Annotated in this window: 44 protein-coding genes (1 of these 44 running past the window's edge); 35 read left to right on the top strand and 9 right to left on the bottom strand. The window is 41.0% G+C overall.

The window, feature by feature from the left end; genetic code table 11:
• Positions 1-111 precede the first annotated feature (111 nt).
• Positions 112-1,179 carry a hypothetical protein gene (locus Q0688_RS01980; protein ID WP_299072447.1) on the top strand — a complete coding sequence of 356 codons (1,068 nt, stop codon included), beginning with the start codon at positions 112-114 and terminating at the stop codon, positions 1,177-1,179.
• A 461-nt stretch (positions 1,180-1,640) separates the two neighbouring features.
• Here Q0688_RS01980 and Q0688_RS01975 read toward each other — a convergent pair whose 3' ends face one another.
• Positions 1,641-1,910 carry a Txe/YoeB family addiction module toxin gene (locus tag Q0688_RS01975; RefSeq protein WP_299072445.1) on the bottom strand — a complete coding sequence of 90 codons (270 nt, stop codon included), beginning with the start codon at positions 1,908-1,910 and terminating at the stop codon, positions 1,641-1,643.
• Entirely contained in the window at positions 1,891-2,163 is a 273-nt protein-coding gene (locus tag Q0688_RS01970; RefSeq protein WP_299072443.1) for a type II toxin-antitoxin system Phd/YefM family antitoxin, read from the bottom strand. Before Q0688_RS01970 ends, Q0688_RS01975 begins: the two co-directional genes overlap by 20 nt.
• A 188-nt stretch (positions 2,164-2,351) precedes the next feature.
• Between Q0688_RS01970 and Q0688_RS01965 the strand changes: the two genes are divergently transcribed.
• The 6 genes from Q0688_RS01965 (at position 2,352) to Q0688_RS01940 (ending at position 4,765) form a co-directional block, all read left to right on the top strand.
• Positions 2,352-2,996, top strand: a complete 645-nt coding sequence (locus tag Q0688_RS01965; RefSeq protein ID WP_299072440.1) for a LysE family translocator — start codon at positions 2,352-2,354, stop codon at positions 2,994-2,996.
• Positions 2,997-3,142: 146 nt separating this feature from the next.
• Positions 3,143-3,427 carry a BrnT family toxin gene (locus tag Q0688_RS01960; protein ID WP_299072438.1) on the top strand — a complete coding sequence of 95 codons (285 nt, stop codon included), beginning with the start codon at positions 3,143-3,145 and terminating at the stop codon, positions 3,425-3,427.
• Between the two features lie 2 nt (positions 3,428-3,429).
• Complete coding sequence (locus Q0688_RS01955) at positions 3,430-3,648, top strand: CopG family antitoxin (protein WP_299072436.1); 219 nt, start codon at positions 3,430-3,432, stop codon at positions 3,646-3,648.
• Positions 3,649-3,771: 123 nt separating this feature from the next.
• Positions 3,772-4,014, top strand: a complete 243-nt coding sequence (locus Q0688_RS01950) for a type II toxin-antitoxin system Phd/YefM family antitoxin (protein WP_299072433.1) — start codon at positions 3,772-3,774, stop codon at positions 4,012-4,014.
• A gap of 11 nt (positions 4,015-4,025) precedes the next feature.
• Positions 4,026-4,274 (top strand): Txe/YoeB family addiction module toxin, encoded by a 249-nt coding sequence (locus Q0688_RS01945; RefSeq protein WP_299072432.1) that lies wholly within the window; start codon positions 4,026-4,028, stop codon positions 4,272-4,274.
• Positions 4,275-4,420: 146 nt separating this feature from the next.
• Positions 4,421-4,765 (top strand): hydroxylase, encoded by a 345-nt coding sequence (locus Q0688_RS01940; protein WP_299072430.1) that lies wholly within the window; start codon positions 4,421-4,423, stop codon positions 4,763-4,765.
• Between the two features lie 72 nt (positions 4,766-4,837).
• Here Q0688_RS01940 and Q0688_RS01935 read toward each other — a convergent pair whose 3' ends face one another.
• Both Q0688_RS01935 and Q0688_RS01930 read right to left on the bottom strand, forming a co-directional pair.
• Positions 4,838-5,098, bottom strand: coding sequence for a Txe/YoeB family addiction module toxin (locus Q0688_RS01935; RefSeq protein WP_257172494.1), 261 nt, complete (start codon positions 5,096-5,098; stop codon positions 4,838-4,840).
• The gene (locus tag Q0688_RS01930) at positions 5,095-5,346 is read right to left on the bottom strand and encodes a type II toxin-antitoxin system Phd/YefM family antitoxin (protein WP_299072424.1); all 252 of its coding nucleotides are present in this window, start codon (positions 5,344-5,346) and stop codon (positions 5,095-5,097) included. The genes Q0688_RS01935 and Q0688_RS01930 overlap by 4 nt, the downstream gene beginning before the upstream one ends.
• 124 nt (positions 5,347-5,470) lie before the next feature.
• Between Q0688_RS01930 and Q0688_RS01925 the strand changes: the two genes are divergently transcribed.
• From Q0688_RS01925 to rnk, 5 genes are all read left to right on the top strand, one after another.
• A complete protein-coding gene (locus Q0688_RS01925) occupies positions 5,471-5,773 on the top strand; it encodes a type II toxin-antitoxin system RelE/ParE family toxin (RefSeq protein WP_299072467.1) in 303 nt (100 codons plus the stop codon).
• Positions 5,773-6,066, top strand: coding sequence for a HigA family addiction module antitoxin (locus tag Q0688_RS01920; RefSeq protein WP_299072421.1), 294 nt, complete (start codon positions 5,773-5,775; stop codon positions 6,064-6,066). Before Q0688_RS01925 ends, Q0688_RS01920 begins: the two co-directional genes overlap by 1 nt.
• 195 nt (positions 6,067-6,261) lie before the next feature.
• A complete protein-coding gene (locus Q0688_RS01915) occupies positions 6,262-6,525 on the top strand; it encodes a hypothetical protein (protein ID WP_299072418.1) in 264 nt (87 codons plus the stop codon).
• Between the two features lie 143 nt (positions 6,526-6,668).
• A complete protein-coding gene (locus Q0688_RS01910) occupies positions 6,669-7,187 on the top strand; it encodes a GrpB family protein (protein WP_299072415.1) in 519 nt (172 codons plus the stop codon).
• 1,081 nt (positions 7,188-8,268) lie between these two features.
• On the top strand, positions 8,269-8,682 hold the full coding sequence (rnk, locus tag Q0688_RS01905) for a nucleoside diphosphate kinase regulator (RefSeq protein ID WP_299072412.1): 414 nt from the start codon (positions 8,269-8,271) through the stop codon (positions 8,680-8,682).
• A gap of 222 nt (positions 8,683-8,904) precedes the next feature.
• Here the strand turns inward: rnk and Q0688_RS01900 are convergent, their stop codons facing one another.
• A complete protein-coding gene (locus tag Q0688_RS01900) occupies positions 8,905-9,690 on the bottom strand; it encodes a PEP-CTERM sorting domain-containing protein (protein ID WP_299072409.1) in 786 nt (261 codons plus the stop codon).
• A 510-nt stretch (positions 9,691-10,200) separates the two neighbouring features.
• Between Q0688_RS01900 and nhaA the strand changes: the two genes are divergently transcribed.
• The 8 genes from nhaA (at position 10,201) to Q0688_RS01860 (ending at position 17,192) form a co-directional block, all read left to right on the top strand.
• Positions 10,201-11,415, top strand: coding sequence for a Na+/H+ antiporter NhaA (nhaA, locus tag Q0688_RS01895; RefSeq protein WP_299072406.1), 1,215 nt, complete (start codon positions 10,201-10,203; stop codon positions 11,413-11,415).
• Between the two features lie 255 nt (positions 11,416-11,670).
• The gene (locus Q0688_RS01890; protein ID WP_299072404.1) at positions 11,671-12,657 is read left to right on the top strand and encodes an HPP family protein; all 987 of its coding nucleotides are present in this window, start codon (positions 11,671-11,673) and stop codon (positions 12,655-12,657) included.
• Positions 12,657-13,190, top strand: coding sequence for a DUF3750 domain-containing protein (locus Q0688_RS01885; protein ID WP_299072401.1), 534 nt, complete (start codon positions 12,657-12,659; stop codon positions 13,188-13,190). Before Q0688_RS01890 ends, Q0688_RS01885 begins: the two co-directional genes overlap by 1 nt.
• Positions 13,191-13,216: 26 nt before the next feature.
• On the top strand, positions 13,217-13,411 hold the full coding sequence (locus tag Q0688_RS01880; protein WP_299072399.1) for a DUF2065 domain-containing protein: 195 nt from the start codon (positions 13,217-13,219) through the stop codon (positions 13,409-13,411).
• 141 nt (positions 13,412-13,552) lie between these two features.
• Positions 13,553-14,851, top strand: a complete 1,299-nt coding sequence (locus Q0688_RS01875) for an adenylosuccinate synthase (protein ID WP_299072396.1) — start codon at positions 13,553-13,555, stop codon at positions 14,849-14,851.
• Positions 14,852-14,991: 140 nt separating this feature from the next.
• Positions 14,992-16,404, top strand: coding sequence for an aldehyde dehydrogenase family protein (locus Q0688_RS01870; protein ID WP_299072393.1), 1,413 nt, complete (start codon positions 14,992-14,994; stop codon positions 16,402-16,404).
• A gap of 7 nt (positions 16,405-16,411) precedes the next feature.
• Positions 16,412-16,831, top strand: coding sequence for a VOC family protein (locus Q0688_RS01865; RefSeq protein ID WP_299072390.1), 420 nt, complete (start codon positions 16,412-16,414; stop codon positions 16,829-16,831).
• Between the two features lie 139 nt (positions 16,832-16,970).
• Positions 16,971-17,192, top strand: coding sequence for a hypothetical protein (locus Q0688_RS01860; RefSeq protein ID WP_299072388.1), 222 nt, complete (start codon positions 16,971-16,973; stop codon positions 17,190-17,192).
• A gap of 122 nt (positions 17,193-17,314) precedes the next feature.
• Here the strand turns inward: Q0688_RS01860 and Q0688_RS01855 are convergent, their stop codons facing one another.
• On the bottom strand, positions 17,315-18,886 hold the full coding sequence (locus Q0688_RS01855) for a serine hydrolase (RefSeq protein WP_299072465.1): 1,572 nt from the start codon (positions 18,884-18,886) through the stop codon (positions 17,315-17,317).
• Between the two features lie 261 nt (positions 18,887-19,147).
• Here Q0688_RS01855 and Q0688_RS01850 point away from each other — a divergent pair, with 261 nt between their 5' ends.
• Together Q0688_RS01850 and Q0688_RS01845 are read left to right on the top strand one after the other, a co-directional pair.
• The gene (locus Q0688_RS01850) at positions 19,148-19,402 is read left to right on the top strand and encodes a hypothetical protein (protein WP_299072385.1); all 255 of its coding nucleotides are present in this window, start codon (positions 19,148-19,150) and stop codon (positions 19,400-19,402) included.
• Between the two features lie 269 nt (positions 19,403-19,671).
• On the top strand, positions 19,672-19,833 hold the full coding sequence (locus tag Q0688_RS01845) for a hypothetical protein (protein ID WP_299072383.1): 162 nt from the start codon (positions 19,672-19,674) through the stop codon (positions 19,831-19,833).
• A gap of 117 nt (positions 19,834-19,950) precedes the next feature.
• Here the strand turns inward: Q0688_RS01845 and Q0688_RS01840 are convergent, their stop codons facing one another.
• From Q0688_RS01840 to fadB, 3 genes are all read right to left on the bottom strand, one after another.
• Positions 19,951-20,622, bottom strand: a complete 672-nt coding sequence (locus Q0688_RS01840; protein ID WP_299072382.1) for a YitT family protein — start codon at positions 20,620-20,622, stop codon at positions 19,951-19,953.
• A gap of 468 nt (positions 20,623-21,090) precedes the next feature.
• Positions 21,091-22,254, bottom strand: a complete 1,164-nt coding sequence (gene fadA, locus Q0688_RS01835; RefSeq protein ID WP_299072380.1) for an acetyl-CoA C-acyltransferase FadA — start codon at positions 22,252-22,254, stop codon at positions 21,091-21,093.
• A 15-nt stretch (positions 22,255-22,269) separates the two neighbouring features.
• Positions 22,270-24,423 (bottom strand): fatty acid oxidation complex subunit alpha FadB, encoded by a 2,154-nt coding sequence (gene fadB / locus Q0688_RS01830; RefSeq protein ID WP_299072377.1) that lies wholly within the window; start codon positions 24,421-24,423, stop codon positions 22,270-22,272.
• 258 nt (positions 24,424-24,681) lie between these two features.
• Between fadB and Q0688_RS01825 the strand changes: the two genes are divergently transcribed.
• The 13 genes from Q0688_RS01825 to Q0688_RS01765 form a co-directional block, all read left to right on the top strand.
• Positions 24,682-26,610, top strand: a complete 1,929-nt coding sequence (locus tag Q0688_RS01825) for a lytic transglycosylase domain-containing protein (RefSeq protein WP_299072372.1) — start codon at positions 24,682-24,684, stop codon at positions 26,608-26,610.
• Positions 26,611-26,681: 71 nt separating this feature from the next.
• The gene (gene pepQ / locus Q0688_RS01820) at positions 26,682-28,010 is read left to right on the top strand and encodes a Xaa-Pro dipeptidase (RefSeq protein WP_299072369.1); all 1,329 of its coding nucleotides are present in this window, start codon (positions 26,682-26,684) and stop codon (positions 28,008-28,010) included.
• 257 nt (positions 28,011-28,267) lie between these two features.
• On the top strand, positions 28,268-30,634 hold the full coding sequence (locus tag Q0688_RS01815) for a DUF5916 domain-containing protein (protein WP_299072366.1): 2,367 nt from the start codon (positions 28,268-28,270) through the stop codon (positions 30,632-30,634).
• 130 nt (positions 30,635-30,764) lie between these two features.
• Positions 30,765-31,700 (top strand): SPFH domain-containing protein, encoded by a 936-nt coding sequence (locus Q0688_RS01810; RefSeq protein WP_299072361.1) that lies wholly within the window; start codon positions 30,765-30,767, stop codon positions 31,698-31,700.
• Positions 31,701-31,703: 3 nt separating this feature from the next.
• Entirely contained in the window at positions 31,704-32,156 is a 453-nt protein-coding gene (locus tag Q0688_RS01805; protein WP_299072358.1) for an NfeD family protein, read from the top strand.
• A gap of 275 nt (positions 32,157-32,431) precedes the next feature.
• Positions 32,432-32,995: a PEP-CTERM sorting domain-containing protein gene (locus Q0688_RS01800; RefSeq protein WP_299072355.1), complete on the top strand. Its 564-nt coding sequence runs from the start codon at positions 32,432-32,434 to the stop codon at positions 32,993-32,995.
• Positions 32,996-33,163: 168 nt separating this feature from the next.
• On the top strand, positions 33,164-35,692 hold the full coding sequence (locus tag Q0688_RS01795) for a retention module-containing protein (protein WP_299072352.1): 2,529 nt from the start codon (positions 33,164-33,166) through the stop codon (positions 35,690-35,692).
• A gap of 98 nt (positions 35,693-35,790) precedes the next feature.
• A complete protein-coding gene (locus tag Q0688_RS01790) occupies positions 35,791-37,965 on the top strand; it encodes a type I secretion system permease/ATPase (protein ID WP_299072349.1) in 2,175 nt (724 codons plus the stop codon).
• On the top strand, positions 37,962-39,335 hold the full coding sequence (locus tag Q0688_RS01785) for an HlyD family type I secretion periplasmic adaptor subunit (protein ID WP_299072346.1): 1,374 nt from the start codon (positions 37,962-37,964) through the stop codon (positions 39,333-39,335). The genes Q0688_RS01790 and Q0688_RS01785 overlap by 4 nt, the downstream gene beginning before the upstream one ends.
• 38 nt (positions 39,336-39,373) lie before the next feature.
• Positions 39,374-40,780 carry a TolC family outer membrane protein gene (locus tag Q0688_RS01780; protein WP_299072343.1) on the top strand — a complete coding sequence of 469 codons (1,407 nt, stop codon included), beginning with the start codon at positions 39,374-39,376 and terminating at the stop codon, positions 40,778-40,780.
• A complete protein-coding gene (locus Q0688_RS01775) occupies positions 40,773-41,411 on the top strand; it encodes an OmpA family protein (protein WP_299072340.1) in 639 nt (212 codons plus the stop codon). Before Q0688_RS01780 ends, Q0688_RS01775 begins: the two co-directional genes overlap by 8 nt.
• An 81-nt stretch (positions 41,412-41,492) precedes the next feature.
• A complete protein-coding gene (locus Q0688_RS01770; RefSeq protein ID WP_299072462.1) occupies positions 41,493-42,137 on the top strand; it encodes a transglutaminase-like cysteine peptidase in 645 nt (214 codons plus the stop codon).
• 4 nt (positions 42,138-42,141) lie between these two features.
• Positions 42,142-43,900 carry the 5' portion of an EAL domain-containing protein gene (locus Q0688_RS01765; RefSeq protein WP_299072337.1) on the top strand. It continues 164 nt past the right edge of the window, so the window shows 1,759 of its 1,923 coding nt (coding positions 1-1,759); the start codon lies at positions 42,142-42,144; its stop codon lies beyond the right edge, outside the window.

Raw genomic sequence — 43,900 nt, 5'->3', positions numbered from 1 at the left:
GGGTTCGTAACAGTTTGCTCGGCACCACTTCGTTTCACATATCAGCAAACTATTACTCACCGCTTATTGCGACGTTAAGTGCCAAGAGTATATTTCTAGTTTGGGAGTAAAATGAAACAAGTAATAAATGGATTTTATGGGGCTTTTGCCGGAACTACTGAATATGATCAATTTCAAATAGATAAAAAGTCAGTTACTGAGCTTATAGTTTGTGGGAAATTCCCCGTTGTTATTTTAGTGCCAGAGTCCCTAGGTCAAGATGGAGAGCCAACAGAGATAGCCCCGATAGCAATAACCTTAGGGGATTTTGGTGCGGAGCTACGAACTTGTAAAGTAGTCAATTCAGATCAAAAACGCTGGGGTATGACCTTAGCTATTGAAGACATTTATGGAGAATATTCATATTCTGTTTTTCAACTAAAAATAGTCACAATAGACCCTGTGAACAAACCTCTTAATTCTGAAATTTGTAATGATGATGGAAAAATACATCATGAAAACGTGGCGGTATTAGCCACGAAATTTGTACATAAATTTATAGAAGCTTATAAGGGTGTAAACAACTCTACCAAAGATTGGATTCCTGAAATTACTCCATCAAAACTAAGCCCTTGGCACAAAATGGCTGCTAATAATTTTAAAGGTGAACAGCTTTGGGCTATGGGAGTGTACGACCAACGCGGGACTGGAGTTGGGCTAGGTTGTAATTTACCTGAAGATAAAATGCAGTTGTTGCAAACTTCATTAAAACGAAATTACGTAGAAGATAGCGCTACTAAATATCGCCAAATGGCAAATAAATATAAAACTCAAAAAGATTACCACTCATTCTGTGTATTTGTAGTTATATCATTTGAACATTGGGTGTTCAGGGAAATTAGATCTGTCTTGCTTTCCAAAGGTAAATCAAATGACGATATCGATAGCGATTTTTATGAGGTAGATCGCAGAGGGAAAATACGTAATATTTCAAGAGAAGATGCTTTGGCTTTAGTTATTGGAAATAAAAGGTTTAAAAATAATTCGTTTTATATTCAGTTTATTGAAAAGGTTGTAGCAAGACGTGATTCGATCGTTCATGGTAGAAAAGAGGAACTCACCGAAGATTGCGCTGAAGAAATGGTACATATTATGAAATCCCTAATGTCGTACTTAAGTATGGAAATACATCAGAAATAGGCACTTAACAAGTTACTTAAACGGACGCTAAACAGTTGGCTAGCTTCGTTCCTCGCAATTTTAGCCAACTATTTCGCGCCGCTTAGTAAGGCGTTAGCTGCTAGAAGGTATTTGAAATGTTTTTATCAATAATTTACCTTGGAATAAGTTTCTTTTTTACATACGGCACCTACGTAAGCTTACCGCGAAATGGCTGTTACCCAATCCCTGCTAGCAAGGGAGGGGGAGAAATATGCACAGATTCTCAAGGTTTTGAGTTTATCACTATATTATATTTTGCGATTGCATTACTGTTTGCAATCTTAGCGCTCCTAAGAGTACTCAAAAAAGTAAATTTGGTTAATCCCAACACATACAATGCCAAAGACTTGTCAAATCATGACTCTTAAAATCGCAGCTAACAAACAAATCATGGCCGACGCGCAAACAGCGCGCGCCGCATATTCGAAGCGTTATATTTTCTAGTGTTGGTCGTAATGCCCACCTATTGCGAAAATGTATACACAGTCTTCATCAAACTTATAAATTAGCCTGTCTTTTTGGGAAATTCGTTTTGACCATAATCCAGATAAGTTATGCTTTAAAGGCTCTGGCTTTCCGAGGCCGCTAGCGGGATCCGAGCGCAACATTTCCTTTATAATTTTACATAATGCTTTGTGAAGCTTGTTGTCTTTCTCTCTTAATTGTTCGTATGCCAGCCAAGTTTTCCCTTCAAAGACTAGTGATCTCATCTAATTGCTCTTTTGTTGGCTTATAACCTTGATTGCTTTTGTGTGTGCCCAATGACTCTGAAATTTGGTTCATTAAGCTGCTGCTTTGTAATACGTGTAATGTTTCCTGCTCTCTTTCCCAGTCATCAGCACTCATAACAATAAAAGCCTCACCCGCGCGCCTAGTTACTTTTAAAGGCTCGTGATCACTTGCAGTCTGCTCGACATAGCTTTTTAAATTGTCCCTAAATTGATTTACGCTTATGCTATTCATAATTCACTCAATATTATGTACGGTAATGTCGTACATAATATTATTAAAAATATAACAAAGCAATAAAGTCGGGTTCGTAACAGTTTGCTCGGCACCACTTCGTTTCACATATCAGCAAACTATTACTCACCGCTTATTGCGACGTTAGTTTTTAGTAAAGTTTGGCATCTACTAAAGAGGAAATAAAAGTGATAGATCTGTTTTCACTATTAAGTATTGGTATCGCATTTTTTGTTATAGCTGTTTCTCCTGGACCAGCAAATATTTCCAATGCAACCATCGCTATGAGTAAAGGTAGAAGGACCAGTCTAATTTATGGTGCGGGACTTTCTACGGGCCTAGTTTTCTGGGGAGTTGTTGCAGCAAGTGGTATGGGAGCTATTCTTCAAAGTTCTGTTTATTTATTAATGTCACTGAAAGTTTTTGGTGGTCTATACCTATTAAGACTTGCTTTTCTGTCTGCTAAAGAAAGTATGAAACCTAATTCAGCTAACCTTGGAATGATTGATGAAACTTTTTCAGATAAAAAGTGGTTTTTGCGTGGAGTTATTATGAATATCTCTAACCCTAAAACAGTAATCGCTTGGATGGCTGCACTTTCTGTTGGCTTGGGTTCAAATGACGGGATCTTATCTATTATTTCAGGATTGGTAGTTTGTATCATTGTAGGATTTGCTACAAATGCTATATATTCAATATGTTTCTCATATCATGGAGTTATGAACTGGTATCAACGTGCAAGTCGATGGATAAATGGTGCTACTTCATTTTTATTTACTATTGCAGGCATTGGATTGCTTCGTTCAGCCTTTAACCGTAGTACAGTGTCGTAATAAAAACTAACAAGCTGTTCAAGGCGGGACTGCTAAAGTTTGGCTCGGTTTCGCTTCGCTACACAGTTTTTCCAAACATTATCAGCCCCTTAACAGGGCGTTAGGGCTACTTTGACAATCCCACCTTACGTACATACAATGTACATATGATTAAATTCGAGTGGAATGCGGCTAAAGCGGCAACAAACATTAAAAAACACGGTGTTTCGTTTGAAGAAGCTAAATCCGTATTTTTTGATGAATTTGCTGTGCAGTTCTTTGATCAAGATAACTCCAAAACCGAAGACCGCTTTTTGATGCTTGGAATGAGCAATGAAACCAACTTGTTGCTCGTTTGTCACTGTGAGCGAGATGATGGCAACACAATCAGAGTTATTTCCGCTAGAAAAGCGACAAAAAATGAAAGTAAAAATTATCTGCGAGGACATTAATTATGAAAGATGAGTATGATTTATCAGCAATGAAATCGCGTAAAAATCCTTACGCAAGTAAATTAAAAAAGTCTGTAACCATGCGTCTTGGAGAAGATGTTATTTCTTACTTTAAAAATATGGCTGAAGAGTCTGGTGTGCCTTATCAAAGCCTCATCAATTTATATTTGCGTGATTGCGTTGCAACACACAAAAAAATCGATATTAACTGGCATGCATAATTGCAGCCCTAACAAACAAAGTCATCGGACACGCAAAATGCGCGCGCCGTTGCTTTGAAACGTTAGCAGTTCATAATTTGACATTGCGTGCGCCTAAGCGTACGCTTTTGTTTGGAGGTATTTATGACTACATTAACTGCAACAGAAGCGCGAGCAAATCTTTATCGCGTTATTGATGAAACTGCTGAATCGCATGTCCCTGTTAAAATAACTAGTAAGCGAAACAATGCCGTTCTTTTATCAGAAAAAGATTGGGATGCGATTCAAGAAACTTTATATTTATTGTCTGTACCCGGGATGCGTGAATCCATCCAAGAAGGTTTAGAAACTGATATAAAGGATTGTTCTGAGAGCTTAGACTGGTGACATGGAAAGTTATGTACACGAAGCAAGCCCAGAAGGATGCAAAAAAACTTGCTAGTAGCGGTCTCAAAAGTAAAGCTAAGGTTTTAATCGAAATACTCAAAGAAGATCCGTTCCAATCTCCCCCCTCATTTGAAAAATTAATTGGTGATCTTTCTGGCGCTTATTCAAGACGAGTAAACATACAACATCGATTAGTATACCAAGTGTGTGAATTGGAAAAAGTAGTCAAAGTACTGCGATTATGGAGTCACTATGAGTAATAGAACTGCTAACAAAACAATAAACCACATTCGTTTCACTCATTGGGAAAAAGCCTCGCTTTCGCTCTGTTTTTCACGTTATTGTAGGGGTTATGTGCAAATCATTGATAACTCGTTCATCTAAATAGGGTAAAACAGGAAGCTATATGCAAATTCACTATCTTGAAATTGTTACATCTGATGTCGATGAAGTTTGCGAAACTTACTCCAAGTTACATGCTGTGACGTTTGGAGAAAGTGATATGAATTTAGGCGGGGCTCGGGTAGCAGAATTCTCTAACGGTGGAAAAGTGGGAGTTCGATCACCACTACGCGAAACAGAGAAGCCCATAGTCCGCCATTACATTCTTGTAAATGATATCCAAGCTACAGTAGATGCAGCATCAAAGTCTGGTGCAGAAATAGCCGTGCCACCAATGGAGCTTCTAGGCTATGGGCAATGTGCGATTGTTATTCATAATGGAATTGAAACAGGGTTTTGGCAGCTTTGATTTTTGTAGATAGATATTCACATTACAAGTTGCTGCAACGGACTCGTCAAACTGTCACCGCTTATTGCGGCGTTATGTGCCGTAGTGGTAGCGCAGTTGAGCAATTAGAATTGTATCATCTTGCTGTTTGTATACGATGCGATGCTCATCATTAATTCTACGAGACCAATAGCCTGATAACCCGTGCTTTAATGGCTCAGGTTTTCCAATGCCCTCATTTGGAGTTCTTTGGATATCTTTAATGAGCAAATTTACACGTTTAAGTATTTTTTTGTCTGTAGTTTGCCAGTATAGATATTGTTCCCAAGCTTTAGTTGAAAAAGTGAGTTTCACTCGACAAGCTCTCTTTGGGTTCCATTGCCAGCTTCAAGTTCGGCAATAGAATCAAGCAAGCTTCTAGCGTTAGCTGGAGATCTGAGTAAATATGTAGTTTCTTGCATTGCGTTATAGTCTTCTAGGGACATCATCACTACAGGAGCTTCACTTTTACGAGTTATAATAACTGGCGCATGATCATTACAAACATGCGCCATTGTGTTTGCTAAATTTGCTCTAGCTGCTGTGTAGCTTATTGCATCCATATTGGGTCCCAAAATGTTCATGTACGTTTATTTGTACAGTGTAACGTGCTAGCACATAACAATCCAATTAATCCGACCTCAAGTCGCTGTGCTCTTTTCGCCGGCTTATTGGGGCATTATATTCCTGCTAGACACCTGTTGCGCAACACGCTACGCTTTCTTCAAACATAAAGGGCTAAAAAAGTTCTTTGAGTCAGGCAGCAAATCCGGCATTCAAGCCAAGCATGAACGTCGACTTCGAATGCAACTAGCGGCTATTGATACTGCGACTGTTTTAGACGACATTGATTTACCAGGATTTAAGTTGCATGCCTTGAAAGGTAAACGGGATGGAATGTGGTCTATTACTGTAAATGGTAGTTGTCGTGTCACATTCGAATTTACAGATGGCAATGCTTTTATTTTAAATTATGAGGATTATCACTAATGAATATGCATAATCCACCGCATCCGGGTGAATTTATTTCCGATGTTTATATGGAACCTTTTGGCTATAGTTGCCGATTTGTTGCCAAACAATTAGATGTTTCTCCTTCAACTTTAAGTCGTATCTTAAAAGCTAAAAGTGCTATTACGCCGGAAATGGCTTTGCGACTATCAAAAGCCCTAGGCCGTAGCCCTGAAAGTTGGCTATCGATGCAAGACAATTATGACCTCTGGCAAGCAAAACACAATGTTAACTTAGCTAAAGTGCATCAAATTGATTTTGAAATTGCGTAAAGGTATATAACGAGTTGCCAAAGTTCGCCGCAAAAAGCGCGGCTGGGAGAAATAAGCATCGAGTATGGTAATCTAATACAATGGAGTGCAATTACTATTGAGCTTATTGGCTTAGTTTTAATTTCTGTTGAACTCTATTTTCCTAAGACGTCAGAGTTTCTTAAAGCTACTTTTGAAGAAACTAAACCCAAGCTCATGAAAAATCAAAAAGCATGGATAGGAAGCTTCATATTAATCTGGATTGTAGCTGTAGTTAGTCTATCTGCTTGGGATAATTCAATGTTCCTTGTTTCCAATGTATTTTTTAGTGCTATTACGGCGTTACTGCTTCTCATATTAGGCATTAGCAAAGCGCTTGTTCGGGTAGGAGTTGTGCTTGGTCGGGGAAACTCTGTAGGAGGAGTTGGATTAGTATTAGCACTAATTGGCTTTTCGATTGAACTTTTGCAATTAATGTGACGTGGTCATTGTTGAGAAAGCACATAACATGGCACTCAAGATCTTTCCCTGCGGTCACTGGGACAAATACTCGTTGGCGCGTTCCGCATTTCGCCAACAAGTAATTGCCCTTAGTTTAGCGTTAGTTGCCAAGGGAGATCAATTTGAGCATTAGAGTTGTTGAGGTTGTTGATTACGATCCAAATTGGAAGAATACTTTTGAAACTGAAAGAATATTGCTAGCTAAGGCAATTGGTATTAATGCTGTCAAAATAGAACATATCGGCAGTACGTCTGTAGTTGGTTTAACAGCCAAGCCTGTTATTGATATTCTAATAGAGGTTGTCGACCTTAAAGAGTTAGATAATGCAGCTGAAAACATAGAAGCACTCGGTTATACAATCAAAGGTGAAAATGGTATTTCAGGCAGGCGGTATTTTCAAAAAGGTGGCAACCAACGAAGTCATCATGTTCATGCGTTTCAAGCAAATGACTTTCATTTACATCGACATAGAGCATTTAAAGAGTACCTAATTGCTCACTCTGCAATAGCTTTAGAGTATGGTTCTCTTAAAAAAGAGGCTGTTCCTAAAAGCGAGAATGACATTAATATCTATATGTCACTTAAAAATAGTTTTATTCAAAAGCATGAAAAAATAGCGCTTGAGTGGTTTGGCAGCTAACAATCCAATCAACAAGGACAAAAAGCAATTGGCTCGCCTCACTTTGTTCGTTAGTATGGCCAAATATCTTTAGCCTACTATCTGGGCGTATAAGGACCAATTACTTAATGAAAACACAAGTAATTATCTGGGTCATATTAGGGTTGTGTTCAACCCCGACGTCTGCTAAGAATGGCCAATGACGCTGGAATTTGATTCATTAAGCTACTGTTTTGTAACACGTGCAATGTTTCCTGTTCCTTTTCCTAGTCATCAGCACTCAATAAAAGCCTCACCCCTGCGCCTAGTCACTTTTATAGGCTCATGATCACTAACAGTCTGCTCCACCTAGGTTTTAAATTGTCCCTAAATTGGTTTACGCTTATGCTGTTCATATAAGACTACAAATTTATGTAGGGTAATGTCGCACATTTTAGTGTAAAAAAATCAGATTCATATTTAACCGCAATACCCTATAGATATCACCGCGAGCTTACGCGGTAGCTCACATGTAAATTCAACCGGACAGTTAACATAAACCCTCAATTGAGGAACATCTAGTAAATGGAGTGAGTTATGAGTATGGTAATTTCAATCCTAGGTACAATATACTCTTTGCACTTGGTTACCTGATTGGGGTAAAGCGCTATATGCGGCTTATCGCTGGGTATCGGCCTGGCAAGATCAAAAACAAAGAAGCTGTTGCTCGAAGTTTTCGTGTGTGGTGCTTTGGTGGTGGAGTCGCGCTCTTGTTAGTCGGCGCTTTGTTGCAGTGGGGCTAAGTATAAGAAACACCTTAATTAAAATTTCTCCACCACGCATTATGCATACACCGGAATCATTACAATGCGAATAACAATGGCTACTTTTACGTTGCGGCGTCTATTTGCGACAAAACGGCTCGTGTTAATGGCGTTACACTTCAATTAGAGGAATGCTATAAGGAGATGTGGCACAATAGGCAATCGTATTTTATTTAATTGATTAGCAGTATTAGTTGAAGCTAAAAAGCACTCAAAAGAAAGATTGACTTAAAAAACCATGAAGTCAGAGAGGTAAGTAACTTAAATGCTTCATCCAACAAATACGCTCAGAGGTATAAATGAAAACTAGACCAGAAATAATCATGTCTTCAATAGATTCAGACAGACTCTATTCTTTAATTGAGTCTTTGCCGAAGAATAGTGTGCCCGGTATTAATGAATTGGAAAATGAAATTAGTCGAGCGACGATTTTGGAGTCAAAAGAGGTACCTTCAAATATCGTAACAATGAATTCGACAGTACGATTTTTTGTTGAATCTACTCAAAAAAACTTCGAATTAACGTTAGTTTATCCAAAAAATATGCAGTCAAATGGAAAAACGATTTCTATATTAGCGCCAGTTGGTAGCGCTTTATTAGGGCTTTCAATTGGCGATGAAATTGAGTGGCCCAAACCCGGAGGCGGTAACCTTAGTGTGAGAATCACACAAATAATTTATCAGCCAGAGAGATCCGGTGATTTCCATTTATAGAAAAATGAACATTTGTATTAACGGTCCCCTTGGCCTTGACTGAAGGGGACAACCAATACGGTATTTTGTTTATCTGTTATGCGAGCGTTAGTTGCAGAGAAAACTCTAATGAGTTGTTGGACGTTGTGGGCACGGTTGAGCATAACGCTTTGAAAAATCATATAAAATATATTATTTAGTCTGAATAATAAAAAAGCGCCTTTAGGCGCTTTAGACTAAATTTTATTTCACCAGCCTTTTACGTGTCGCTAAGCCAAATAAACCAGTAAATAACAACGCTATCGTCCCTGGTTCGGGAACAGCTGTAGCTCCAGCACCTACAATAATCTGGATTGATGTACTTGCAGCTTGGGCGCCACTTGCATCAAAAGCAGTTAAAGAAATGTCATAAATACCATCTAAAGTGGGATCAAAACCAGGAATAAACCAATGTGGCTTCCATGAGTTTTGTGCCAAGTTATTTGATGAAATTAGTCCATCATAGGTTACCGTGTCGGTATCGGATGATCGACTTCCAGCTCCATTTCCGGTGTTATTGTCGCCTATCGCATGATCCCAGGCCACAACACCACTATTGGTGTTAACATCATTGATAGGATCAAAATCGAACAAACTGACAGAGGCGCTTGGATCGGTATCCAATGACAGCATGTAAGTGAAGTCACCTAAAAAGCCACCTGAACTATCAAAATTTGAATTAATTGACCATTCAAAACTCCACACAGCTGTTGAGCCAGATTGAGTTGGTGCGACTCCGGCATCAAAACTATAGGTACCGTCTCCGTTACTGTTAAAAGTATTCTCAGGCGCCCCAGCGGCATTATGGCGTAATTTACCTCGCAAACCTAACTCAAAACCGTTTGCCTGATCAACGGTAAAACTGCCATTCAGGTTTCCAGATCCGAAGATAACGTCTCCCGTTACGTCTGCGTCGAACATAATTGTTGCGGATACTGAAGTCGAAAACATAAATCCAATAACTAATGCTGCACTTGTTAATTTTTTCATATTTGTTCCTTAAATTATTTTAGTAAAAATCAATAACTCAGTTCACTTAACTGTGACCTGTACAACCGCTCAAAAAACAAGCATTAAATGAGCCATGAAAATTAAACCTTTACCTTTTAGTTAGTTATGAATTTGTAGTTTTATTTTGTCTAATAGTTGTAAATTTTTTTGACATTTTTCTGTGACTGAAGATAACTTCATTGCTGTCATTCCGTAGCTTTGAATGCTTTATGCGAAATGTAACTACTAGAATTCATGCAAGATAAAGGCAGAACTCTAGAAAACCTTCATCTCATTGTTAAACGCGTCTTTTTGATTTACGGTATGATGCTTTTTCTTTTTGGTTTAGCTACTCCAGAGTTTAACTAGACTTGTAAAGTTTAGGATCTGACCCAAAACATATAGCAAGTCATGCAAATTAACACGTAGCAGTTGGTCTTAACCCTTTGTTACTCATTCTAAATATCTAGTACTTACCTCATTGCGAGGTAAATAAAATTCAAGGTACCTATGCAAAATAATCAAGACTCATTTATCAACTCCTTTTTAAGGCTCGAATCTGCTGGCGGTGTTTTGCTATTTGTGTCTGCGGTACTTGCAATTTTGGTAGCCAATTCTTTTCTTGATCCGTATTACCAACTTTTACTCACTACACCTGTTGAAGTGCGTATTGGAGCGCTAGAAATTGCCAAACCTCTTCTACTTTGGGTAAATGATGGGTTAATGGCTGTTTTCTTTTTTTTAGTTGGACTTGAATTGAAGCGAGAGTTACTTGAAGGTGAATTGAAAAATAAGAAAAATATAATATTGCCAGGGGTTGGTGCTGTTGGTGGAATGCTGGTACCAGCTTTAATTTATCTTTATTTTAATGCAGACAACCCGGTAGCTGCTAAAGGTTGGGCGATTCCAGCAGCAACAGATATTGCGTTTGCCTTAGGTGTTTTGACACTACTAGGCTCTCGAGTCCCAATTTCTATTAAAATATTCCTTACATCTCTAGCTATATTCGATGATATCGGGGCAATACTCATTATTGCTTTCTTTTATACCTCAAATATTTCGTTCGAAGCATTGTGTGTTGTTGCCCTTTGTATTCCTATTCTCTTTGCTATGAATAGATATAACGTCATATCAAAGAGTCCTTACGTTCTTATTGGCATTATTATGTGGATTGCAACACTCAAATCTGGGGTACATGCGACACTTGCTGGTGTTGTGCTAGCAATGTTCATTCCTATGCGTTCTAAACAAAAGCCTGAGTATTCGCCACTTAAGACGATGGAACATGATTTACACAATGTTGTAGCATTTTTCGTACTGCCCGTTTTTGCGTTTACTAATGCGGGAATTAATATACAAAATGTAAGCCTAGATCAAATTATGCACGGGGTACCGATAGGGATCGCGCTGGGTTTGTTTTTTGGTAAACAAGTTGGAATTTTTGGTTTGTGCTGGCTCGCAATTAAATTGAAAATAACAAGCCTACCAAAGAATATGAATTGGTTGAGCTTATATGGCACTTCAGCGCTTTGCGGCATAGGTTTTACCATGAGTCTGTTCATCGGCTCCCTCGCCTTCGAAGAAACGGGCGTTAACGTCCTATTCGATGAACGCCTTGGTATCATTCTCGGGTCGTTGTTATCAGGTATTTTGGGTTATTTAGTGCTCCGGGTGTGTTTTAACTCTAACAAGCCCGTGATGGATACCACCCCATCAACTGATTAATGAGTTGGTATCCATCAGGACGCGAGATGCTCGCTGGTCTAAGTTGCTGGCTGTTTAGCGGCCTTAATTGAATAAAGTGAGAAAATTTTTTGGTACGGCAAACCTTATCAAAGTTGATCATAAATACTTTTTTCAACTTTAGTTAGAAAGTAAGTGCTTACTTTTCGTTTGCATATTTAGTCGGCTGAATGCCTTGCAAAGAACCGCGTTTCTCTCTTAAGATCTAGCGCCGTTCAGCTATAAAAATTGAGATAAATGACAGTAAGACATTTAGTTAACGAGATTAAATTATTAAGTGGCTTTACGGCCAACTCAACGAGTCACGTAGAAAAACTAATTTCAGCTTTTGGTGGTTTCATCAGCATTGGTGGAATTTTGTGGTTAACTAGCCTGTTGATTGAGGCTGGCACTTTAGACCCAAGTAGTGGCATTTTAGTGATAGCCTCAATGGGCGCCAGCGCTGTATTGCTATTCGCAGTGCCTCATGGAGCGTTGTCGCAACCATGGGCGGTAGTTGGGGGTCATATTATCTCTGGTGCAATCGGCATCAGTTGTTTTAAGTTATTTGGTAATAGCTTTGTTGTTGCTGGATTAGCTGTTGGTATCGCTATTGGCGCAATGTATTACTTGCGCTGCATTCATCCTCCTGGAGGTGCTACCGCACTCACTGTGGTTATGGGTGGTTCGGTTATCACCGATCTTGGTTATCAATATTTATGGGTGCCTATTGCAGTCAACCTTGTGGCGATCCTTGTTATCAGCGTTTTATTTAATGGATTATTTGCTTGGCGTCGCTACCCAGCGCATTTAGGGCATATCTTCAAAAAGCCCCTTAGAGTAAAACCCAAAGACCGTCAGTTTGAGTTAACCCACGAAGATTTTGCGGCCGCTATGCAAGACTTGGATTCATACGTAGATATTACCCCAGAGGGTTTAGCCGATTTGCTGGAATTAGCCAAGCAACATGCCGAGAGAGACATCATTCACCCCTCCGAAATTATTGCAGGCCGCCTATACAGTAACGGTAAGATAGGCAGTGTATGGAGTATTCGACAAGTTACAGATATATCAAGCTCTAGGAGCCAAATTGAACTCAACCAAGTTTCCTATAAAGTATTGGCCGGTGATGAAAGTGGTCAAACTAATGTATGCTCCCATTATGATTTTCATCAGTGGGCTAGATTTGAAGTAATAAAGCAACAACAGCAGTGGATTAAAGTCGACAGCGGGTCTGAGGGATAATGTTGAATAAAGGTGTAATGTTCTTTTTTTTGGTTAGTTTGATAGCTGCTTGCAGTAGTTCGGATTGGCGCACAGCTAGTCGAGAGCCTGCCGGTATTGCAATCGATCCGGCAATTTTTAAAAATGCCGTAATTGAGGTTTATGCTGCCGATGCGTTTAGTTGGCGCGGCTGGTTTGCAGTACACACTTGGATAGCCCTTAAGCCAGAAAATGCTATTGAGTATACGGTTTACGAAGTAGTAGGCTGGCGCATCCAAAGTGGTTTGCCAGCCTTGCGTGAGTATCAAACTACTACACCTGACCGCTATTGGTACGGTGCAAAGCCAGAAAGATTGCTATTAATTAAAGGCGATAAGGCAAATGCACTCATTCCTAAAATCTCGGATGCGGTGGCTCGCTATCCTTGGGCTAATGAATACACGCTATTTCCAGGCCCAAATAGTAATACTTTTCCCCAATGGATTGGCCTGCAAGTACCTGAACTAGGTTTAGAATTACCATTTCGTGCTTTAGGCAGCGGTTATGCTAACTAATTCAACATTTGATGAAGGCTTAGAACATGTATTCTTTGAGTGACGTAATTTTGATGGCGATAGCCTTGGTTTTAGTTGTAGAAGGCATTGGTCCTATGTTATTTGCCAACAAATGGCAGCGTTTTTTAGTACAGGTCTCCCAACAGCCCGTTAACCAATTGCGTTCTGCCGGCGGTGTATTGGTAACTATTGGCGTAGTCAGTTTAGTTTATTTAATATAGCCCGAACACTGAATGGTATAACTTCTCATCCATCCTTTATTAGGTGTTGTGGTATTGATTATAAACAGCGCGATTTTGTTATTTAGCTAGCGATAATTTTTTGATAGAATCCCCGCCTAATTTTATGACTCCGTCTTATTCATGGCTAAAAATGTTGTAGTACTTGGCACCCAATGGGGTGACGAAGGTAAAGGTAAGGTTGTTGATTTACTGACAGATCAAGCAACTTATGTAGTGCGTTATCAAGGTGGTCACAATGCTGGTCACACCCTTGTTATCGACGGTGAAACCACTGTTTTGCACCTTATTCCATCTGGTATTCTGCGTGACAACGTTACTTGCGTAATTGGTAACGGCGTAGTGCTTAGCCCTGAAGCACTACTCAAAGAAACCGCTATGTTAGAAGCCCGTGGCGTGCCCGTTAAAGAACGCTTACGTATCAGCGAAGCTTGCCCACTCATCTTGCCTTATCACGTAGAGCTAGACCTTGCCCGTGAAAAAGCCCGAGGCAACAAAGCTATAGGTACTACAGGCCGAGGCATTGGCCCTGCCTACGAAGACAAAGTATCGCGCCGTGGCTTACGTGTTGGCGATTTGTTTAATCCAGAAGACTTTGCGGTTAAGTTAAAAGAAATCCTCGAATACCATAATTTTATGCTCACCAACTACTATAAAGTTAAGCCGGTGAGTTATGAAAAAGTATTGGCCGATGCACTAGCAGTTGCCGACATTTTAAAAGCTATGGTAGTGGATGTAACAGACGTACTCGATAAAGCCCGTTTACGAGGCGATTGTATTATGTTTGAAGGTGCACAAGGTACCTTGCTTGATATCGATCACGGTACTTATCCTTATGTGACTTCGTCGAATACCACAGTAGGTGGCGTGGCTACAGGTGCTGGTTTTGGCCCGTTAAACTTAGATTATGTACTTGGCATTGTTAAAGCTTATACCACACGTGTTGGCTCTGGCCCTTTCCCTACTGAGCTTGATTGTGAAGTGGGTCAACATCTTGGTGTGAAAGGCCATGAATTTGGTGCCACCACTGGCCGTAAACGTCGTACCGGTTGGTTTGACGCAGTTGCTATGAAACGCGCCGTACAAATCAACTCTATTACCGGTTTCTGTCTAACCAAATTAGACGTACTTGATGGTTTAGAAAGCTTAAGTATTTGTACCGGTTACAAAGACGCCCAAGGTAACATCAGCGATGTGCCACCTATGGCCGCCGATGGTTATGAGTTAATCGAGCCAGTATATGAGTCTATGCCGGGTTGGAGCGAAAACTCATTTGGCGTCACTGAATATGCCGATTTACCACAAGCGGCTAAAAACTATATTAAACGTTTAGAGGAACTAACAGGTGTGCCCATTGATATTATTTCAACTGGCCCAGAAAGAAACGAAACCATAGTGTTAAGACATCCGTTCGAGGTGTAATATCTAAACGCTCACACATCTATTTGACTAGGCTGCATTTTGCGGCCTTTTTTATGCCTGAATTTTGTTAACGGCAGTAGTTTTTTCAGTAATTTTTGCGGTAACATGAGGGACTAAGCATTACATTTTATAGGTTTTCCATGCAAGCAAACACCCAATCAGAACCCGTTAATTTTCCAGCTATTGCCGACATTGCACCCAAAATAGCATTATTAAAAAATACCTTTGCTTCAGGGAAAACCAAGCCTTTGGCATGGCGGGTGGAACAGCTTAAACAGATTAAAAAAATGGTGCTTGAGCAACAAGACAACATTTTTGCCGCTATGCAACAGGACTTAGGCCGCTGCAATATGGAATCATGGACTGCAGAGCTAGGCGGCGTGATAACCGAAGCCGATCATGCAATAAAACACCTAAAAAAATGGGCCAAACCCCGCAAAGTCTCTACGCCCATAGTCGCTCAGCCCGGTAAAAGTTATATGTTGCCAGAGCCGCTTGGCACTATCTTGATTATTGGCGCGTGGAACTACCCGCTATTATTGGTTTTATCGCCACTCATTGCAGCGATATCGGCTGGTAATAATGCCTTAATAAAACCTTCTGAGTTATCGCCCAATGTGTCCAAGCTAGTCGCAGAGATGGTGGCACAATATTTAGACAATGAAGCTTTTGCCGTGGTCGAAGGTGCGGTGGAGGAAACCACCGAGCTACTGAAACATCAATTTGACCATATCATCTACACTGGTGGCGATGTAGTAGGCAAAATTGTGATGCGCGCTGCTGCTGAATTTCTCACTCCTGTGACCTTAGAATTAGGTGGCAAAAGCCCCTGTATTGTCGATAGCTCCACTGACTTAGATGTAACGGCCTCAAGAATTGCTTGGAGCAAATGGATGAATGCAGGGCAAACTTGTGTTGCGCCTGATTATATTTTGGTAGAAGAAGCTTTTGCACCCAAATTAATCGAAGCGATTAAAAATAAAATTACTGAGTTTTATAGTGACGACGCCGCTAAAAGTCAGGATTATGGGCGCATTGTGAATGAACGTCACCTTGCCCGCATAGTCAGTTATTTAGAAGACCAAAACGTGGTACACGGTGGTAAACATGACGCAGCCAACAAGTTTATCGAGCCAACATTAGTGCTCAATCCCGCCATCGACAGCCCGTTGATGCAACAAGAAATTTTTGGTCCAATTCTACCCATAGTGACGGTCAAAAACATTGAGCAGTCGATCCCCTTTGTGAACGAGCGCGCCAAACCTTTGGCCTTGTATGTGTTCACTAAAAACAGCGATTTTGAACAACAAGTGCTCAACTCAACAAGTGCCGGCATGGTGTGCGTAAACGACGGATTTATGTTTGCCGCCAACCCCAATTTACCTTTTGGTGGCGTAGGCAACAGCGGTACGGGTGCTTATCATGGCAAAATTGGTTTTGATAACTTCAGTCATTTAAAAACCGTGATGAAACGCAGCTTTATGTTTGATGTGCCGCTGCGTTACCCGCCTTTTACCGACAAAAAATTTAAGCTCCTTAAAAAAATGATATAGGTGATTTATGACCCTTGCTCCATTTCATTTAGCGATACCTGTGATTGATTTACCTCAGGCACAAACCTTTTATGGTGACTTGTTAGGCTGTGAACAAGGCCGCAGTAGTGAACAATGGATCGACTGGAATTTTTATGGGCATCAGTTGGTCACCCACCTTGTAAATGACATGCCCAGCCTACCTAAACATAATCAAGTGGATGATCATGCCGTGCCAGTGCCTCACTTTGGAGTGGTATTGCCATGGCAAGATTGGCAGCAATTGGCCAGAAAACTTGAACAGCATCAAATGAATTTTATTATCGAACCTTATGTTAGATTTGCCGGACAAGTCGGCGAACAAGCCACAATGTTTTTTCTCGACCCTAGTGGTAATGCGCTTGAGTTTAAGGCGTTTAAAGACATCAACCAGCTTTTTGCGTCTTAATATTCGATGCGCACTATACAGAGTTGACTTACTGTTTTAGCAATAGCTCTGCTTTTTCTGATAAATGTGGTTACATTTTGGATATGACAACAGAGCTAAAGTCGGCCATTATTGAACACTTACAAATGAGGAATAAAAAGTGAATAAAGATATAAAAGGCATGTGTTTGTTCTTGGGCATGATTGGTTTGGCTTATACTGCGCTACTAATATTGACCATGTTGTTCACAGGCGTAAAAATTCTAAAAAGCATTGTATTTATATCCGCATTTTCTTCGTTTTTGATAAGCCTTGGTCTTACACCTCAAGTAAAGCAGCGCTTGGTGCAAGTCATTAAACTAAAAGTGGCTGCTTATAAATAACGCCCTGAACACCTGTTTAGTGAACTTGGCGGATGTTTTTGCGTAAGCAAAAAGTGACAACCTTACCCAATCCGCTAAGAACACATTAGTTTAGGAAGGAAGTAAGAAACAATTAAGCCCAGTTACTTTATTTTTATTCCTGATAAATCCTGATTATTCAAATTCAATACCAATCCGTTTACCGTGTTACTTTTGTCTTTTACAAATGTTATTGAAGCGTCAACCTGCTTTAACACAAAGCGACTATCAGTAACGGGGAAAATAGGTAAAGTAGCATCACCTGTTGCAGTGATAAACAATGCACCTGCATTTAGACTAACTCTTATTGAAAAGTCATCCAATTCATAAACTCCAACATATTTTTTTAGTAATCCATTATTTAAGGTAGCTTTGGAGAATAATTGATTGTTAAGGTTAAATATCGCCTGTGATTGTTTACTTTGATTATGTTTAGCCAGTAATTCAGCAAGGTGATGCAACTCGCTTGCTTCAAAACTTATTTGTTTTTCAGAGTTTAGTGTTTTAACAATATCTAATGCATTATTGTAGCCTTTATCCTCCAACTTGTTTTTGAGCAATTTGATATCGGGTGATAGACCAAAATCTTTGAGATAAAATTCTGCCAGTTCATCCATTAAGTTTTCTGGTTTTGCTCCTGCAAGGTTCGTTAGTATTACAATCGACAGTCCGTCATCGGGATAAACTACCAAGGCCGATTGTCCTCCACCAGCGGTGACGATTTTCTTGTTGAACGGCCGGTTCACCGTGTACCAGCCTAAAGCGTAGGGGTGCATGTTAGGGTTTTCTTTTGCCCAAACACCACTACTAAGTGGTGCTTCTTGCAATAACTTTGTCACGCTTTTTTTGTGTTTAAAAAACAAGCCATTTTGTAACGCGATAACCCATTCAGCTAATTCATTAGCCGTTGAACTCATCCCTGCTCCTGCACGAATAATCGATGGAAAATAAGTTAAAACATTAGTTAGAGTTTCCTGCTCGCTTTTTCTATAATCTCTCGCCTGATGGGTGATTACATCTTCGAAATGAGCAAATCCAGCAGCTTCTGTTCTCGTCATACCAATTTTTTTCAGCTGAAATTTTCTAATCAAGTCTGCGTAACTTTTACTACTGACGCTCTCAATAACTTGACCTGCCACTAGATAATTTGTTTGGTTATAATGAAATGCAGTTCCCGGCTTGAATAGCATTTTTTTAAGCTTTACAGCCTGCCATGATTGTTCTTCGCCTCCACTATCGATCAATTGGAAGCGCTCATTCATGATATCAGGTAGTCCAGAGCTATGAGTCAGGACTTGGTTAACAGTAATTCGTTGCCACGATCTAGGTAAGTCAGCTATATAAGTTGAAATAGAAGCATTGAGATTAATTACCCCTTGTTCAGCCAGTTGCATCAAAGCCACACAGGTAAATGCTTTCGTAATAGATGCAATGTTAAAAACAGTATCTTTGTCTACCTTCACTAAGTCTTGAATATTAGCGATACCATAGCTAGCCGCTTTGACCACTTTATTATGCTGAATCACTGAAACTTGTAGACCAGGAATATCATTTTCTTTCATCTTAGTAACAAGAAAATCGTCGACATTATCGGCATTTACAGCAGCGTTAACCAACAAGAAAGCTATACTTAGCGTGATCTTCTTGATAACAAGCTTCATTTTTGCACATTTCATTTCCTTCAATATACAAAACCCTTCAGTTATAGTTTTTATAAAATTTAACTAGCCATATATGGCTTGTAACTTCTTGCCTTACTTTCAACATGTACACATTAAATTCGTTGACGTAAGAATAAAAGCGTTCAGAGCCGTTTTAAATCAATTTTATCCAGCATTTGGCCAGCGGCCTTCAAATTTGCAAGCAAAAAATATGTAATAAACATGCTTCTCCATCTGTCTATATAGATACAAGATTAAGTTATGAGGATAATCACTATGTGTTCATCTCCAAAATCAAGCGGTCACGTCCGTATTAATCGAGCACCTATTAAAGCGTTTGGCGAAGATCTTACAAAAGAGCAACGCTTGCATTTTGCTGAAGTAGCAAACAGTGTGGATGAACGTCGCCAACACAGACTTGACACCAAGCGACGCTGGGAGCAAAAACATAATACCGGCAGAAGAAAGCAGCATCATACATCCGTTTGGCAATGGCTAAACAATTTTTTTGCTTCTCTTTCTACTCGATAATAAAAGATGATCAGAGCCGTTTTAAATTGTTTTGAATAAAACTGCCCTGCCGCTGATGCCCAAAACTTTTTTAGGCATCTGCCCTTAAAGCTAAAAGTTATCTATACAATAAACATAGGCCAATTATTAAGACGGCACTGACCCTTTTATCATTCAGTATATTTCTTCGATTTTGTAGTTTCTTGAATGGAGTAGAGATCTAGTTCATATTACATATTTTCCTTTTACCGTTTTCTTGGGGAAAAGTGATTCATATAAGGAATGTAAAGATGCTACTTCGTCGACTTACACAATATGTACAAGAACAAAATTGGGGTGCCGTGGCTCTCGACTTTATTAATGTCGTCGTAGGCGTTTTTGTGGGTCTGCAAGTGTCGAATTGGAAAGAAGCTCGCGCATTCGACAATAAAGAAATGGCGCTAATGCTCTAGCTCACTTGCTATTTTAAACATGAATTAAGGTTGCATCATGCTTTTGGAAAACCTTTTTAAAAACGTCAAAGTAATGATGGATGCCCCTATAGACTGCTGTTTTGCATCCTCAGGTTGTTATTCAACCGCCGCTAATAGCTCTTCTTCTAAATGGGAGTCTTGCTCAACTTGCTTGGATTTTTTAGACTTTTTATAGGCCTGATAGCGACCGGGTTTATGATTGACTGCAATAAGTAAGTTTAGGGTTATCGCGCCAATAACAGACAAAATCACCAAATCTAAACTGAAGATAAAAATCGAAGACCCCAAAATTACAGAGTCCACTAGCAAACCAAAGTTGCCGGCTCTGATATTGTATTTATTCTGAAGGTATAGCGCTAAAATACCTAAGCCTCCTAGACTTGATTTATGCCTAAACATAATGAGTATACCCACACCAATCAACATTCCCCCCGCTACGGTGGCAAACAATGGATGAATACTTTCAATGTTAATCAAATGGGGTAATTGCTCGGTCATCACAGAAACCATAGACACCGAAATAAAGGTATTCACGGTAAAACGCTTACTTAGCTGGGTCCAAGCAATAAAGTAAAAAGGCAAATTGACCAGAAAAAACAGCAAACCAAAGTTCACATCAACAAGGTGAGTGCCAATAATGGCAATACCCGCGGTGCCGCCTGTGAGTAAATTATGAGTACCAAATAACATCACACCAAAAGAGACCAATACGCCAGCACAAAACAATGCCAGTACGTCTTCATAAAATCTGTGTGTTGGGAAATGCACTTGCTTACCTCTTTATGGTTATTTGGATTAAAAATGAGCTAATTTGCTGAGGCGCGGATTCTACAGACTTAGACTGGTATTGTTAGAGCATTAGACAGATCACTTTGCTAGTGTTCTTGGTGCATAAGTACTCTAATCTTTACGATTTTGGAGGGTTTTGTAAACAGCCTGTAGAAGAGATGTATCCCGACGTACAGCAGACTCTCTTAAACTGCATTTAGCTTGATAAGTCTAGTTACATAGAAAAAGGAATCAATAATGAATAAAGATACACAAGGCTTGTGTTTGTTTTTGGTCAGCCTTGGTCTTACACCTCAAGTTAAGCAACGTTTAGTTGCAGTGATTAAACAGCAAGTTATCTACAAATAAAAAATTTCTCAAACCAACCCAAATCTTGTTTCAAGTGCAAAAAAATAGGCACAACTATTAATAAATAGTTGTGCCTATTCAGAGTCTGCTTTAGGTCAGTTATACCCGTTCAAATACCGTAGCGATACCTTGACCTAACCCAATACACATAGTGGCTAAACCGATAGATTTATCCTCGGCTTCCATAAGGTTGATTAAGGTAGTGGAGATACGCGAGCCAGAACAGCCTAGTGGATGACCAAGGGCAATCGCGCCGCCGTTTAAGTTAACTTTGTCGTCAAAGCTATCAATCCAACCTAACTGTTTAATACAAGATAATGCTTGTGCGGCAAAAGCTTCGTTAAACTCGGCCAGTTCGATATCGGCCATAGTCATACCGGCACGTTTTAGTGCCTTTTGAGTAGCGGGAACAGGGCCAAAGCCCATAATCGCTGCGTCACAACCGGCTACTGCCATAGCGCGAATTTTAGCGCGCGGCGTTAACCCTAGTGCTTTGGCTCTGTCGGCAGACATGATTAACATAGCCGATGCACCATCAGATAACGCAGACGATGTGCCAGCTGTCACTGTACCGTTTACTGGATCAAACACTGGACGTAATGCGGCCATGGTTTCTACTGTGGAATCAGGGCGGATCACTTCATCTACCGAAATAGACTTTAATATGCCATCTGCATCATGACCTTGAGTCGCTACAATCTCGTTAGCCCAGCGGCCTTCAACGGTAGCTTTGTGCGCACGTTGATGCGAGCGAGCACCAAAAGCATCTTGCATCTCGCGGCTAATGCCGTTTTGACGGCCTAATAACTCGGCTGTCATGCCCATGTTGCCAGAGGCTTTAGCGGTGTGCTTGGCAATGCCCGGATGAAAGTCTAGGTTAAAATTCATCGGCACATGGCCCATGTGTTCAACCCCACCAATCATGTACACATCGCCGCGACCTGACATAATACCGCTAGTGGCATCGTGCAGCGCTTGCATAGACGAACCACATAAACGGTTAACGGTTACGGCACCTGTAGAGCGTGGAATGTCCGTTAACAACTGAGCGTTACGGGCAATGTTAAAGCCTTGCTCTTTGGTTTGCTGTACACAGCCCCAAATGATGTCTTCAATCTCGGTTGGGTCAAGGTTGGGATTACGTTCAACTAACTTTGACATTAGGTGAGCGGATAAGGTCTCTGCGCGCACATTTCTAAAAATACCGCCTTTAGAGCGACCCATAGGTGTGCGTATACAATCTACTACTACAACTTCTTTCATGATCTTCTCCAAAAACTATTGTGCAAAATATGATTTGTTCGAGGCGGCCATGTCGCGCACCCCATCAGAAATCTGATAAACCGCACCTAAATGCGCGTATTTATCGGCTAATGCCACAAAGTTGGCTAACCCCATGGTTTCGATATAGCGGAATATGCCACCTTTAAACGGCGGGAATCCTAAGCCATAAAGTAACGCCATATCGGCTTCGGCTGCACTGTCGATAATGCCTTCTTCTAGGCAGCGAATGGCTTCGTTAGCCATAGGGATCATCACACGAGCAATGATTTCTTCTTTATCGAATTCACGAGTTTCGGCGCAATGAGGCGCAAATAATTCGTAAGCTTCTGGTGCCGCAACTTTTGCGGGGCGACCACGTTTATCTAAGCTGAAGTTGTAAAACCCTTTGCCATTTTTCTGACCTAAACGGTCGGCTTTAAACAGCAAAGTCACCGGATCGTTTTCAATTTTTTGCATGCGCTCTGGAATGCCATCAGACATGACACCCGATGCGTGATCAGAGGTATCCATGCCTACCACATCTAGCAAGTACGCAGGGCCCATAGGCCAACCAAATACTTTCTCCATCACTTTATCAACGGCCACAAAGTCGGCACCGTCCATAATCAAACGGCTAAAACCTGCAAAGTATGGGAACAACACACGGTTCACTAAAAAGCCTGGGCAGTCGTTGACTACAATGGGGGTTTTACCCATTTTTAAGGTAGCTGCTACTACCGCAGAGATAGTTTCATCAGAGGTTTTTTCACCTCGGATAATTTCAACTAAAGGCATTTTATGCACAGGGTTAAAGAAATGCATACCGCAGAAACGCTCTGGTTTTTGCATACTTTTGGCTAGCTGGTTGATGGATATAGTCGACGTATTAGAAACAATAATTGCATCGTCAGACACATGTTGTTCAGTTTCGGCTAATACTATCGCTTTCACTTTAGGATTTTCGACAACCGCTTCAATCACTAAATCCACATCTTTAATAGCGGAATATTCAAGTGTAGGTACGATGTTATTTAAAGTGGTGGCCATTTTAGTGGCATCCACTTTACCGCGCTTCATACCTTTACCTAAGATAGTTGCCGCTTCTTTCAAGCCCAAATCCAGTGCGGCTTGATTGATGTCTTTCATGATAACAGGCGTGCCTTTTACCGCAGACTGGTAGGCAATACCGCCACCCATAATACCTGCGCCGAGCACAGCGGTTTGTTTAATCGCTTTAGTGGCGGCTTTGGCTTGTTTTTTACCTTTGCCTTTAACCAGTTGGTCGGCTAAGAAGATTCCCACTTGCGCTTTCGCTGCGTCAGATTTGGCCAGCTTAACAAAGCCTTGGTTTTCCAATTTAAGGGCACCATCGCGATCAAGGCCAGCGGCTTTTGAAATAGTTTCTACCATCATGTGGGGTGCAGGGTAATGTCTGCCTGCTTGAGCAGCTACCATAGCTTGTGCAGTAGAAAAACTCATCATAGCTTCGTTTTGATTCAATTTAAGCGGGGCTTTTTTCTCAGCGCGACGAGCTTGCCAATCTAAATCACCTGCTATGGCGTCTTTTAACATGCTAATAGCGGCAGCGGTTAATTTATCTGGGGAAACGACCGCATCAACGGCGCCTTCGGCCAATGCTTTTACGGCTTTGCGATCGCGGCCTGTGGTCATCCATTCTAAGGCGTTATCGGAACCAATTAAGCGAGGTAGGCGAACTGTGCCGCCAAAACCAGGCATTAAACCAAGTTTCACTTCTGGCAAACCGATAGCGGCAGTGGTATCTGCGACTCGTAAATCACAAGCTAAAGTCATTTCACAACCGCCACCTAAGGCAAAACCGTTGACTGCGGCGATAGTAGGTACGGCTAAATCTTCAAAGCGGTCGAACACTTGTGAAGTTTTGGCAACCCAAGCTAATACTTCTGCATCGGGCATGTCGAATAAGGCGGTAAATTCGGTGATATCTGCACCCACAATAAAGGTCGATTTTGCGGAGCGAACTACTACACCTTTTACGTCTGAATTTCCGGCAATGGCTTGCGTCGCAGCATCTAAATCTTCGACAGTTTGTCGGTCAAATTTGTTCACCGAACCTGGGGCATCAAATACTAATTCTGCAATGCCATCTTGCAGTAAAGTCACCGCGAGGCTTTTACCTTGGTATATCATTATCATCTCCTGTGGCTATCGCCAAAGCGTGGATTGTGAGGAGGCCAATACTTAGCCTTAAACAGATTGTTGTTAACATTTTTAGAAAGAGCAACCTATCTACTAACAACATTTTACATAAGATGTGGGTAAAGATACCCAATTCAACTGGTCATGCCAGCTAAAGTGATTTTTTTTGGAAATAGATACTTTTATTAACAGGCATTTTGTTAATATCAAGCTTACTCACTTTTTATCTCTTTTGGCTTTTTGGACATTGTGATTATTCGTTATTTTATCTGTTTTGTGATTTTATCTGTTTTGCCCATGCAACTCGCTATTGCACAGCAAAAACTGTCACGGGAACAACAACGCAAAATTTTTGTGAAGGCTGAAGGGCTTGCTCACAATCCCAATAGTAACGCGTATCAAAAGGCAATGAAGCAACTAGAAGGGTATCCCCTTAAGCCTTATGTTGAACTTAAAACCCTAAGTAAATTTCCTTTTATGGCCAACAAGGCGCCAATTGAACGTTTTCTATCCCAATATGAAGGGACTCCTTTAGATTTACCCTTAAGAAAAAAATGGCTGAGATATTTAAGTAAACAGAACCAACCTGAATTGTTTAGTCATTTCTATCGGGATATAGGGAATACCGGTTTTACCTGCAAGTATGGGGAAATATTGCTGCAAAAAGATCCCACTAGTAGTCAAGCATTTGAGTTGGCAGAGAAACTTTGGGTAGTCGGAAAATCACAACCTTCTGATTGTGATGCGTTATTTAAGCAATGGCAAAGCGCAGGCAAACGTACCCCTGATTTAATTTGGAAGAGATTATCCTTAGCGGCGGGTGGCGGCAACCATACCCTAGTCCCTTACTTAAAAACCCTGCTTCCACAAAATCAGCAATACTTAGCCGATCTTTGGTTAAAAGTACGTCGCTCACCTAGCCAAGTGTCTCGCCTGTCTAATTTCCCAGGAATATATAAAGAAAAAGAAGCTGAGATCCTGATTTATGGACTCAAGCGTTTAGTCAGCCATGACAGAGACTTAGCACTACGCAGTTGGCTCAAAATCTCTAAAAAATATAGCTTTACAGCTCAACAGCTCAAAAAGATATCTCATAGATTCGCGATTTTTTTAGCACTAAAAAATCACGACAAAGCAGAACTCTGGTTAGAGAAAGCCAGCCATTATGAACCCGATGCAGAATTATTACGCTGGCATTTAGCCCATGTATTAAGACAACAAAACTGGCAACATGCGCTGGATGTGATTAATTTTGTGCCTAAAGATGTATCTGCTGATAATGTATTCCAATACTGGAAAGCCCGAGCATACGAACAGCTAGGAGCTCAAGAGTTGTCTAAAACGGGATTACAAAAATTGTCAAAACAGCGCCACTACTATGGTTTTTTGGCCAGTGGCAAACTCTCAGAAGTAGCCAGTTTAAATGATAATCCATTACGGATATCCCAAGGAGACTTAGATGAATTAGCGGCCTTACCCGCTGCCCAAAGAGCCTTTGAATTCAGAGAATTGGGGCGTAATCTAAGCGCAAGACGAGAATGGATTTTCTTGCAACGCCAACTAACGCAACCACAAAAACTTACCGCTGCAGTGCTTGCCAGTAAACATAAATGGCATGACCAAGCCATTTTTGGTTTTTCTAAAGCTGGGTATCTTGATGATTTACGTCGGCGATTCCCTATGCCATTTGATAATCAGTTGCACTACAGCGCCAAGAAAAATAACATTGATGTGGCGTGGGCCTATGCCATCGTTAGGCGTGAAAGTTCTTTTATGCCCGATGCAGCGTCTCACGTTGGGGCCTTGGGTTTAATGCAGGTTATGCCGAGTACAGCTCGATATATTACTAAACAAAAAATTAGCAGGAAAAGTTTATTTAACCCCAATAGAAACGTCGAATTAGGTACGCAATACATGCGTTATTTAATGAACAAAGTGGATAATAACCCCATTTTGGCAACAGCCTCTTATAATGCCGGATGGCGTAGAGTCAAACAGTGGTTACCCAAACAAGACACTATTCCCTTGGATTTATGGATAGAAACTATTCCTTTTAAGGAAACCCGCAACTACGTTAAGGCAGTATTGGCCTACCAACAAATATACAGTCAACATTTAGGCAACAGTAAAAATCTATTTAAAGCACTAGCCACTATGGAAATACACCCTAAAACCTAAATATGACACAGCATACTTTTGGTTTTAGGCTTATGTTAACCTACATTGTTTTTTATTTATGAGAGTCGGGCATGTCAGCATACCATCAAATAGCACCATACTATCCACAGCATATTGCAGAGTTACAAAGCCGCACCCGTGAAGCCTTACAACGAGAAAGCATTGACGGCTTGATTATCCATTCTGGGCAAAGTAAACGATTATTTTTAGATGACAATCATTACCCCTTTAAAGTGAACCCGCAGTTTAAAGCGTGGTTGCCGGTTATTGATAATCCCAACTGTTGGCTGATAGTAAATGGTGTCGATAAGCCTAAGTTGGTGTTTTATCGACCTAAAGATTTTTGGCATAAAGTGCCTGATGAGCCAAACGATTTTTGGGCCGAACAGTTCGATATTGTATTACTCACCCAAGCGGATGCAGTAGAAAAACACCTACCCTTTGATAAAAGTAAATATGCTTATATTGGCGAATATATCGAAGTCGCAAAAGCGTTAGGTTTTGACCTCGTTAACCCAGACAGAGTCATACATTATCTAAATTATCAACGCGCCTATAAGACAGATTACGAATTAATCTGTATGCGAGAAGCAAATCGTATTGCAGTGGATGGACATCGTGCTGCGAAAATTGCGTTTGAACAGGGGCTCAGCGAATTCGATATTAACTTGGCCTACCTTTGTGCGGTTAGGCAAGGCGATAACCAAGTTCCTTACAATAATATTGTGGCGTTGAATGAAAATGCTTCGATTTTACATTATACAGAACTCGCTCAGGAGTCCCCTGCAGTAACTCGCTCTTTTCTAATCGATGCTGGGGCAAATTTTAATGGCTATGCTGCCGATATTACTCGCACCTATGCACGGGAAAATGGTCTATTTGCTGACTTAATTGAATCGATGCATAAGATTACCAAACAATGTATAGCAGCGTTAAAGCCCGGCGTATCTTATGTACAAATCCATATTCTGGCTTATCAACAAATAGCCGTGCTTCTGCAAGAGGCAAACATAATAAATTTGGCCGCTGAAGACATACTTGAAAGCGGTATTGTCAGTACTTTCTTTCCCCATGGTATTGGGCATTTCTTAGGGCTACAAGTGCATGACATGGGAGGCCATGTTTCTGATGACAGAGGAACGCCATGCCCAGCACCTGATGCTCATCCATTTTTACGATTAACGCGCTGTGTTGAAGCAAGGCAGGTTTTTACCATTGAGCCGGGACTATACTTTATTGATAGTTTGTTAGCGGATCTAAAAAGCACCGAGCACAGTAAATATATCAACTGGGATGTAGTAGACAGCCTACGTCCGTTTGGCGGGATCCGCATCGAAGATAACGTAATAGTACACCGCGATAGAAATGAAAACATGACCCGCGAGTTACATTTGAACTAACGCCAGTCGAGCACGAATCAACGAGTCTTTGATTCGTGCCAATAGTTAGTTTCTGTGAAGGGCTTATAGCAACAAGGCCGTGTTTGTTACTTCACTTACAAAGCCGTACATTTCCCTCGGCAGTACAATATGCAACTTGTCGAACTAACACGTTGACTTAACGCATAAATCTGGTTTTTCGTCTCAATTAGTTTACCCTGCTTCGAATATTTTAAGACGCCAAGTTGGATTGGTACACATTGATCGGAATTTTTTTCATGCCAAGACTGTTTATAAGCTGCCTTTTTTTTGTGATTTTTACGTATGGAACAGAAGTACAAGGCGAGCTATCGAATGAATACGCCGATTTAGATATTCCAAATGTGGCGGGAGAAATTGAGATTGATGGCGAGCTTAACGATACCCAGTGGCAACAAGCTAAACAACTAGAACTCAATTATGTTACTCAGCCCTTTGAGAACACGCGCCCACCAGTCAACACTCAAGTCAAAATCTTTGAAAATGGCGATACCTTGTATGTGGCCTTTATCGCGCAAGATGAAAATGTAGAGAACATCAGCGCGTTTTACCGAGACAGAGACAATATTTGGAGTGACGACACTGTTGGCATCAAGCTTGATACCTTCAACGATAGCCGTTTAGCTTACCAGTTTTTTGTTAATCCTTTTGGTATCCAAGCAGACTCTATTCAAAACGAAATGACCGGCAGTGAAAGTGACAGTTGGGACGATATCTGGCAATCGGCAGGTAAGATAGTCGCAAACGGTTATCAGGTAGAAATGGCTATTCCATTACGTATTCTAAACTTTAAGGAAGGCGACGAAAACAAGGTTTGGGGAGCTGAACTGGTTCGCTTTTATCCAAGAGAAGACCGTTTACGTATTTCGAACATGCCGCTAGATCGCAACAACGCCTGCAATTTGTGTCAACTAGGTTCAATTGGCGGATTTAAACAAGCCAAACAAGGCAAAAACCTAGCCGTTGTGCCCACTGTAGTTTTGGGTCAAGGAAGCAGCCGGGATCTTGACGAAAGCGTAGAGTGGCAAGACAGCAACAACACGGAAATGGGCCTTGATTTAAAGTGGGGCATTACCCCCGAAATATCTTTGCAAGCTACGCTTAATCCTGATTTTTCTCAGGTAGAAGCAGATGAAGCGCAATTGAGCATTAATGACACTTTTGCACTTTTTCTTGACGAGAAACGTACATTTTTCTTAGAAAATGCAGATTATTTTTCGAGTAACTACAACTTAGTGTACACCCGTAATGTAAGCGCGCCTGACTACGGCGCTAAAGTAACTGGCCGTAAAGATCAGCACACTTTCGGCGTTTTTGTGGCTAACGATGCATCAACTAATTTTTTAGTGCCCGGTAATTTAGGCTCTAGTGTGGCAAGTATTGAAGAAGAATCCCTTAACTTGGCACTGCGTTATCGTTTTGATGTCTCTAAAAAGTTGTCAGTGGGATGGACAGGCACAATGCGTGACGCCGAGGATTATTATAACTATGTTAATGGCATTGACGGCAAATATTTGTTGACCGAAAAGGATACGTTAAGTGCTCAAATATTACGCTCAGATACTCGCTATCCAATGGATCTATACCGAGAATTTTTGGATTCTGATTCGGAATCAAATAATGACGACACCATTCAACAAGAAACACCACAAGATACCCAAAGTGAGCAAAACGACATCTATACAGAAGCCGCGCTTCGCTTGCAGAAAACCGATAGCTTTAGTGGTAGAGCCTATAGACTGAGATATGATCATGAGGAGCGTGATTGGAATGTTTTTGTCAATCGAAATAGCCGCGATGCCGGTATTCGTACCGACTTAGGCTTTGGTTCTTTAACTGACCATCACCAATCCGTTGTGGGCGCGGGCTACAACTGGTTTAGCGAAAATTCTTGGTGGAACAGAATTAGAGTATTTGGTGATTGGGATATCAGTCACAACGACAATGACGAACTGATTGAAAAAGAAGCAGAGATACATCTGAGTGTAAATGGCCAGATGCAATCTTATTTTAGAGTAGGATTGGTTCAGCGAGATAAAGTAGGTTTGCGAGATGATCCTAATAATCTCAGCATTGCCAACAACAGCACTATGTTTACCGAGCAGCAAGGAAGAGGTTTCTTCGAAATGCGCCCTAGCCCTTCATGGTATTTCAGTACAGAGGCGCGTTTTGGTGATCAAATTGATTACGACAATAATCGCCTAGGTAAACAATTATGGGTGCGGCCTACTATTAATTTGGGGGTAGGTAAAAGCTTACAACTCAAGTTACGTCATACTTATCAACACTTTGATGTGCAAAGTCAGGCTCTTTTCACAGCGAACTTGTCGGATTTTCGTGCCACCTATCAGTTTGACCAACAACAGTTCTTACGCTTGATTTTGGTGTATTCAGATATTGAGCGCAATCAACAAAATTACACTTTTGACGTAGATGCCAGATCCAAAAACTTAGGGACACAACTATTGTATTCTTACAAAATCAATCCATTAACTAAGTTTTTTGTTGGCTATTCAGACTCGGCTTACCAAGATGATGAGCTTACCTTGGTTACTAAAAACGAACGCGCTGTATTTATGAAATTTAGTTATGCTTGGCTGATCTAACCTACAACTCCATACTGATTACTCCGCTAGAATAGTTTAGTATGGTGTCCCTTAACGAACCGCAATAGTGGCGAGTTGGATTATCAATTTAAAGTCGACAAGCTGTACTTGTCGAATAAGGACGTCAATTATGGAAAGTTTATTCGAATACATTTTCTCAGCCCCTATGCTTATTTTAGTGTTTGTAATGGTGCTACTGAAAACATCAATAAAGTTTGTCCCTCAAAATCGCGCTTATGTAATTGAACGTTTTGGAAAGTACCAGTCTAGTAAAGAAGCGGGCCTTAACTTTATCTTACCTTTTGTAGATCGTGTGGCTGCAGACCGCTCTCTTAAAGAACAAGCCGTTGATGTACCAGAACAAAGTGCAATCACCAAAGACAATATCTCGTTGCATGTTGATGGCGTATTATATTTCCGTGTTCTCGACCCATACAAAGCCACCTATGGTGTAGATGATTATGTGTTTGCGGTTACCCAGCTAGCGCAAACTACTATGCGTTCTGAACTCGGTAAAATGGAGCTAGACAAGACTTTTGAAGAAAGAGATATGCTTAACACCAACATAGTCACATCCATAAACGATGCGGCTGGCCCCTGGGGTATTCAAGTATTACGTTACGAAATTAAAGACATTGTGCCCCCACATTCTGTAATGGAAGCCATGGAAGCACAAATGAAGGCCGAACGGGTAAAACGAGCGCAAATATTAGAATCTGAAGGTGACAGACAAGCGGCCATTAACCGCGCCGAAGGTGAAAAAGCTTCAGTAGTATTAGCCGCCGAAGCTGACAAAGAAGAACAAGTATTAAGGGCGGAAGGTGAAGCCAAAGCCATAGTGGCAGTAGCCACCGCTCAGGCTGAAGCTCTTAGACAAGTCGGTGAAGCCGCTGCCACTACTGAAGGACAAAAAGCCATTCAATTGGATTTAGCCACAAAAGCTATCGAAGCTAAGCAGGCCATCGCTAAAGAATCATCAGTAGTACTATTACCCGATGGCGGCACAGAAGCGGCAGGCGTTGTGGCCCAAGCAATGACTATAATTAACCAACTAAATAAGGGGTAGTCTATGGAATGGATACTCAACAATTTGGCCGAGAGTTTACTTATATTAGGCATTAGCTTATTGGTGATTGAAGTGGCAGTATTAGGTTTTGCAACCTTTGTACTATTTTTTGTAGGCTGCGCTGTTGTTGTCACATCCGCTTTATTGTACTTAGGCATGATCCCCGAAACGTTATTGGCAGCGCTGCTTTGCACTGGAGTATTAACGGCTTTGTTTGCAGTCTTGTTGTGGAAACCTCTAAAAACTATGCAAACTAAGGTAGATACCACAAAAGCCAAAAGTGACCTTATTGGGCACAAATTTGTATTGGTAGAAGATGTAGGACCTGAATTAGTTCCAGTGTATCGATACTCGGGCATTGATTGGCGGTTAAAAGCCAATGACGTTATAAGGGCAGGTACTCAAGTTGAAGTCACAGATACTGAAGTTGGGGTGTTTCATATTAAGGCTAGCTAAGGTCAAAATATGCTATAAAAAAGCCATTAATTATATTTTTGCGGCTAAATATTCACCAAATTTAGTGTCGGATTTTTTAACACTAAAAGTGATTTTTTCAATGCAAAAGATGTAGGCGATTGAATTTAAATGATTTTTTATGTTGGCTTAAAATTTGCTTGTTGTGGGATGTAAGCTGTTTTTATTGTTAACTTACTTTCTAGTTAGTAAGATGAAAAGTCACAAACAATCTAATGTTGTATGTTGGTTCTTAATTGAACCTCAAGGAGAATGTTATGAATAGTAAATTTTTGAAATGTATTTTTGCGGTTGTATTTTCAATTAGCTTAGTTAGTCAAGCTAATGCAACGCTGATTGTTAAGGACGATGCTGGTATTGATTGGGCCTATTTAGGCTCTTATAATTTAGCAGATGGACCAAAATGGTTTGATGCTGACGGTAGTTGTAAACTTCCAGGTGCCAATCGACGTACATGTGGAGGAGATTTTGCAAACCCTGTGAATGGTATCGAAGCTGCAGGATTAATATTTGCGTTAGAGACTAATGAAATTTTTGCCATGTCAACTTCGCTAGCATTAGTAAATCATATGGCGTTTTATGACGAATATAAAGGTAACATTGCCGTTGAAATGGGCGAGGCGATTAGCGCTGATGCTGATGGCGATGGATTTTATAATTCATTTGGTGATGCTTCTGCATATATAAATGATAGAGCCGGAAGTGACGTAGTGAATTATGTATTTAAACGCGCAGTAGCTGTAGACGTACCAGAGCCTTCAGCTCTTGCTATTTTTGCATTGGCCCTTTGTGTTGTAACTACTCGTCGATTAAAACGCTAGATCTTAGCAACCTCTTTTCCTATAGGAATAGTTAACCTAACATTCCTAAGTTCCATACTGGTGTATAAGACGGCATACCTGATGCCGCCTTATACAGTCATATACTTCAGTGCTAAATCGAATTATTTGTTGCTGCCCATTTAAGTAAAATTATTAGGAATGTTGCCCATGCAAAATTTCACCATCTCAAAAGATGCTCAAATAGTAAATGTTAGCGGATCCGTGCAAATTGAATCCGGTAACAATATCGCATTACAAAACGGTGATAGTCTTAAATCTGGTACAGTGTTAAACCTTGCCCGAGGCAGTGAAATTACTTTAGTTTTTGATGATGGTATTGAACAAACAGTAACCGCTGAATTTGATGAGTTACTTGATACTGATGCTATCGTAGCAGAACCGCTTTCTGAACCGGTAAATGCGCAGTTTCAAACTTCGAGTGCTGAACTATTAGGCGATGAACAGGCTGAAATTGAAGCTATTCAAACATTAATTGAGTCTGGCGATGAAGTAGAGATTCCAGATGTCGATACTGCTGCAGGTGGTTTGACGGCTAACGAAGGAACGGATTTTGTTACTTTAGACAGAGATGGAAATGAGCTCTTAGCTGGCGCAGGCTATGACACAGCTGAATTGGAGAGTACTCCTGGGGCGGCAGATGAGCGGGCTAATCCAGACGTTATAGAAACGATTAACCCTTCACCAGTAGATCCTGCGCCTATTGACCCGGTTGACCCAATTGACCCGGTTGACCCTGTTGACCCTGTTGACCCGGTTGACCCAATTGACCCAATTGACCCTGTTGACCCTGTTGACCCTGTTGACCCTGCTGACCCTGTTGACCCTGTCAACGCCCTACCTGAAGCGGTGAATGACAGCTTTAATATCGATGAAAACACGTCCCTTAACGGCGAAGTGATCAGCAACGATGACTTGGGTGATAACCCGACCACAGTGACGGCCTTTGATGCCACGTCTACTGGTGGCGGCACAGTGAATGTGAACCCAGATGGGACTTTCAGTTACACCCCAGCGACAGATTTTGTGGGTGCAGATACCTTCACCTATACCATCACCGATGTGGATGGCGACACAAGTACCGCAACCGTGACCATCAATGTGGCCGAAGTGATAGTCGATGCCCTACCTGAAGCGGTGAATGACAGCTTTAATATCGATGAAAACACGTCCCTTAACGGCGAAGTGATCAGCAACGATGACTTGGGTGATAACCCGACCACAGTGACGGCCTTTGATGCCACGTCTACTGGTGGCGGCACAGTGAATGTGAACCCAGATGGGACTTTCAGTTACACCCCAGCGACAGATTTTGTGGGTGCAGATACCTTCACCTATACCATCACCGATGTGGATGGCGACACAAGTACCGCAACCGTGACCATCAATGTGGCCAATGTAAACGTTCCACCAGTTGCTGAAGATGACAACTTCAGCATGGACGAAGGAACTACGGTTTCTGGCAATGTCATAAGCCATGTTGATGGTAATGGTGATGATGCAATGGATACTGACGATGAAGGTGGAGTTCTTAATGTCACCCATGTCAATAGCCAAGCATTGGCATTTGATGCCAATACAGGGGATGCCATTTTTACCGTAATCGACGGTGTATATACTGCGGTAACGGAAGCAGATGTATTACTATTTAATGGTTCGACATTCAGCGGATTACAAGACAATGGGATCTTGCGTATTAAAGCTGATGGGCAATTTAGCTATGAAAATAAAGGTTTCTTAGAAGGCTCACCTGAACCTAGCTTTGAGTACACCATTAGTGATGGTATAGAAACCGATACTGCCAGAGTGGCTATAGCAATTGAAACTAATGCGCCTACTGCAAATAATGATGAGACCGGATTTGTGTTTAGTGAAGGGAATCCAAGGGATATCGAAGGAAATGTAACGGGTATATTTTGGGGCAGTTCGGGGGATGCACCTGATGATTTTGGTTCCGATGGTGAAGGTTCACCTGCGGTTACACAAGTCGAATATATGGGAGCTGTGCATTTATTGGATATAAGTCACACTTGGAATAATCCACTCAGGATAGATACAGATTTTGGTGAGTTGTATATAGATAACTTGGGAAGTTATAGGTTCGAACAAAAAGATGATCTCACATTAGAGGAAATTACCGGACAGGGTATTCCAACAAATAGTGAAGGAAACTTAGAGTTAGGCTTTACCTATACTATTCAAGATGGGGATTCCCTTAATGCAGAAACGGCTTCCGCTGACTTAATTATTGAAATTGTAGCGCCAGAATTACCAAGTGCTTCGCCTAATGCTGTGGATATGTCTATTGACGAAATGAGTGGCACAATCGACACTGATTTTGCGGCAAAAACATTATTACCAGTGGCTGAATTAATGTCTTTAGATTCTGGAGATTTAAGTGATATTTTGTCTGATGGGCAAGTTAATGAACTTGAATCTTACTTGGCTAATATAAGTGAAGATGACGTTTCTAGTACTAAGTTTGAACAATCGGGTGTTTTCAAAGCTTCCCAAGCAGAAGACATTGTCGTGTTGGAAAAAGATGAGGTTGATGCCCATAGTGCTTCAGCGAAAATTGTCTCGAACGGCTTGTTAGAAGAAGGTGGCATCATCATCAGTGATCAGGCCGCTGCGGCTAATGCACCTGTTGCTGAATTAGACTCGCCAGAGTTGATATAGTAGAGTATTTAGTCTTCACCCGTAGTGTCCATAACACAGCCATATTTTTGTTGGCTGTGTTATGTTTGATGTGTCAGTTGTAAGGAATCTAAAACTCAGTGCAATCCTCAGCTCAATCTCCTAGTGAATGGACAATAAGCGCTTCGCAGCGTTTAACGTCTGATCCTTTATTAGACAGCCTAGTATTGTTGACTGAGCACTTTGGTGATCCCTGTTCTGCTGAAGCGTTAACTGCGGGATTACCGCTTACTGCAAATTACCTTACACCAGAACTTCTCCCGCAAGCTGCTTCACGCGCCGGACTCAGTGCCAAATTAGTTCGTAAAGGGTTAAACGAATTACCCTCTATGTTGTTACCTTGCATCCTCATGCTCAAAGACAAACAAGCCTGTGTGTTGCAAGAGCTCAATCTCGAAGAAAATAAAGCAATTGTTACCTTGCCCGAAACGGGGGGGGAAGAGCAGCTCTCGATTGAACAGCTCGAATCAAATTTTGTTGGTTATTTATTTCTGATAAAGCAGCAGTATCGAGGTGACAGAAATTTTGATGTACATATCAATGACTCTAAAAAACACTGGTTATGGCAACACATAAAAGACGCCACACCTATCTACCGCGACGTAATTATTGCCTCTGTAATGGTAAATATTTTCACCTTGGTGTCGCCGCTTTTTGTGATGAATATTTACGATAAAGTTGTACCTAACCTTGCGTTTGAATCTTTATGGGTGTTAGCCATTGGTGCGGGTGTGGCTTATATTTTTGACTTTATCTTAAAGCAGTTACGTGGTTATTTAATTGATGTAGCAGGGAAAAAAGTCGATATAGAGGTTTCTTCAAAACTTTTCGCTAAAGTTGTGGGTATCCCTCTTGAAAAACGGGCGCCTAGTATTGGCGGTATGGCCAAACAAATATCTGAATTTGATAATGTAAGAGAGTTTTTTTCCTCGGCTACCATCACCGCATTAGTGGATTTGCCATTTGCTTTGTTATTTATGTTTTGCATTTGGTTAGTGGCAGGTGATCTGGTTTTATTTCCCATTGTCGCTACCTTGCTTATCATAGGTTATACGGCTTTCACTCAACCGAAACTGCGTGCCGCAATTGAAGAAAGTAATAAATTTTCCAGTTTACGCCATGGTCATCTCGTCGAGTGTTTAGGAGCGCTTGAGTCAATAAAAGCTAATGGCGCAGAGGGTGTAGTACAAAATGCTTGGCAACAGATGATAGGACACACCTCTAGCTGGTTACTTAAATCTAAAATGATCACTAATTCAGTTATCAATTTTTCCAGCTTTATGGTGCAAATTTCGGTGGTTGCCGTGGTTGTGTTAGGTGTTTATCGTGTCGCAGATAACCTTATATCTATGGGCGGGATCATTGCTGCTGTGATGCTAACGGGCCGCGCCATTTCACCCGTGGCGAAACTTGCAGGCTTAATGACACGTTCCAATCAAACCATCAGTGCATTACGACAGCTCGATAGTTTAATGCTGCAAGAAGGTGAGTTTGAAGATAAGGCTCATCTCGCTAGCCGACCTAAATTGTCAGGCAATATCAGTGCAGAAGGCGTTAGTTTTACTTATCCAGAAGCAACCACTAGTGCTTTGCACACTATGTCTATCGATATTAAAAATGGTGAGAAAATTGCCATAGTAGGGCGTAACGGTTCAGGCAAAACCACCTTAGCCAAGTTACTACTGGGATTGTACCAGCCTACAGTAGGCAGTATGCGATTTGACGGTCTTAATCACCAGCAAATACACCCAAGTGATTTGCGTCGAAATATTGGCTATTTGCCCCAAGATATCACCCTGTTTCATGGCACTATTCGTGACAACATCTTGTTTGGCACGCGGCAAGTTACTGAATATCAACTTATCAGAGCCGTGCAGCTTTCAGGAGTCAACACCTTTACTGATCATGAAACCCAAGGTCTTGATTTGCAAGTTGGCGAAAATGGCAGCACCCTCTCTCGTGGTCAGCGACAATCGATTGCACTCGCACGAGCTATTTTAAATACACCACAAATATTGCTATTAGATGAACCCACAGCCAGTTTAGATGCGCGGGCCGAACAACAATTTATCAAATCAATTAGTGCCACAGCGACCGACAGAACCTTATTATTAATCACCCACAAAATGGACTTATTGTCTCTAGTAGATAGGATTATCGTTTTAGAAAAAGGCAAGTTAGTAATAGATGGCCCTAAGGATGTTGTTTTGCAAAAACTAAAAAATGGTAAAGCCAATTCGGTGGTTAATTTATGAAGGTTAGCCAAAAAGACTTAGAAATGGCCGATGATGTGTATGGGGCGATGTTAACCGAAGTACCTAGTTTGCATCGCTTAATTATATGGTCAATGGCAGGGTTGTTAGTTAGTTTTATTGTTTGGGCCTACTTTTCTGCCTTAGATCAAGTGACTTCTGGGATGGGTAAGGTTATCCCTTCTTCGCAAATACAGGTTATTCAGAGTTTAGATGGTGGCGTGTTGCAACAATGGTTTGTGCAAGAAGGTATGCAAGTGGTCAAAGACCAGCCTATCGCGCGCATTGATGATACTCGCTTTCGCTCTGATTTTGCCGAACAAAAACAGGAAGTCGATGGCTTACGGGCAAATATAATCCGATTAAGAGCCGAACTATCAAGTATTTTAGTGGGAGACAATGATGACTGGGAGCTGCAAATTGTTATAACCGAGCAACCACCTGTCTACCCTGATGATCTTAATAAAACGGCCGAGTTCTTGGTTAAACGGCAACAAGAGGAGTACTCAGGTCGACTCGATAATTTAATTAATCAACTGGCAATCCAGAGCCAACAAATCAAGCAGCGGGAACAAGAAATAACCGAACTCGAGTCCAAAATAAACACTTTGAATGTCAGTTATCGTCTAGCCCAAAAAGAGCTGGCATTAACCCGCCCACTAGCCGAAAAACTGATCGTATCTAAGATAGAATTGTTTAAATTAGAGCGCAGTGTGAATGACTTAAAAGGTGAACTTGATGCAGTGCGTCTTCTGGCGCCACAATCCAAGTCCACACTGCAAGAAGCAATATTAAACCGGCGCGAGACAGTATTAACCTATCGCACCGAAGTAAGGGCTCAGCTAAATGAATTACAAACAAAGCTTTCACGGATCAATGAATCACAAGTGAGTGCTCAAGATAAAGTCACAAAAGCGCTAATATTGTCACCCGTTGTTGGTACCATTAAAACTATACATATTAATACCTTAGGTGGAGTGGTTAAACCGGGTGAAACCATAGCTGAAATAGTCCCAACCGAAGATAGGTTAATGGTGGAGGCGAGAATAAAACCTAGAGATATTGGTTTTATTTATCCTGGTCTGCCAGCAATTGTTAAAATTACTGCCTATGATTTTGCTCGTTATGGGGGACTAACCGGTAAGGTTGAACATATTAGTGCCGATACCACTCAAGACGAAGAAGGTAATAGTTTTTATGTTATTCGCGTGCGTACAGATGCTTCAAGTATTAAAAATAAACATCAGGAAGAAATGCCCATTATACCCGGCATGATGACTAATGTTGACGTCATCACTGGCAAGAGAACGATTTTAGAATACATATTGAATCCGCTTTTACGGGCTAATGAAGCCGCTCTTCGAGAGCGCTAGAGCGTAAATAAACCCAAACAACAAAATTTGGAATTTTTATGAATAAGAGTTTATTCACTAAAGGCATAAGGGCAGCGATTTATACTTTATGTTTAGCATCAACAAGCGGTACGCATTTATATGCGCAAAGTTTAGAGCAAACCGTTGCCCTAGCATTAGACACTCATCCCGATATTCGTCAGGCGTTCGCCCGTTTTAAATCGAAAGAGGAAGACGTGAACCGGGCTTCTGCTGGGTATTTACCTACTGTGGATATTACCGCTGGATATGGGTACGAATACACAGATACGCCAGGTAATCGCCGCGCTGATTTAGGTTTTAGCGAGGGTGAAACAGAGCTTAGACGAGGTGAATTTGGTGTCAGCCTAAGGCAAATGTTGTTTGATGGTATGTTTACCAGTAGTGAAGTAAAACGCACTAAGTACGAAGCGAGTGCCGAGCAATGGGCGCTAATCAGCACGGCTGAAGATCTGGCATTGTCGGTGAGCAAAGGTTATTTAAATCATCTAAAAAATCAACAGCTTGTGACATTGTCTGAGAAAAATGTCGCCTCACATCAGCAAATTTACAAGCAGATTAAAGAACGCACAGATTCTGGTATGGGAAGTATTGCGGACTTGTCACAAGTAACGGGGCGTTTAGCCCGGGCTCAGTCCAATTTAATTTCTGCCCGCAACAATCTTAGAGATGCCCGAGCAGAGTTTATTAGCTTAACTAACATCGCGCCATCTGATTTAGTTATGCCGGTACCCGATGCCGATATGTTACCGAAAGACAGTGCGAGCGGACTCATTTCGGCTATAGAACGTCACCCTCTCATTAAGTCTGCTAGACAAGATATCAATGCCGCCCGTGCATATGGTGGTTCGGTGCAAGCTAATTATTACCCTAAACTATCCCTAGAGCTAGATGCGAATGTAGATAATGATATAGCAGGTGAAGACGGACTGAATAGAAATGGGATAAGTGTAGGCGGCTATCGTAACGACCTCACTGTGATGTTGCGTATGCGTTATAACCTTTATTCAGGTGGTAAGGATATAGCTCTAGAGCGCAGTGCTGCTTATAAAACAACGGAAGCCCAAGAAATTAACTACCGCGCCCATCGTGAAGTGACAGAAAGTTTCGGTTTGGCGTGGAATGCCTATGAAATGCTCGGTTTACAAAAACAATATATCCAACAACATGTAGTGACCTCAAAAGAAACCCAACAGGCTTATCAACAACAATTTACCCTAGGGCAGAGAAATTTACTGGACTTATTAGATACAGAAAATGAATTGTTCCAAGCGCGTAAAGACTACTTAGATGCAAACTTTGACGAATTAGGCGCCAGATACCGGCTATTAAACGTCACAGGTCAATTACTTGCATCATTGCGTGTGACCCGTTCGCAGAAATGGCAGGGAGAGCATGAATATGGGCAAGGAGATGATCATGAATAACATTACACAAACCAAGGTTTACCCAGTTTTAAGATTATCAACCTTACTATGTAGCATTTTTTTACTTAGTGCTTGTGCTGGCAATAGTATTGTTAAACTAGAAGACAGTGTAGAACAGCTCAAAGACCTAAATGACCATGACCGAGATGGTGTAATAGAAGCGCGAGACAAATGTGCAGACACTGTGCTTGGAGCGATTATTGATAACTATGGATGTGGTACCCAAACCTCATATGTTGAACCCCATAAAGTTGACATTAAATTTGCCCATAATTCATATGTGCTATCAGCATCAGCTTTAACTAAAATTCAAGAAATGGCTGATTTTCTTGTAAAAAATGAACAATTAAAAGTTCTCATTGAAGGGCATACCAGCAAAGTTGGAGGACTCCAACTCAATCAAACATTATCAGATAACCGAGCAAAAACCGTGGTGGATATGTTAACTGATGAGTTCAATATTGCTCCTGAGCGAGTGTCATTTAAAGGATACGGCTTTGAGCGCCTAGCCGATTTTGCTGATAATGAAGCAGCCCATGCCGCAAATCGTAGAATTGTGGCCGAGTTAAGTCAGACCGTGAATACCGATAACATGATGTGGACAATTTATACGGTGGATGAAATTCAATGATAATTAAGGAGTAATATGAGGGCATACCATTTTATAACAGCGATGTTATTAAAAAAGCCCGTTCACGTATTATTCCTAGGCATGATGTTTTTGTCAGCGCTTAATGCTGATACCAGAACGGCACTCGATGGGCCAAAAATAGTGTCTGCATTAAAACAGAGTTATGGAGAACGCGCAGCTAAACGTGGCGTAGCTTGGCTTAACTTGATGCAAACAGATGCCGAGTTATCAGAAAACGAGGCATTAGAAAAAGTGAATCGTTTTTTCAATATGTTCCGATTCATTGATGATATTAAATTGTGGGGGGTTAAAAATTATTGGGCTACCCCAGTGGAATTTATTGGGGTTAACGGAGGGGATTGCGAAGATTATTCTATCGCTAAATATTTTACGTTGTTGGAATTAGGCGTGCCCGATGAAAAAATGAGGATCACTATGGTCAAAGCGCTTAACCTCAATCAATATCACATGGTGCTTGCTTATTACGCTACGCCTGCATCTATCCCCCTTATTTTGGATAATATTGACGGCCTAATAAAACCTGCAACTAAGCGTAATGACTTGTTACCTGTTTATAGCTTTAACGCCAGTCAGTTATGGCTGAATAAAAGTAGAGGACGCAGTGTTCCTACAGGGAATTCTACACGTCTTAAGCGTTGGCAGGATTTACGTCAGCGGATCAATACCGCAAAACTTAAACAACCCAAACTGAAACTGGAGTTTTAAAGCCATGACCCTATTTCGACAAGTAAACTCATTACTCTTTGGACTTTTTTTGCTCGTAATGGCCAGTTTAGTTTATTTTCAGTTTACTCAGACTCGTGATTTTATGAGTCATCAAATGGAGTCTGATCTTAACAATACTATGACGTCTTTAGGGTTAATGTTGCAGCCCCATTTACAGACTGGCGATATGGTCTCGGCTGAAACTTTAGTGAATGTTATTTTTGAAGGAGGATTTTATCGTAAAGTCACCTTAAAATGGTTAGCAGATGGAAAAGAGCAGACGTGGGAAAACCCCATTGTTATTGAAGGTGTGCCACAGTGGTTAATTGATTTAGAAATATTTGGCATACAAAAAAAGCAAACAACTATTACCTCTGGTTGGATGCAGCTAGCGACCCTTGAGATAGAAGCTCACCCAGCACTAGGATATCAACAACTGTGGCGCATTATGAACGACACTCTGATGGTTTTGTCATTGTTATTTATCATTAGTATTTTTGTACTTAGGTTCAGACTTAAGCATATTTTAAATCCTCTACATGAAATAGCGTTACAGGCAAAGGAATTGGGACAGAGGAAATTCGGACACGATATAGACATGCCCGCAACCACTGAATTAAAAGATGTGGTAGGTGCAATTAATTCAATGTCTGGCCAGCTAAAGCAAGTTTTCACCTCACTCGATAAAGAAGTTAGTGAGCTCAAAGACGATAAACTTGTAGATCAGGTGTCGCATTTGCCCAACCGCCAGTATTTATCTGCGCAAATTAATAATTGGCTAAATGAGCCAGGATTTGGTGGGCTTATCTTGGCCAAATTCGATTGGTTGGAAGATATTCATAGTCAATATGGTTATCAAGGGCGAGATCAAATTATAAAGGTGTTGTCTGAAAGGATGCAGGCTGAACTTCCGAGTATTGCCGAGGGAGTGATAGCTAGAATTGCCAGTACTGAATTTGCATTTTTGTTGACTAAAGCTGAGCATCACCAAATTGAAACCTATATACAAACCCTGATCAGAATAATTAACCAGGAAATTACTAAAGCAGGCTGTACGGCTAATAGTAAATTTGCCTTAGGTATCAGTCAGCGCATTGCCAATATGCAACCCACTGATTTGTTATCTCAATCTGATAATGCCTTACAACAAGCCCTTAAAGAAGAAAAAATCAGTCATTGGATAGATACACAACAACCACAGAAATATAGTAGAGAGCAATGGCGCACTAAACTCGTTGATGCTATCAATAACAGTCATTTTAGCTTTCAATGGCAAACCGTCACCGATATGCAAGCTGATGATATTATTCATCGTGAATTATATTGCCGACTTAGTATTGACGACAAGGTAGTTAATGCCTCTGAATTTATGCCTTTTATTGATTTGCTGTCCCTTGGTAGCGAGCTTGATAAATGTTTGTTGGCGACCATTAAACAAAAAGATATTTTGGCTCTTACAAATCAACCAATTGCAATTAACTTGAGTCAGCATAGTTTGCAAGCTCCTGAGTTTCACCAGTGGCTGACGACATTTTTACAAGAATCGACACATGCACAGCAGATGTTGTTTGAAATACCAGAGTCGGCATTAATAAATTCATTTGAACATTGTCAAAATATTGCTGAGATAGTCCGCGCTGCGGGTGCAAAAATTGGGGTTGATCAATGTGGGCGTCAAATAGGTTCTCTGGACTATTTACAAAAATTGCAACCTCACTATATTAAGCTCGATCAGTCTTTTGCATTTTATGAGAAGGTAAATC

It is taken from the genome of uncultured Paraglaciecola sp. (genome assembly GCF_937123705.1).
GTDB lineage: Bacteria > Pseudomonadota > Gammaproteobacteria > Enterobacterales > Alteromonadaceae > Paraglaciecola.
This window is presented reverse-complemented; position numbering and strand designations above follow the sequence as displayed.

Excerpts from the sequence above, each read along its gene's own strand:
- Q0688_RS01980 (WP_299072447.1), top strand. The coding sequence starts at position 112 with ATGAAACAAGTAATAAATGGATTTTATGGGGCTTTTGCCGGAACTACT.
- Q0688_RS01975 (WP_299072445.1), bottom strand. The coding sequence starts at position 1,910 with ATGAGATCACTAGTCTTTGAAGGGAAAACTTGGCTGGCATACGAACAA.
- Q0688_RS01970 (WP_299072443.1), bottom strand. The coding sequence starts at position 2,163 with ATGAATAGCATAAGCGTAAATCAATTTAGGGACAATTTAAAAAGCTAT.
- Q0688_RS01960 (WP_299072438.1), top strand. The coding sequence starts at position 3,143 with ATGATTAAATTCGAGTGGAATGCGGCTAAAGCGGCAACAAACATTAAA.
- Q0688_RS01955 (WP_299072436.1), top strand. The coding sequence starts at position 3,430 with ATGAAAGATGAGTATGATTTATCAGCAATGAAATCGCGTAAAAATCCT.
- Q0688_RS01950 (WP_299072433.1), top strand. The coding sequence starts at position 3,772 with ATGACTACATTAACTGCAACAGAAGCGCGAGCAAATCTTTATCGCGTT.
- Q0688_RS01945 (WP_299072432.1), top strand. The coding sequence starts at position 4,026 with ATGTACACGAAGCAAGCCCAGAAGGATGCAAAAAAACTTGCTAGTAGC.
- Q0688_RS01940 (WP_299072430.1), top strand. The coding sequence starts at position 4,421 with ATGCAAATTCACTATCTTGAAATTGTTACATCTGATGTCGATGAAGTT.
- Q0688_RS01930 (WP_299072424.1), bottom strand. The coding sequence starts at position 5,346 with ATGGATGCAATAAGCTACACAGCAGCTAGAGCAAATTTAGCAAACACA.
- Q0688_RS01920 (WP_299072421.1), top strand. The coding sequence starts at position 5,773 with ATGAATATGCATAATCCACCGCATCCGGGTGAATTTATTTCCGATGTT.
- Q0688_RS01915 (WP_299072418.1), top strand. The coding sequence starts at position 6,262 with ATGAAAAATCAAAAAGCATGGATAGGAAGCTTCATATTAATCTGGATT.
- rnk (WP_299072412.1), top strand. The coding sequence starts at position 8,269 with ATGAAAACTAGACCAGAAATAATCATGTCTTCAATAGATTCAGACAGA.
- Q0688_RS01900 (WP_299072409.1), bottom strand. The coding sequence starts at position 9,690 with ATGAAAAAATTAACAAGTGCAGCATTAGTTATTGGATTTATGTTTTCG.
- nhaA (WP_299072406.1), top strand. The coding sequence starts at position 10,201 with ATGCAAAATAATCAAGACTCATTTATCAACTCCTTTTTAAGGCTCGAA.
- Q0688_RS01890 (WP_299072404.1), top strand. The coding sequence starts at position 11,671 with ATGACAGTAAGACATTTAGTTAACGAGATTAAATTATTAAGTGGCTTT.
- Q0688_RS01885 (WP_299072401.1), top strand. The coding sequence starts at position 12,657 with ATGTTGAATAAAGGTGTAATGTTCTTTTTTTTGGTTAGTTTGATAGCT.
- Q0688_RS01880 (WP_299072399.1), top strand. The coding sequence starts at position 13,217 with ATGTATTCTTTGAGTGACGTAATTTTGATGGCGATAGCCTTGGTTTTA.
- Q0688_RS01875 (WP_299072396.1), top strand. The coding sequence starts at position 13,553 with ATGGCTAAAAATGTTGTAGTACTTGGCACCCAATGGGGTGACGAAGGT.
- Q0688_RS01870 (WP_299072393.1), top strand. The coding sequence starts at position 14,992 with ATGCAAGCAAACACCCAATCAGAACCCGTTAATTTTCCAGCTATTGCC.
- Q0688_RS01865 (WP_299072390.1), top strand. The coding sequence starts at position 16,412 with ATGACCCTTGCTCCATTTCATTTAGCGATACCTGTGATTGATTTACCT.
- Q0688_RS01855 (WP_299072465.1), bottom strand. The coding sequence starts at position 18,886 with ATGAAATGTGCAAAAATGAAGCTTGTTATCAAGAAGATCACGCTAAGT.
- Q0688_RS01850 (WP_299072385.1), top strand. The coding sequence starts at position 19,148 with ATGTGTTCATCTCCAAAATCAAGCGGTCACGTCCGTATTAATCGAGCA.
- Q0688_RS01845 (WP_299072383.1), top strand. The coding sequence starts at position 19,672 with ATGCTACTTCGTCGACTTACACAATATGTACAAGAACAAAATTGGGGT.
- fadA (WP_299072380.1), bottom strand. The coding sequence starts at position 22,254 with ATGAAAGAAGTTGTAGTAGTAGATTGTATACGCACACCTATGGGTCGC.
- fadB (WP_299072377.1), bottom strand. The coding sequence starts at position 24,423 with ATGATATACCAAGGTAAAAGCCTCGCGGTGACTTTACTGCAAGATGGC.
- pepQ (WP_299072369.1), top strand. The coding sequence starts at position 26,682 with ATGTCAGCATACCATCAAATAGCACCATACTATCCACAGCATATTGCA.
- Q0688_RS01815 (WP_299072366.1), top strand. The coding sequence starts at position 28,268 with ATGCCAAGACTGTTTATAAGCTGCCTTTTTTTTGTGATTTTTACGTAT.
- Q0688_RS01810 (WP_299072361.1), top strand. The coding sequence starts at position 30,765 with ATGGAAAGTTTATTCGAATACATTTTCTCAGCCCCTATGCTTATTTTA.
- Q0688_RS01805 (WP_299072358.1), top strand. The coding sequence starts at position 31,704 with ATGGAATGGATACTCAACAATTTGGCCGAGAGTTTACTTATATTAGGC.
- Q0688_RS01800 (WP_299072355.1), top strand. The coding sequence starts at position 32,432 with ATGAATAGTAAATTTTTGAAATGTATTTTTGCGGTTGTATTTTCAATT.
- Q0688_RS01795 (WP_299072352.1), top strand. The coding sequence starts at position 33,164 with ATGCAAAATTTCACCATCTCAAAAGATGCTCAAATAGTAAATGTTAGC.
- Q0688_RS01785 (WP_299072346.1), top strand. The coding sequence starts at position 37,962 with ATGAAGGTTAGCCAAAAAGACTTAGAAATGGCCGATGATGTGTATGGG.
- Q0688_RS01780 (WP_299072343.1), top strand. The coding sequence starts at position 39,374 with ATGAATAAGAGTTTATTCACTAAAGGCATAAGGGCAGCGATTTATACT.
- Q0688_RS01775 (WP_299072340.1), top strand. The coding sequence starts at position 40,773 with ATGAATAACATTACACAAACCAAGGTTTACCCAGTTTTAAGATTATCA.
- Q0688_RS01770 (WP_299072462.1), top strand. The coding sequence starts at position 41,493 with ATGATGTTTTTGTCAGCGCTTAATGCTGATACCAGAACGGCACTCGAT.